We start from the raw sequence: 57,671 nt of genomic DNA, 5'->3' as shown, positions 1-57,671 counted from the left end.
GTTTTATTAATGAGCTCGATAAGACCGAGGCGGTAGATGAGAATACGTTCAAAATGACGCTGAAGAAACCCTATTATCCGACCATTCAGGAGCTGTCGGTCGTCCGTCCGGTGCGTTTTCTCGGAGAAGCCGGATTCCCGGATGACGGCGATACGAGCAAAAGCGTAAAGAACCCGATCGGCACCGGACCGTGGATGCTGACCAATTACAAGAAAGACGAATCTGCGGAATTTACCCGTAATCCGAATTACTGGGGAGATAAACCGAAAGCGGGTAAACTGGTTATCAAAATTATTCCGGACGGAGAAACCCGCGTTCTCGCTTTTGAGAAAAAAGAGCTTGATCTGATCTACGGAGAAGGCGTGATCAGCATGGATGCCTTTAAGCAGCTGAAAGCTTCCGGCAAATATGAAACAAGTCTTTCCGAGCCTATCGCAACAAGAGAGATTGTGATGAACACCTCAAAGAATATACTTTCAGATTTGCGGGTGCGTCTCGCCCTTCATCACGGCTTTAACAAGCAGGCGATGGTGGATGGGGTTACGACCGGTTTAGAAGAGAAAGCCGACAATATTTTATCCAAAAACTTGCCATACACCAATATTGACGTTAAGCCGCTGGAATACAATGTGGACAAAGCGAAGGCTTATTTGGAAGAAGCGGGCTGGAAGCTCCCTGCAGGCAAAACCGTTCGCGAGAAAGACGGCAAACCGCTTGAGCTGGAATTGTTGTATGAAAAGTCGGATCAGGTTCAAAAGCCGATGGCGGAAACGCTGCAAGCCGAATGGGCAGCCATCGGCGTCAAGCTGAACATTAAGAGTCTGGAGCTCACCGAACATGTGAAACGCTTACGGGCAGCGGATTTTGATTTATACTTCTGGAGCAATTACGGTGCGCCGTACGACCCGCACTCCTTCATTAATATCGTAGCTACGAAGGGCTTCGGCATCTCGGAGTCGCTCTCAAGCTTGCCAATGAAAAATGATCTGGATCAGCAAGTAAAAGAAGCTTTTCTCTCAACCGATGAGAGCAAGCGCCAACAGCTGTACAATTCTATATTGAAGACGCTGCATGAGCAGGCATCATTTTTGCCGATCTCTTATATTAAGAAAACGGCTGTTTATCAAAAAGACTTGAATGGCTTCGTATTCCCGGCCAATCGGGATGACAATCCGTTTCTCGGGCTCGACATTGTGAAAAAGTAAATGGCAGGGAGGTTATGATTTGCACAGCTATATCGGGAAACGGCTCCTTGCCGTCATTCCCATCTTTCTCTTTGCCACCCTTCTATCTTTCGTACTGATCCATCTTTCACCCGTCGATCCGGCTGAAGTTTATCTGACAGTAGCCCATATTCACCCGACGGAAGAGCTGCTGGCCGAGGTCAGGCATGAATTCGGCCTGGATCAGCCGCTGCTGGTCCAATACGTGGAGTCCCTTATGAAGATGTGCCGACTTGATTTCGGCACATCTTATATTACAAAGGAGCCGGTTTGGCAGGAGGTCGCGCACCGGATGCCTGCAACGCTCCAGCTCGCCTTCAGCAGCATTGTTTTAGCCGTGCTGATCAGCGTGCCCATCGGCTTTTTATCGGCCGTTTATAAAAATGGCGTGATCGACCATTTTAGCCGGCTGCTTGCTTTCTTTGGAGCATCCATCCCGCAATTCTGGCTTGGGTACCTATTGGTTTTTTTCTTGTCCGTCAAGCTGGATTTATTTCCCGTACAAGGCAAAGGGACGCTCATGCATCTGGTATTGCCTTCATTCACACTGGCTTTGGGGCTGATTGCCATTTATACCCGTCTGCTTCGTACGAGCGTGCTTGAACAAATGCAAGAGCCCTATGTGTTATACGCTAGAACAAGAGGGATCAAGGAGAAAATCATCTTGGGCAAGCACGTGCTGAAAATCGCGATCTCGCCGATGATTACCGGTCTGGGTATGAACATGGGTAAGCTACTTTCCGGTACGATTATTGTGGAGGTCGTCTTTTCTTGGCCCGGATTCGGCCGTTATTTTGTCGACTCGATATTAAATAGAGACATACCGGTCATTCAATGCTACGTATTGATCGTTGCTTGTTTATTTATCGTATGCAATCTGATCGTGGATCTTCTGCAAATGGTGATGGACCCGCGAATTTCCCGGAAAGGAAGAACAGGCCTATGATCGCAAGTATACGAACGGGACTTAGGAGTCAGAAGACCGCTCTGGTATGCTTAGGTTTCTTGCTTGTTCTCTTTATTCTTACCATTTTGGCTCCATGGATCTCACCGCATGATCCGATTCAGGTGAATTTGGCGCTTAAGCTGCAGCCGCCTTCGCTTGACTATCCTTTGGGCACTGACCATTTGGGACGCTGCATTCTGTCTCGCTTATTGCATGGCGCCCGCGTTTCGTTAGGCTTTGCGTCCCTGATCTTCATCTCATCTTTGGGAATCGGTTTGTTCGTCGGAGCGATTGCCGGCTATATAGGCGGGTTGATCGATTTTGTGCTGATGCGGTTCTGCGAAGGGGTCATGTCGTTTCCGAATCTCGTGCTCATCCTTGGGCTGGTCGGGATATTCGGGCCTGGACTGCCACAGGTTGTTTTGGCGATGATGCTGGTGCAGTGGGTGTATTACGCCCGGATGTTCAGAGGCATGGTTATCAGCTTGAAGGAACGGAATTTCATCACTGCAGCCAGAATAAGCGGTTCCTCACAATGGAAGATTATCAGGCAGCATATTATTCCCAATGTGCTTCCCCCGATTGTCGTTATGGGAACACTGGAAATGGGATGGGCGATCATGGATATTTCCGCTCTATCATTCCTGGGACTTGGCATTCAGCCGCCTGCGCCGGAGTGGGGGGCGATGATTCACGAAGGAAAATCATTCATACGCAGCAATCCGGAACTAATGCTGTACCCGGGAATCATGATACTTCTGGTCGTAGTTTCGTTCAACTTGCTGGGCGAAGCTCTGTCGGATCGGTTTGGTGTTAAGCGACGCTTTGAAAAGGAATGAGATCAATGAGAGAACCGAGCAATGTTTTGCAGGTAAGCGGTTTGCAAGTAAAGGTAAAGACGGCGCAGGGGATGTTGCCCCTTGTCCATGGCATCGATCTGGAGCTGAAGAGGGGCCATGTGCTCGGTCTTATCGGTGAAAGCGGCTGCGGTAAATCAATCACATGTCAGTCGATTCTGCAACTGCTTGACCGGAAAACAATCCATGTGGAGGGCAGCATTCGATTGAACGGGCGCGAGCTCAGTGAGCTCAAAGCCGAAGATATGCGGAAAATACGCGGGAAAGAGATCGCTATGATTATGCAAAATCCGATGAATGCTTTCTCCCCCGTGTTTACGATCGGCGATCAATTCGTCGAAACGATCCGGACGCATACCGCACTAACGAAAAAACAAGCATACGATTGCGCGGTCACCTCCTTGCATGATGTGAATTTATCGGATCCTTCCGCGCTGATGCGGCGGTATCCGTTCCAACTAAGCGGAGGGATGCTGCAACGGGTTATGATTGCCATGTCCATGTGCTTGCGTCCATCTGTGCTGATTGCCGATGAGCCGACGACAGCGTTGGATGTGGCCAATCAATTCCAGGTACTGCGGCAGCTGGATCGCATCCGCTCCGAATACGGCACATCCATTCTTTTGATCACCCATGATTTGGGGGTCATTTCAGAGATGGCTGATGAAGTCGCCGTGATGCAGCAGGGCCGGATCGTAGAAAAAGCGGACGTTTACCAGCTGTTCGATCATCCGCAGCATACGTACACGAAGCAGTTGCTTGATGCCAGACTCACATTACCGATTAACCAACAGACCAAGGAGCTTGTACTGTCATGAATATCACCCAGCAGCCGGCGATGGTTGCGAAGGATACGCCGTTTGGGTCGAAAGCGATTCAGATTTACCTCATTTCGATTTTATTTTATACAACGAGCCATGCCCTGCTGATCCTTCTGCCGCTGAACTCGCACGCTCTCGGAGCAAGCCCGGCGCAGATCGGTATGATCATGGGAGCTTATATGTTTACCTCGATGTTTTTAAGGCCCGTTGCGGGTAAAATCGTAGACAGGTTAGGCTACAGACGGATATTCACAGGAGCATTGATTCTGAATGTGGTTGTGATATCGATGTACCTTATTCATGAGCTTTGGGTTTTCGCCATACTTCGAATGGCACAGGGGGTGATCTTATCCTTCGTTTCGATGGTTTTGCATCTGATGATCATCGAAGTGCTGCCGGAGAAGGCCCGGGGACAAGGACTGTCTTTATTCTCGCTCTCGTCAATGCTGCCCTATACATACGGCCCGTTTTTCGTGGTGTATTTTACTGATATAGTACCTATGTCATACATCTTTTTGGCCTTGATACCGCTCAGCGTGATGACTCTTCTCATAGGCTTGAACGTTAAACTGCCTGAGATCCGTAGAGATGCCCAACCGCCGAATGCGAATCCTCATGATACTGAGTCCTACAGAGGATGGGCAGACCCGAAACTTCTGTTCCCATCCGTAACCATGCTTCTTGCATCAGCGATCATTGGAACGGTGGCGGCTTTTCTTCCGCTTTATTTGGCTAACCGCGAGCTCCCCTATGCGGGTTTGTATTTCTTCGCCGAGACGGTAGTTTTGATCACCCTTCGCTTTTTCGGCCGAAAAATGATTCCGACGAACGGACGTTTTCCGTTTCGCATGGTCATTGTCCTGATATGCCTGATTACGACTGCCGTAGGTCTGGTGCGAATGGCCGAATCGATGCCTGTTATACTGATTGCGGCAGTGTGCAACGGAATTGCCTTGTCGATGCTGTATCCAACGCTGCTCACTTATGTTTCGTTCGTCGTGCCGGAACGGTTTAGAGGCAGAGGGATCGGTCTGTTCATTGCCGCTGCCGACTTCGGAACTTCCGTCGGTACTTGGGCGCTTAGTCTGGTGGCCAACGCGTATTCGTACGAAGCGATGTTTTCCGGCTGTATGGCTATTGGGGCTGTCACTTTGCTTTACATCCTCCTCTTAGCTAATAAACAGGGGGTGAGAACGTGAGTCTGCTGCAGGTGAAAGACGTCTCGCATAGTTATGCCGCTTCCCATTTGTTCTGGCAGGCGAAACGGCGTACAACGGTACTTTCCGGCGTTTCCCTTTCGATCGAACAGGGAGAATGTCTGGGGCTTCTCGGAACGAGTGGAGCTGGCAAAAGCACGTTGGGCAGGGTGATTCTCGGACTAGAAAAACCGCAAAAAGGTCAGGTTCTTTTTCAAGGCATCGATCTTTATGATACGGACACCTCAACTCGAAAACGGCTTCGCCGTGACCTTCAAGTGGTGTTTCAAGACTGCTACTCTTCCGTAAATCCGCGAATGACGGCGGAGCAAATCATCGGGGAGCCGTTGCAAAATTATGAGAGCTTATCCTTGAAGGAGCAACAAAGAGTCATCGGTGAGCTGCTTGAAAGAGTCGGACTTCGCTCTGAGGATATGCACAAGCTCCCATCTCAATTTAGCGGTGGACAGCTGCAAAGAATCAATATCGCGAGAGCGATCGCTTTGAAGCCGAAACTGATCATATTGGATGAAGCGGTCAGCAGTCTGGACATGGTAACGCAAGCCAACGTCCTGAATTTATTAAACGAATTGAAATCGACTTTCGGCCTTTCTTATCTTTTTATTACGCATGATATTAAAGCCGCTTACGCCATTTCCGATACTTTAGCCGTATTGGATAACGGGGAAGTTGCATTGCGTTGTGAAGATAAAACTCAGTTCTTATCGTCGACTAACCCCAGCGTGAAGCGCTTGCTTGGTTCCGTTCTCTCTGAGCATCCACGTCATCGCAAACTTTCGAAAGCTCCTCGGTCATGAGGAGTTTTTTCGCTTTTGTCCGTGTTTTCAGTAGGTTGAAATGCGTATCCTAGTTGTGAGAGGATATTCTATTAACCACTGGTTAATTTTTAAACATTGGAAGCAGGAGACCTAGGCATCTATCGCGAATGTGTTTCCATGAGCAGCGTTTGGTAGTGCTGCATCTCTTGCGTCATGCTCTTCAATGATGACGAAGTATAAGGACGGTGCGTTCGATGAGTTATCGGATCGAAAAAGACTTTTTAGGTGAGAAGAAGGTTCCCTCGGAAGCGTTTTATGGTATTCAGACGATGCGTGCAATAGAAAACTTTCCGATTACCGGAGTAACTATACACATAGAGCTGATTACGGCTTTGGCTGAGGTCAAGAAAGCGACGGCGCTGGCTAACATGGATACCCACATGCTGCCCAGAAGAATCGGCGAGCAGCTGGTTGCGGCAGCTGAGGAAGTTCGGCAAGGCGGTTTACTCGACCAATTCATCGTAGATTCGATTCAAGGCGGAGCCGGAACCTCCATTAACATGAATATGAATGAAGTACTGGCGAACCGGACGCTGGAATTGATGGGCGAAGAAAAAGGCCATTATTTTCACTGCAATCCGAATAACCACGTCAATATGTCGCAGTCGACGAACGACGTAATCCCGACTGCGATTAAGATCGCCGCATTCCGTTTGACGGAGCAGCTGCTCATCGCTATGAAAACACTTCAAGCTGCTATTGCCCGGAAAGAGATTGAGTTCGATGATGTCATTAAAATGGGCCGGACCCACTTGCAGGATGCGGTTCCGATTCGGATGGGACAGGAATTCGGCGCCTATGCCCGCGTCATCGACAGAGACATCAAGCGAATTACGCAAGCTTCGCAAGGACTGCTCTCCGTGAACATGGGAGCAACGGCAGTAGGTACAGGACTTAATGCAAAACCTGCTTATGTGGAAAGCGTTATGCAACACTTGAAAGAGCAAACAGGGCTGCCGATCGAGCTTGCAGAGCATCTGGTGGATGCTACACAAAACATGGATGCCTACACCGAGCTCTCCGCAGCGCTAAAAGTATGTGCTGTCAATCTGTCGAAAATTTGCAACGATATTCGGCTCATGGCTTCAGGTCCTCGCGTCGGACTGGGCGAAATCAAGCTGCCGCCGAGACAGCCGGGTTCATCGATCATGCCGGGTAAGGTCAACCCGGTGATGGCCGAAGTTGTCAACCAGGTAGCGTTTCAGGTGATCGGCAACGACCATACGATTTGCCTGGCTTGCGAAGCGGGCCAATTCGAGCTGAATGTCATGGGGCCGGTCATCGCTTTCAATCTCCTGCAATCTTTAAAAATAATGCGCAACGCCGCCGGGGTGTTTGAGCGCTTTGCCGTTGAAGGCATGGAAGCGGACCGGGAGCGGTGCAAAGCATATGTGGAGCAAAGTTTCGGCATTGTCACGGCGCTCAATCCGCATCTGGGTTATGAAGTTGCCGCGCAATTAGTGAAAGAAGCGGTGCGCACGGGCTTGTCGCTGAAAGAGCTCATCCTTGAGAAGCAGTTGCTGACACCGGAGGAGATTGAAGAGATTCTCAACCCGATTCAAATGACAACGCCCGGCATTGCCGGCGAAAGATTGCTGCAGCCTACTGATTAGGCTGGCGGTACGAAGAGGTCATCGTAATGATGGCCTTTTTTTGTTTGCATAGGTAGGTAAAATTTCACAATTTCACAGAATGTTCATGAAACTCATTTATTTTTGCGAACCAACGGTGGTGAAGTACGTATATAATTTAAAAATAACTAGGGCAAAAGTCTTGGTTCTCGTTCTTAGGAGGGGTATTTATGTCGAATAATAAAAAAATATGGCGGTTGACGATACGCAAAAAATTAATGTTGGTCTCACTGTTTTTGCTGTTAACGCCCATATTAGTTTTTGGCGGGATCACTTATAACGTTTCACACCAGGAAACGGATAAGTTAATACAAAGCAACTTGCAAAATATGGTCAAGATGGCTTTGGAGCTGACAGCTTCTTTTGAAAAAGCTTCGAAACAGGGAACGATGTCCAAAGAAGATGCCCAGGAAAAAGTGAAGCAGATATTACTTGGAGAGATGAAGGACGGTAAGCGATCCATTAACGCTAACCTCAATCTCGGGACCAACGGTTACTTTTTCATTTTGAATGAGAAGGGTGACTTACTGGCGCATCCGGCTTTGGAAGGTCAAAATATTTTGGACAAGCAGACGAATGACGGCTTTTATTATATTAAAGATATGATTCAAAAAGGGAAAAACGGCGGAGGTTTCACGATATATAACTGGCCGCTTCCCGAATCTTCGCAAGAAGGAGAAAAAATTGCCTATTCAGAGGTCACGAATTCCGATTGGGGCTGGATCATTTCGGCGGGCTCCTATGAACAGGATTATAATGCGGGACAAGATCGTATTTGGAACACGATGATCATTACGTTAATTTGCTGTTGGATCGCCGGAGGCGTGGTGATGACGTTATTTGCTCTTCATATATCGAGACCGATCAAGCAGCTTGCCCGTCAGGCCGAACAGTTCGCTAAAGGAGATCTTCGTTCAGCGAATATCAAAGTGCACAATAAAGACGAAATCGGTGAGCTCGCTGTTTCATTTGAATCGATGTACACGCATTTACGCCAAATCGTTTCCGGACTGTTGACCAATTCCGACCGGTTGACGGATGCAACGCATGAGTTAAATCAGTCGATCGGGGAAACGACAGGCGCGGGCAACCAAATTGCGACTTCGATTCAGGATATGGCTTTAAGCAACGAAACGCAGGCACGAAGCGTCAATGAAAGCTCGACGGCGATGGAAGAAATGGCTGTTGGGATCCAGCGGATCGCGACAACTTCCTCGACTGCTTATGAAGCATCCGAGATGACGCTGCGTGAAGCAGAGCAAGGAAACCTGCTGATTAACGAGTCTACTGAGCAAATGAATGCTGTCAGTCGAACAGTAGGCGATCTTGCGAAGATTGTTGAGAAGCTGACGGAACGTTCGCACAATATTGGCGACATCGTCCAAGTGATCACGGAAATTTCGTCGCAAACGAATTTGTTGGCCTTGAACGCATCCATTGAAGCTGCGCGCGCCGGAGATGAAGGTAAAGGTTTTGCCGTCGTAGCGGGCGAGGTGAAAAAGCTGGCCGAGCGTTCTACGGCATCAGCCGCTGAGATCGCCGAACTGATCCGGGCTATCCAGGACGATATGAAACAGGCCGGCGAAGCGATGGATAAAGGGGAACAGGAAGTTGCTGCAGGCGTGAGCGCAATCCAGCATACGGGTCAAGCTTTTGTTCGCATTCTCGATGCGACACGGAGCGTTGTGAATCAGGTGCAGGAAGCTTCGGCAGCTGCCGAAGAGATGTCGGCGAGCTCGCAAGAAATTGCCGCTTCCTTACAGGAGATTGAGCGGATGGCGAACCAGACCAACGATCTGGCGCATCTGATCTCCGCTTCGACGGAAGAACAGCTTGCAGCGATGGAGGAGCTGACCAAATCATCGGAGTCGCTGGAAATCATGTCCTCGGAGATGCAGTTCATGGCTCACAAATTTAAACTCTAAGCATAGAATTAAGCATGCAAGCATTTTAAAGCCAATATTGGTTTTAAAATGCTTTTTTCTATTTTAGAATAGATGAAAAGAGGATGAGGCGGTGTTGAAATGAAAAAGTCGATCATTTTATTGCTGCTGACTCTCGTATGTTTGCTCAATTACTACCAACATGGCGGGTTGGATCAAGACCCTTACCTGATAACGGACTATAGCCGGCTGCACCCCGTAAAAGTGGAACGAGTCGTTATGGGGAAGGAAGAAGAGCAATTAATTGCTCTTATCCGTGAAGCGAAGCAGAAGGGTCTCACCCTCTCGATTGCCGGTCAGCGCCATAGCCAAGGCGGGCACACATATTATGAGGATGGGATTGTCGTTGACATGACGACGTACAATCAAGTACTTGATTTTTGGCCGGAGAAGAAAAAAATTCGTGTACAGGCCGGAGCGACCTGGAACGACATCCAAAATACGATCAACCCTTACGGGCTATCGGTAAAAACGATGCAGTCCCAAAATATTTTTACCGTGGGCGGTTCCATCAGTATTAATGCGCATGGTCGGGACATCCGGCATGGGTCGCTTATCAAAAGTGTAGAATCTTTTCGGTTGTTAACGGCAGACGGTGAAATTATCGAAGTTAGTCGTACCGAGCATGAAGAGTTGTTCCCGCTAGCTCTTGGAGGATACGGGTTATTCGGCATTATCTTAGACGTGATCCTTACCTTGACGGATAATGAAATGTACTCGATTAGCAGTGATCAAATGAGCGCAGCCGAATACAGCGATTACTTTATGAAAAAGGTGAAATCCGATCCGGATATTCATATGCATATTGCGCGGGTATCCGTAGCTCCCGGCACTTTTCTAACGGATATGTACGCGATTAATTATAGGCGCAATCCTGAAGTTCCGTTAAATGGACATGATCGGCTGCGATCCAGGGAAAACTGGGTGATTCCGACCAAGCTGATGTTTAACCTCAACCGGTCTTTTACTTCGGCGCGGGATACATTTTGGGATATACAAAAGAGTTATTTTAACAAACAAGAAGGGCAACCGATCAGCCGGAATAACGCGATGCGATCCGAATCCGAATTTATGGAATACCGACAGGCAGGCGCCAATGATCTCTTACAGGAGTATTTCATTCCTGTCGGTGAGTTTGCCGGGTTTCTTGAGAATATGAAACGAGTATTAGGCAAAGAAAATATGGATCTATTGAACATAACCGTTCGCTATGTAAACCAGGATCAAGAAGCCGTACTATCGTATGCGAAGGAGGACATGTTTGCACTGGTTTGTCTTTTTCATGTGCCGCTTTCAGAGCAAGCTCAGGATAAGGTTAAATCGAGCATGCAGAACATCGTGGATGAGGTCATTAAGCATAATGGGACGTATTACTTACCTTACGCGCCTTACCCGTCACTTGAGCAATTTCGGACGGTATATCCGAAGCATCAAGAGTTTTTCAACAAGAAAGATCAGTATGATCCGGATCACCTGTTCATGAATTATTTTTATAAAGATTATAAGGGGGAGTAGTCGGAAATGGATGTAAAATGGCTAATTCGGTCCCAAAGCATTGTCACGTTGGCTGCGGGAATGATTTATCCGTACTATTTGCTCTTCTTGAAAAACCTGGGGAATAGCTACTCCAAATACGGGCTCGCCTTTGCTGTTTTTACGATAAGCTCCGCTGCCGTATCACAGTGGTTGGCTCCCAGGCTGGATAGGCATGGCATACGGATTTTGATCGCCAGTTCCTTGGGGATGATGGCAGCGATGCTTATTTTTCCTTGGGTGATGTCCTATACATGGGTCCTTATCCTCCAACTGCTGATGGGTACATGCAACGCGATGCAAAAAATGAGCGAACGGTTGCTCATCGCCGACCACTCGGAGCGTGGATCGCGAGGTGCGTTCATAGGAAATTATCACTTTTGGACATCCGTTGCCTCCGGATTTGCCGTTATCATCGGCGGCTATTTCATCGATTGGCTGACCATAAATGCGCTTTTCTATACAAGCGCTTTGTTATACGGAGTTAGCGGCTGGGCTGTTTGGCGGTCAGCCGGCAGAGCACGACAATAGAAAAGAATGGCCAGGTAGAGATGGATCTCTGCTTGGCCATTCTTTTTGTTTGTTACATGAATCCTGCGCTAAAATTCCAAAAACATCATAGCACCTCTTTTCACGTCACAACTCTGGCCATCCCTCGTCTGCAAGAATGAAAAGCATCGCTCCATCCCCGATTCCACCTGACCCTCTAGTCTGTAGCGATGAAAAACATCTTTACAGACTTGCTTCTCCCACTACTATGCCCCTTACGATCCGCAAATTTGTACCGACACGTTTCCGTAGCGCCCGAAAAGGGCATGCAGGTGGAAGGTAACGAAGTAAAGGCTGATTGCTTGAACTATTTAGTGTAATAAAATGTGACGCAAATAAGTGAGGGGCAGTATGATTTGAGTGGATTCCCCAAAAATAAATCACTTTTTTGTGTTGTAAACTAAATTTAACGTACATTCATGTTAGATATATTGACGCGAACAAAGCCGTATATTACCATCATGGTGAAACATCCATCAACAAGAGATAGGAGAACGCAATCTCATGTTACAAGCGAACGAAGTCGACATGTATAAGGCGATCAAGGACGCCATTATTGAGCAAAAGCTTCGTCCCAATATGCAGCTTGTCGAGGATGTTTTGGCCGAATCGTTTGGGGTAAGCCGAACGCCGGTGCGCAATGTGCTGCGCCGATTGGCCAGCGAGAAGCTGGTGACGGTCATTCCTTACAAGGGGACGTTCGTCGCGTGCCCTTCGATCTATGAAGCCAAAGAAGTGTTCGAAATGCGAAGAGTGCTCGAAGCCGCCGCCATCAAAAAGGTGAGCCGAACCCTGACCGAAGATCAATTCGACCAGCTCCATAAGCTCCTGCAGAAAGAGCACGAGGCACATCGGGACGGAGATCTGCTCGGGGCTCTGAGAATCACAGGCGATTTTCACCTTCGGATCGGAGAGTTTGCCGGCAATTACTACTTTTTCAGGTACCTGGAAGAGTTGATTTCACTTACGTACGTCATCATTGCTTTTTATGGGATGAGGAAGAACGTGTACTGTCACGAACACGAGCATATTTTGCAGGCCATGAAGGAAGGGAATGGAGAGCTTGCTGAAAAGCTGATGATTGACCATTTGAAGGATATCGAGTCAACTCTGGATTTTGGGGAAAATGGTACGCAGTCTAATTCGCTAGCAGATATATTCAAATCGAGAGGGTATGCGGGGACAAGAAAATAATAAGGGAAGAGCAGCTTTTTTTAAAACATGGATTGTATACAATCTTGTATGAAATTTGTGGCAACTTACAATGGCTGACCGAGGGGTGAGAGGATGCAACTAATCGCACAGCATGTTGGAAAAAGCTATGGAGATCGCATTGTCCTGAAAAATGTAGATTTGACCGTGCACGCCCATGAGTTTATTTGTATTTTGGGACACAGCGGTTGCGGGAAGTCGACGCTGCTCAATATGGTGGCCGGCTACTTGCTTCCTGATGAGGGAGAGATCACCGTGGATGGGGAACGCATTCAGGGACCGTCCAAGTCGCGGGGCATGGTGTTCCAGGATCATGCGTTATTTCCGTGGTATACAGTTCTCGAAAACGTCTCTTTTGGTCCGGAGGTTCAAGGTACGCCCAAGGCCAAAGCCTTAGAGATCGGCAAAGAATTTCTGAATCTGGTCGGGCTTGATAAGTATGCGAATCATTATCCGGCCGAGCTGTCCGGGGGCATGAAGCAGCGGGTAGGGATCGCCAGAGCACTTGCGAGCGCGCCAGAAATATTGCTTATGGATGAACCGTTCGGCGCTCTCGATATTTTAACGCGGGACATGATGCGCAGAGAGCTGCGAAGGATATGCGACAAGCTGAAACCGACGATCCTGTTCGTCACGCATAGCATTAGCGAAGCCGTCTTTCTGGCCGACCGGGTCGTTGTGATGAAGGACGGTGAGATTGCCGATACGTTTACAATCAACATTGACCATCCAAGGACGTTTGAATCTCCCGGCTTTGGTGAGGCGATGCATCGCATCGAGCGGGTCTTAATGGAAAATGAAGCGGAGGAGGCAATCCGATGAACGATACCTCGACAACGGCAGTTGCGGACGGCGAGCTGGTGCAGATACCGGCCAAGCGCCTTGCGCCGCCGAAGAAGCGTATCACCGCTGGGAGCGGCTTTTTCGAAAAGTGGAACGTGCTGCCATTTCTGACCTTTTTCGTCGTATGGGAAGCTTTTTCTCGAAGTAATGAGAAGTTTACCTGGTTTAATCCGCTCTTTCTGCCGCCGCCTTCGCTTATATTATCCGATGCTTGGGCGCTAGCGAAGACAGGACTCGTCGTGGAGAGCCTCGTCTCCAGTTCGCTCCGGATTGCTGCAGGGTTCGTAACCGGGTGTCTGTTTGCGATTGTGATCGGCGTCCTGATGAGCAAATTTCGGAGCGTGGAACGATGGATGTCGCCCATTCTCAATCTCGTAAGTCCCATTCCGGCTCTGGCCTTGCTGCCGTTATTCATTATCTGGTTCGGGATTGGCGAGTTTCCCAAAATTTTGCTCATTGCTTGGACAACGTTCGTCCCCGTACTCGTTTATACGGTCGACGGGTTCAAGTCGGTTCCATCGACGTTAATCCGTTCTGCACTAAGTTTGGGTGCCTCCGAACGTCAAATCTTCACGCGTGTCATGATTCCGTCGGCCATTCCGAATTTTATCGTCGGTGCCCGCGTCAGTCTGGGGCTATCTTTTTCGGCTTTGATCGTCTCCGAGATGATGGGGGCTAAATCCGGGCTCGGATATATCATCGTCGATGCCAGGAACTATTTTAAAATATCCAACATGTTCGTCGCCATTATTCTCATTGGCTTGGCATACAGCTTATTTTCTTACCTTGTGAAAATCCTGGAAAGGAGGGTCTTGGCTTGGCGGAAGGGTGGCATGCGCGATGCCGTTGAGAAGTAGAAACAGCTGCAGTTGAATGCCCAATAAATAGAGACGATAAGCGGAGGGAAACCAATGAAAAACAAAGGGAAATGGGTTCAATCTTTAGCGTTAATCGTAACATCGACACTGATTTTGGCAGCATGCGGTTCCAAAGAAGCGGCAACGACAACGACAGCTCCAGCAGCTACGGCGGCTGCAACTTCGGCAGCCTCACCTGCGGCGACTGCAGCAGCAACTGCATCTGCAGCGGCAATAATCCCGGAAACCAAAGATGTAACGTTGGTCGGAGTAAGGGACGCGCAAATTTCATCCCAGCAAATTATTGCGGATAAGCTGGGCTATTTCAAAGAAGTTGGGCTGAACGTCAAAAGCCAACTGATAGAAAGCGGCCCTGATATCGGACCGATGGTAGCCGGCGGCAGCGCACCTGTCAGCATCCAGACCAATTTCATGGACATTATCCTCAAATCCTCCAATGTGCCTGTCAAAATCGTGGCCCCTCTAGCGCAAATCGCCGGTACACAAGCCGTTGTCGGCTCGAAGAAGCTGGAGCTCAAAAGCGCCAAAGATCTGGAAGGCAAAACGATCGGCATCCCTAACGGAGCCGACGTGAAGATTGCGATTGACAACATGGGCAAGGAGTTGGGTGTCGACGTCAGCAAAATCAAGTACGTCAACTTGGCGCCAAGCGATGCCGTCGTCGCGCTGCAAAAAGGCGATATCGACGCCATGGCATGCTGGGAGCCGTTCATCACCAAGGCGATCCAAGGCGGGGGCAAATTCCTGTTCAGCGGTACGAAAAGCGAACTGCCGGACAAAAAAGGCAATGTGGAATGGATGAGCGTGCATACGACGATGCAAGTTTCGGACGATTATATCCAAAAGAACCCGAACACGATTAAGGCCCTCCTGGTGGCTTTGAAAAAAGCGACCGATTATATCAATATAAACCGCAAAGAAGCAATCAAAATATTAGCGCCGGAACTGCACCTGAGTGTGGAAGAACTGGAGCAAATCATGGACCGCAACGTGTATGCAATGGTGGTAGAGGAGTCCTATGTGAATGGCAGCAACGGTGCGGCAGTGGGGGAATATCTAAAGAGTGTCGGCAATATTAAAACGGTGCCCCAAGCGACTACTTATCACGATTTAAGCTTATTGAAAGCAGTAGATCCTAACTTAATCAAAGTTGAACTGAAATAGGAAAGGCTTAAACAAATATGGAATTACTAACGTACCCGATCGGGTACGTTTTTTAGTTGGTAATCATTTATCCATAATGCCGCATCGGACAGCAAATATGGCAGCATGCGTCCGATCCCGAAATTTCATCTTGGCCATCAGGTTGGACACATGCAGCTTAACGGTTCCTTCCGTGATGAAAAGCGCTCCCGCAATCTCTTTATTGGTATTCCCAAGCCCTAATAGGCGCAGTACTTCAATCTCCCGTTCTGTTAATTCGTTTACTCGCTCTAGCTCTTTCCTTCGATCCGCATCTCGATCAAGCGACTTTTCTTTCATCTTCTTCAAAGCATCCATAAGCTGCTCGGAAATAGAGGGCTGCAGCACGACTCCCCCTGAATGGACCGTTCGAATGCCGCTAGCTATTGCTTCAGAAGGCATTTCTTTAAGCAAATAGCCGGAGGCTCCTTCCTCGAGCGCCCGCATCAACAGATCATTATCGTAAAAGGTGCTTAGTATAAGGACTTTGACATCCGTCATCGCCTGTTTAATTTTGCGAGTCCCCTCAACCCCATCGGTTCCAGGCATTCGAATATCCATTAATACGACATCCGGTCGCTTCTCCAGCGCTTGGAGATAGGCATCTTCTCCATCAACAGCAGTACCAATGACTTGAATTCCTTGCTCCAGCTTCAATAATGTCGATAAGCCCTCACGAAGTAACGCTTGATCATCTGCAATCAGAACTCGTATCATTTTCACTTATCCTCTCATGTTTAATGGAGATTCATAGGGATGCGGACTTGCAGTTGAAAGCCAATGCCCGGTTCTGAGGAGGCAGCTAGCAGCCCTCCGTATTCCTCGACGCGCTTGCGCATATTTTTAATGCCGAAGCCTTCCTTCCAATGCTCAGTTGCCCCTCCATTATCCCTTATAGAGAATTGAATCGAGTCTGTTCGTATGTCTAAGTGAATGGTAACGACGGATGCATTGCCATGCTTTCTTACATTCGTTAATGCCTCTTGAACGATTCGAAATATGGACAATCTAATCGGTTCCCGCAGTGGCTCCAGATCCCCTTCGGTTTCCAGCAACACCTGGATTCCAGTTATCTCCTTGAAGTCATGGATCAAGCGCTCCAATGATTGCTTTAAAGAATACTCGGACCATTCCTCCGGCTGCATTGCCCGAACGGAAATTCTAAGATCCTGTAAGGCAGTTCGCGCAAGCAGTTCGCATTTAACCATTGCAGCCGAGCTTTCGTCCGGGGCGATATGCTGCAGCTTGCGTACAGCTTGAAGCTGTACCAATAATGCTGTCATCGAGTGGCCGACGTTATCGTGAATTTCGCGCGCGATTCGATTTCTCTCTTGCTCGGCAGCAAGCTTCTCTGCTTGCTGCATGTAGGCATACAGCTGACCGTTTAAACCGGTTGCCTCATCCCTTGCTTCCTGATAATAACGCACTAGCGCACCGATGACAGAAGCAAACAGGACAAATGAAAACGTAATAAGCACATAAATCCAATCCAGGAAGTCTTTATGCATGGATTGGATGATTAGCAACGCAGTCCAGTATACACTTAAAAGCAATAGCCAGCCAACCGTTATGAATCGGCCTTTATGACGCATAAACAACACTAAACCGACCATGCCGACAAGCAGCTGATCCGGATAATTTTCTTGTAAGTAGATGAATCCATAGCTTGCAGCCAGACAAAAATCGACGCTAAGCACTATTAAGGAATATTTATTATTGGCAAGATATCTGTACAGGATATGATTGATGCAGAAGCCCAAGGCAGAGACTATAGTAAAAAATAAAACCGGTCCGTGCGACTGGTTATGGGTAAACGCGTACATGCTGCAAAGCATGAGAATGAAAGCGATTCTGAAGTAATTCACAAGACAATGGATCAAAGGTTCAACTGCCGATACGCGCCGTTCTAATTCCAATGTACATCCTCCTTTTTGTCATTATAGCCTCCCTACGAACACGCGTATATTTCTCCGTAGTTAAGTATTGAATATATCCCAAGATACATCAAGATATAGCTTTCGTTATATATTCAGGATTTCTCGCTGATGTCTATAATGATGACAGCAAATCACGGTGACAAGGAGAGAGTCTTATGATCAAGGAACTGCTGTTTCGTTCAGAGCAAAAGTGGCTGTACCAAATGTCGGCAATCGGCTTCCTTCTGGGAGGTATCTGTTGTGTATGTTTGCTAGTTCAACAGGCAGGATTCATGTTTCCCCCTGAGCTTCAATTGCATAAACCAACCTCGTTTTGCTTGGCTTTTGGGGTATTTTTATCTACAACTGCTTTAATTATGCCCCTATCAGGTCTTGCATCTCATTCACGTGCTAACTTTCAACGCTTACTATCTATTGCTGTCTATTATGGCTATACCGTTGAAATCATTCAAGTATTCCGCGGGGTAGACCCGCGTTTTGGTGTTGGGAATTTTTATACGGATATTTTACCTGGTATCTTGGATGGAGTGCTCTTCATCGCTGTTATTGTGATGTATGTGTGGTTGATCGCTCAATTTTTTCTAGAGCGTTCCTACCAAATCCACCCACTGCTTGTTCTGGGGATTCGTTACGGACTGCTGGCGGCCATAATAGGCTTTGGGAGCGGGGTTTGGATGATTCTGGCGGGCGGTCGTTTAATCGGTGAGCAAGGGAATATCATGACTGTGCATTTTCTTGGATTCCATGGTTTGCAGGCTGCTCCGATCCTAGCAATCCTACTGTCCCGATGCCCGCTATCGTTACGCGCACGACTGAATTGGTTGCATGTTAGCGGATTACTTTGGCTGATGCTAAGTGCCTACTCGATTGTGCCGACCATCCTTGGACGCTCTTTATTCCAGTGGTCTGACCCATGGGTATTTCCGGTATACGTAATCTTCGTTCTATGGGGGATATTGAATATGAGCCTGTTCACCTTTTACTTGAAACATCGATTCGTTGTTAGCAGGTAAGTGCTACAATAGCAAGAATTATCAAGAATACAGCTGTGATTCCATATACACTATTTTTAGATAACAGGAGGTATAAAATGGGTGAAGATTATTACATCCAGATTCAACGGACGATTGAATTTATCGAAAATCATCGGGCGGAACATCTGTCACTCTCGAGATTAGCGCAGGAGGCCTGCTTCTCCGAATTTCATTTTCATAGAGTCTTTCAAAGTATTGTAGGAGACCCAGTGATGGATTACGTTCGTAAGAGAAGGCTTGCCGAAGCGGCCTATCAAATCGCACACACAGATAAAAAGCTGCTCGAAATCGCCCTCGACAACGGATTTCAGTCTCATGAGAATTTCACCCGCGCATTCAAAAAGATGTTTGCGCTAACGCCGGCCGAGTATCGCAAGCGAGGAATCCTCACCCCCTATTACCCGAAAGCGAATGTGCTGCAAAAGCGATTCAATCCATACCTGGGAGGAATTAAAATGGACTATGTTATCGTTCGGAAACCGGCTTATAAAGTAATTGGCTACGAACTTAAAACGACTACTAAGGACGGTAAAAATTCGCAGGAGATCCCTGCCTTTTGGAGTCAGTATTTACAGGAAAATAAAGGATGCGCGATTCCAAATCGGGTACATGCAGGGGCACCTGTTGAGCTGGGGATTTGCACGGATTTTAACATGGAAACGGGCGCATTTACGTATCTGATCGGCATGGAAGTCACTCATTTTGACGGCATGCCGGCAGGATTGGTAAGCAGGGAGTTTCCGGAAGCAAACTATGCAGTGTTCACCACGCCGAAAGTATCGCCTGATCAATTCAGCGCATCGATACAGAGTACATGGAAGTCGATATTTGAGGAATGGTTCCCGCATTCAGGCTATGAACACGCAGGCAGATCCGAATTCGAGCTTTATGATGAACGGTGCCATACGAACAAGAACGAACTTCTCCAGATGGATATTTATATCCCGATTAAAGAGAAGGCAGGGAGATAAATGCTGCAGCGTCTCAAGGAAATTGCAATCGCATTTCCGAATCGTACAACGTATGACAAGGAATGGAACAAGATTTTCGCTGTTGCTCATCAATGAGATCAACAGTTATAGGGATTCAGGATTTACTCCATTTGATATTGAAGACAGCTATCCTAGTGGAGGGCTGTCTTTATTTACATGGATAACCGATGTATGCCCATGAAAAAAGGAATAAGGACTTTTTTTCTCATGCAGGAATTAACTGGAATCCATAGAAACTTTATGATGAGAATATGGACAATACGAGCAAGTTAAAGGGGATAATTAAATGTCTGAAGTTGATTGGAACAACCAAATCGAATATCTCAGGAATACTCGGTGGTTATACTACAACGATGATTATTTAGAATTCCTGGTAAAAAACGTTTGGAAGATCACCAAACCTGTAAACATTGTTGATTTTGGCTGCGGGTATGGATATCTGGGACTTAAAATCCTGCCCATGTTACCTGAAGGCTCTACCTATACCGGCATTGACAAAGGCAACGACTTAATTAATAAAGCAAAGGAAATCTTTTCAAAACTGCCCTATTTAACCGACTTTTTCGTACAGGACATTAAAGAAATTAAAATAGAACGTAAGTATGACATTGCTATGTGTCATGCTTTTTTGCTGCATATGACGGATTCGAAGTCAATTCTTATGAAGATGATGAATAGTGTTTTAGATAACGGAAGGGTTATTTGTTTCGAACCTCATTGGATTGCAAATATGTCGAATTACGGTTTTGACGGTCTCGAACAGTCCAAAGTCATTCGGCTAGGGATTTTACAAAGATTGTTTGAGGAAGATTCCAGACGAAATGGCAAAGATGGTAATATCGGAATGCAACTGCCAATCATGCTAAGTCAATTGGGATTAAAGAATGTGGAGTGCAGAGTAAGCGATAGGGTTAATTTTTTAGATCAAAACATGGACGCTACAAGCAAGAACAAACTTTATCATTCATTAAGAGAAGAAGGATTAGGGCAAAAACCTGGAGATCTAAATGTAACCATAAACAATTTAATGAAAAGAGGATTAACGCAAGAAGAAGCCAGGGACCAGTATGAGGCTGAATTATTGTTTTCAAATGAGTTTGGAGAAGGTTCGTGGCTAACGTATGCGCCAAACATGAAGATTACGTTTGGGACAGTAAAGAGATAGGTGGAACTTTGTAAGGAGGCTGCTAAGTGGAAGGATTTTTTACTAGCTTAATTACCAGTATACTTGGTGTTCTTATTGGTGGTTTAATAGCCTACAAAATCGTACGATGGCAATTTGAATCCCAAGAAATAGTCCAATCAAGAAAGAATCAGGTACTGCTTAGAGAAAACGTTGGAAGAGTACGAAAGGAATTATTTTACAATCTGGGTATACTGACCGAATTATGCGGAGTTCTTAATAAAAGCAATACGTCTAGAACAGACATTCTAGATTGGGGAATGGTTTATGTCGAATCATTTTCTTTTTTTTCATTTAAACATTTATCTAACTCTTATCTTCATCCCATGCTTCCGACTATTTTAGAAAAGGAAATATTCGAGTCCTATAGTGAGTTGGAAACTCTAATTCATTGCTACAAGAAGATCTTGAAGACTTATAATTTCAGTCTCAGTGTTTATGGATCACAGGAAGAAGCAGCTAATGAATTTGATTCTTTAAAGATGAATATAAATCAAGTGAGAAATAAGTTAGAGACCGGTATTAAGAAAATTGAGGATTTCAGATTAGCAAATTAAAAATAGCTAAAAAGATTTATGAAGCGGAGCTGGAATTAATCGCCGAATACTGTCGAAATTGAAAATATGGTAAACTAATCACATCAACGAACAGGGAGAGAAGCAGATGTCGGATCATGATGAACTCGCTGAACGGCGGCGTAAAAATTTAAAACTCATCCAATTCAGTAAAGACGATCAAACGCTTGTCGAGTCGGAGAAACCGAAGGAGACTTTCGCCGATGTCGGCGGCTTGGAGGATGTGAAGAAGAAAATCAGGATGAACTTCATCCTGCCATTGAAGCAGCCTGAGGTGTTCGCGGCCTATGGCAAGGAAGCGGGAGGCAGTCTGCTGCTATTCGGACCTCCGGGCTGCGGCAAGACGTTCCTAGCGCGGGCAGTGGCTGGAGAGATCGACGCGAACTTCATGCATATTGAGCTCCAAGCGATCCTTTCGATGTACGTGGGGCAGAGTGAGCATAACCTGCATGACATTTTTGAGAAGGCGCGGGAGAACAAGCCGTGCGTTATCTTCATCGACGAGCTGGATGCCATGGGCGGAAGCCGTCACCAGATGCGGCAGCATCACGACCGGATGCTCGTCAATCAGCTTCTGCTGGAGCTGGACGGTCTGCAAGCGCAAAACGACAATGTATTTGTAATCGGCGCGACCAATACGCCATGGTATCTTGATTCTGCTCTGCGGCGTCCGGGCCGATTCAACCATCTTGTGTTTGTACCGCCGCCGGAGGAAGCCGAACGCCAGACGATTCTTGAGCTGAAGATTTCCGGCAAGCCGACGGAGTCGCTGAATTTGTCCAAGATTGCTGCTGAGACGAAGTTATTTTCCGGCGCCGATTTGGAGCAAGTCGTGAAGGATGCAGTGGAATCTGCAATGGAGCGCACGTTCGAGACGGGAGAAATTCAGCCGATTACACAGGACGATTTGAAGAAAGCTGCAAAATCACGGAAAGCGACGACGCTGGACTGGTTTGCGACAGCGAAAAATTACGCCACCTTCAGCGATGTGAACCGGGATTACCAGATCGTCCTGGATTATGTGAAGAAGCACGGGATCAAGTAGCATGATGGGGGAATTGGAGGACTTAGTCGGTGAAACAGCATTCGGTACAAGCAGCCTACTCTGCAGTACATCAGCTCATTGAGTGGAAACGATATAAAGAAGCGTTGGCGGAAGCGGAGCAAATACTGCGGCAGGAACCTGAGGATCCGGATGTCTATGCGCTTATTGCCCGGATCTATTTCTTAATGGACGAATACCAGAAGGCGCTGCACTGGGCGGGCGAGGCGCTGGCACGAGAGCCCGAGCATGAACTGGCCTGGTATGTGCGCGTCGGCGTCTACTATGAGACGGAGAATGAACATGCGTTCAAGGAAGCTCTGCAGGAAGCCTTGCGGATCGATCCATACGAGGCTCACTATTATTTTTTACAAGCGAATATGCTGAATAAAAAGGGAAAGTTCAAAGAGGCGAAGGAGCAGCTGCTGCAAGCTTTGGAGCTCAGACCGGAATCTCCGCTTTATTTGGCAACGCTCAGTTATTCGGAAGCACTTCTGGGGAACGTCGAAGAGTCAAGACAACTTGACCGCCAAGCGATCAAGTATGATGCGGAAGAACCGTACGTTCTCTTATATTTGGCATGGGCGGCGAGACATCGAAGTGATTACGACCTGCAAGAGACGTACATGCGCAATGCGGTTCGGTTGAATCCCGAGGATAAGCAGATCCAAGATGAATATTTAGAGGCGATTCAGCACAGCCATAAGCTGTATCGCGTTTTTCTATGGCCTGCTAAGCTTATCCGTAAACTAAAGCCGTGGCAGGTCTTTCTTTCATGGATCGTCGCATGGCTTTTGTTTAAACCGCTTATCCTTCTTTTTATTGTATTGTATATATTCGCGCATTGGGTGACCAAGGGGATCGTGCACGTTCGCGTATTCGGTTGGAGACGAAGAGGATCGTAAGAAGTAACTATGCGAAAATAAACCTTCAGATGACGCAATAAAGTTACAAGAGGGATACTAGGTATCAAGAATGTGCGTACTTACGCCGGACATCGGTTTCATCCTATTATATCCATGTGATGCATCACACCAATCACATAGAAACTTTAGGATAGGGTGATCCAAATGACCATAACGACAACAAGCTTCAAAGAGCAGATTCTCGATGCATATAGATTTAGACATGCCTGCAAAGAATTCAATCCGGAGTTAAAAATCAGCGAGGCGGATTTCGCTTTTATTCTCGAAACGGGGCGCTTGTCGCCAAGCTCGTTCGGCTTTGAGCCTTGGAAATTCCTTGTCATTCAAAATCCGGCGATCCGTGAAAAGCTGCTGCCCGTTACCTGGGGGGCTAAAAAGCAATTACCGACTTCAAGTCATTTCGTCGTTCTTTTGTCCCGTACTAAAGCTGATTTGGTTGTTGATTCCGAACACATTGGGTATATGATGAAAGAGGTCCAGCACTTGCCGGAGGATGTACAGAAAAGCAAGGGAGAGATGTACCATAACTTCCTGGCGAACGATTTCAAGCTGCTCGATAATGAAAGAGCGGTGTTTGAATGGGGCAGCCGGCAAACCTACATTGCTTTGGGCAATATGATGACGGCGGCGGCACAAATCGGCATCGATTCTTGTCCGATTGAAGGCTTTGATAAAGAGCAAGTGGAGCAAATCTTGAAGGATGAAGACATCCTTAAAGGGAATTATGGCGTGTCCTGCATGGTAGCGTTCGGTTATCGCGTCAGAGAGCCCCGCGAGAAAACAAGACGCGCGCTGTCTGAAGTGGTTGAGTGGATATAAATCATTGTGAATCCCAAAGCTGACATCGGTTCTGACCGGTGTCAGTTTTTTTGTTCCTGCACAAATGTGTGAAATGTGCTATAATTCATTGAGAATTATTCTCATATTAATCGAAAGAGGGACTCTGCATGTATCTTGACGATGACTTACAAGGGTATTTTCAGGGGACTTTGCTAGAGTTGGTGCAAATGGATGTCGTAACGGACTTTACCCAGTGGCCACCGGGAATCCGAGAGGTTACGCATCATACGCTGCTCTTCTTTATAAAGACGAGAGGTCAGCTTCTAATAAATCGAGAGCAAGTCCAAATACAAGGGAAAACACTTTGTTTGCTGCTCCCAGGAACGAGCATAGAATTGCTCAGCATCTATGGAAATGAGAACAGCATCGTCTATCATGTGGAATTCGATCTGTTTCGAATGGCAGAACATACGGAAATGCGGAAAGTATTCGAACGAGAGCTCTCTTTTCCGGTACAAGGCGTTCTATCGGCAGATCTGCTGCTTATTCAACGAAAAATGCATTTGCTTGCTTCGGCACATGGGGCATCGAGCACAAGAGAGCATTTGCGTCAGCAATATTTATACGAACTGTTGGAAGTCATGCTTCGTAATACGAAAGTTCCGGTATCGACGCCCAAGGATGTTGATGCCTCGTTGCAGTTAACCATTCAATATATGCAGGATGCTTACCAGTCCGACATTCAAATAAATAAGCTTGCAGAAATTGCAGGCATGCATCCTGCATACTATTCGCAGCGTTTTAAGCAAAAGATGAATAAAACGCCGATAGAGTTCCTTACACAAGTTCGCATGAATAGAGCCAAGGAAGCGCTCCTTGTCTCCGCACCAAAAATTCGCGATGTGGCCCGTCAGGCGGGCTATCAGGATGAATTTTATTTCAGCCGAAGGTTTAAAGAAAATAGCGGATATGCGCCGACGCATTATGCCGGGGGGCGGCTTTCGAATATCGTATCGTTATCGTATCCTTATACGGATCATTTGTTGACGCTAGGCGTAATTCCGTCTGCAGCGCAATTTAATATCCCCAATCAGCTGCCTCCAAATACGAGATCTTTAACCTTGCCGCTTCACGCATCCGACCCATGGGAAATCAGCAGACAGTCGTTCCTTGAAGCAAAGCCTGATCTGATTTTATGCAAAGAAAACGTCTTATTGAAAGCCAGGGAACATTTAAGCGATATCGCGCCAATTATATCCATCCCTTGGTCAACGCTTGATGTCTTCGATCATTTGGAAGAAATCGCACAGATCGTGGACAGGAGACAAGCGGCAAAGGAATGGATCAATCTTCATGAATATAATGCGGAGAGGGCCAGGAAGCAAATAAGGAAGGCCGTGGGGCATGCAACGATTGCCATTTGCAGATTAACGAACAGCGGTGTCAGGATGTACGGAGCCAGAAATGTGGGCCATGTCTTCTATCGTTCTTTACATATGGATGCCCCTGATCGCATACGTCAAGAAATGGAGAAACATCGAGTTGGGACGAACTTTAACTGGATAGGCGTATCTCCTGAGGAAATATATCTGTTTGAATCGGATTTTTTGATTATTTTGATCCCTTCCGGAAAAAGTGCGGCCAGTCTTCGCCGGCAAATGATGGCCGATCCGTCGTGGCTCCGTCATCCGGCTGTTCGGAATGAACGTGTTTTCTTTTTGCAGTGGGATGAATGGATGGTATATGCGCCACAGTCGATCAACCGGCTAGTGGAGAAGGCCGTCGCTTTGTTGACAGGGATGCTGCCGGCATCAGAACTGAAAATAATCCATGGACAATAATCTTAAAATATGTCATGGACGAAATCGGCAGAGGTTTCTATAATGACTTTATTGATAATGATTATCAATATTGACAAGGGGAATGTGTCACGCTAATGAAGCTGGGTCATAAAAGCATGAATGGTATTACATTTGGGTTCGTCAGCATCATTGCGATCTTCGCCTTATTGCTTTCGATGTTCATCGCGGTTTCGTTCGGAGCCAAGGATCTAACGTTGCAGACAGTTTGGACAGCCGTTATTCATTATAATCCGTCACACACGACGCACCAGATTATTCATGAATTGCGCCTTCCTCGGGTCATTGGTGCAGCTATCATCGGTGCAGGGTTCGCCGTTGCAGGCGCATTAATGCAAGGGATTACACGCAATCCGTTAGCTGATTCGGGTATTCTGGGAATTAACGCAGGCGCTACGTTTATGGTCGCGCTTAGCTTTGTGTTTTTTCCTGATTTGCCGTATTCGGCTCTTATGCTGCTTTCATTTATCGGCGCTGCGCTCAGTACCGTCTTCATCTTCTTGCTCGGTTCAGCGGCGGCAGGAGGCTTGACTCCACTGCGTCTCACGTTGGCAGGGGCTGTGGTGGCGGCCATGCTCCACTCTCTAAGTTCGGGTATCGCGATCTATTACGAACTGAATCAAGATCCGGCCTTCTGGTATGCAGGCGGCGTCGCAGGTGTGAAATGGCATCATCTAAAGCTGCTGGTACCAATCATACTGCTTGCTATTGTATGGTCGATGGCAATCAGTCGATCCGTATCGCTAATTGCGCTCGGAGAAGATGTGTCGGTTAATTTAGGTGTGAAAACAAAACGGATTCGTGTACTCGGCATCATGCTTGCTGTCATTCTTGCAGGCACCTCCGTCTCCGCGGTCGGCTCTATCGGATTTGTTGGACTGGTGATCCCGCACATTGCCCGCAAGCTGGTTGGCGTGGATTATCGCTTCATCATTCCGGTATCCGCGCTGCTGGGGGCTATCCTGCTTATCCTCGCCGATCTAGGTGCTCGAATGGTCAATCCTCCCAGAGAGCTGGCCATTAGTCTAATGGTGGCGCTGGTAGGCGTCCCCTTCTTTCTTTATCTTGCTCGAAGAGAAAGGAGGAGCTTATAGATGGATCGGTATTCGCGCATCAGGCGCAGGAAGAGTATGATCGTAGGCATTTGTTTGCTACTCATCAGCGTAGGGATCATTGTCACAAGCTTGAATACCGGCTCGATTCGACTTTCCCCTGCAGACGTATGGCAAACCTTTATGGGCTACGGCAGTACGGATAGCCGGATTGTATTACTCGAGTATCGTTTACCTCGTATACTCATTACGATGCTGGCGGGGATCGGTCTGGGAATTTCCGGTGCGATTCTGCAAGGTTTAACGCGCAATGCGCTCGCTGATCCCGGGATTATGGGACTTCATGCGGGCGCTGCTTTTGGTTTGATTGTCTTCGTCAGCTTTTTCCATACGATGAAGGGAATGCCATCTTTGCTGATTCCGATCTTTGCATTTGCGGGAGGTGTGCTGACAGCCGCCATTATCGTGCTCTTAGCATTTGACCGGCATAAAGGCGTGCTGCCCATCCGGCTGATTCTAATAGGCATTGCCATAGCAGCAGGATTCAGTGCGGTGACTCTGTTCTTATCGCTGCGCCTGGATGAAGCGACTTATAGCTTTTCCTCGAGATGGCTGCTCGGGAATGTATGGGGGAGGGATTGGGTTCATGTCTATGCCCTGCTTCCTTGGATAGCGCTTTTCGTTCCTTATGTCTTGTCCAAGTGGAAAACATTGAATGCTTTCTCGTTAGGAGATGAGATCGCAACGGGGATGGGGATTCCGGTAAACAGGCAGCGGTTGCTGCTTCTGGCGGCAGCTGTCGCATTATCCAGCGCAAGCGTGGCCATGGCGGGAGGTATCGGTTTCATTGGCTTGGTCGCCCCGCATCTGGCGCGGCGTCTGGTTGGTCCCATGCACCAGCACCTGCTCCCGATAGCAGGACTGATAGGACTGGTGATCCTTGTGATGGCCGATACGATCGGACGTTCCATCTTTCAGCCGAATGCGATTCCGGCAGGCGTGGTCGTTGCTGCTGTAGGCGCGCCTTATTTTCTATATTTGCTTGTAAGGACCAAATAACCGATTATGAAGGAGTACATCATGACAAAGAAAAGATTAGTACCATGGATGATGATTTTGGCATTATTTATTTTGTCTGCTTGCGGACAAACAACTAATAAACCGAGCGCGGAACCTTTGACACCGGCAGCACCCGCAGCAGCGAGTGCATCAATAGCCGGCTCGTCCAAACCGGTTGAGAAAGAGCCGCGTATTGCTTCCATGTCCATCCATTTAACGAATGATCTGCTTGCGCTCGGCATAACCCCGGTCGGTTCCGTCATGGGCGGAGATCTCAAGGCGTTTCTTCCGCATGTAGCCGATCGCCTGCAAAATACGGCAAAGCTGGGCGTCGCCGCCGAGCCCGACATGGAAGCACTTTTAGCGTTAAAGCCGGACATTATTTATCTTGATCAGCAATTGGCTGGCAAAGATATTTCCAAATATGAGAAATTAGCGAAGACAGAGGTGTTTAACCTCGATGAGGGCACATGGCGCGACCATTTGAATAAAATCGGAAAATTAGTAAACCGTGAGCAGCAAGCAGAGACGTACATCAAGGAATATGAAGCTCAAGCTGCTAAAGTGAAAGGGCTCATTAACGGCAAAATTGGCGACGGTAAAGTCATGGCGATTCGAGTGACGGCCAAAGAATTGCGCGTGATGGGGATGAAACGTCCTTTAGGCCCGATTCTCTTTGCGGACTTGGGACTGAAGCCGGCGAATGGTGTGGAGAAAATCGATAAAGCGTATGAAGTTATTTCTCAAGAAGTGCTTCCCGACTTTGATGCGGATGCGATATTCGTCATTGTCAATAAAGATGACTCTGCACAGAAGCTCTTTCAGCAATTAGAGTCCAATCCGATTTGGAAAGGGCTCAAGGCTGTAAAAGCAAACCACGTATATCCGATTGCCGATCAGCCGTGGCTGGATTACTCAGCGATCGGCAACAAAATGGCGCTGGATGCAGCGGAAAAAATGTTTACGAAATAAAGAGGAAGAGACCACGGAAATGGATTCCATGGTCTCTTTGCATTAGAAAGCCCAGTTTCCATTGCGGAAAATAGGTTCGATGCGGCCGTCCGCCAGCTCGCCGTCGATGTCCATCTCGGCCGAACCGATCATAAAGTCGACGTGAATGAGGCTGTGGTTCAGCCCTGCTAGCTCTTGTTCCTCTTTGGACATCGAAGTCCCGCCTTGCACGCATGTCGGGAATGATCGGCCTAATGCCAGGTGATTAGAGGCATTCTCATCGAACAGCGTGTTAAAGAAGATCAAGTTGGAATTCGAGATCGGCGATTGATGCGGCACGAGTGCGATCTCGCCTAAATAATGGGAGCCTTCGTCCATTTCAATCATCGCTTGAAGCGACTCAAAGCCTTGCTCAGCTTTGTAGTTAACGACACGCCCGTTCTCGAAGGTAAGCGTAAAATTATGGATCAGATTTCCCTGGTAACTTAAAGGCTTTGTGCTTCGAACGGTACCGTGAGTCCCTCTCTTGTTCGGAGAAATGAAAACCTCTTCGGTCGGGATATTCGGATTAAACTGGAACCCGGCCGTCCCGTTCGTAGCAGAGCCGCCTCTCCAAACATGGTTGTCAGGAAGCTCGACCGTAAGCTCTGTGCCTGGAGCTCGATAATGAATCTTGCGATATTGTTTCTCATTGAGTTGTTCTCTTTTGCTGCGCAGCGTGGCATTATGAGCATGCCATGTTTCCACTGGATTCTCTTGATCTACACGGGAAGCTTTGAAGATCGCATCCCACAGAGCTTGAATCGCTGCGCTCTCCTCCAAGTGAGGGAATACCTTTTTCGCCCAAGCGGACGAAGGCGCCCCTATAATCGACCAAGCCATCTTGTAGGAAGACATGGCTTCTCTCCATTTCACTAATTTAGGTCCGGCTGCTTTGGAGAAATCGGAGATGCGTTTGCTATCCACATCCTTCAGCAGCTCCGGATCGGAGGATTCGATTAATAGGTAGGCTCCATTGTTGTCAGCGAGTTCTTCCATTGCTTGGGCTCTCCAGTTCGGATAGTCATGAAAAGCTTTGTCGGGAGCGTACTTATATTTGATTTGCGTGCAAATCTCATCCTGCCATTCGATATGAACATGTTTGGCGCCCGCCTCGTAGGCCTTTTTGGAGATGTGACGAACCAGCTCAGGCAGATGAAGGGGGGCGTTAATCCAGAGCGTTTGCCCATTTTGAATATTCAGACCTACGCGTACGGTAAGCTCAGCATATTTCTCTAAATTCATTTCAAACGTCATGCAAATCCTCCTTGATCTAGAATAGGGATCTTTGTTCGGAGAACAAAGTCTCACCTTCTCAGGAATTAGACTCGTTCAAGCGGTTGATGCGGTTCCGGCGGCATCTCGATGCGGATAGGATCGCCTGGACGAATTTCGCCGCTAACGAGCACGATGCCCATGATGCCCGCCTTGCGGATCACGTTGCCGTTCACATCTTCGTCCAAAAGGGCCGACTTAAGCCCTGTCTGGAATCGATCGAGCTGAGGGCATGGATTGCGAAGGCCGGTAACTTCAATGACGGCTGCTGCTCCAATATGCAGTCTCGTCCCTCGCGGCAGACCGAGCAGGTCGACGCCATGCGTCGTGATGTTCTCGCCCATCTGCCCGGCTAGCACCTTGAAGCCAGCTGCTCCTAATTCATCATGGAGCTCATCATGAATGAGATGCACCTGCCGCAAATTGGGTTGGGTCGGATCTTGAGCTACGCGCGAACGGTGCTTCACCGTCTCGCCCATATGTGCGTCTCCAAGGACGCCAAGACCGGCAAGGAGCTGGATATGATCCTGATTCAGCTTGCTGAATATGTGTGAACCGCTCAAGCTGACTGCTTTCACGATGCCCATACGGGGGGCTATTTGTTTCTCCATACTTTTATCCATAAGCATTCACCGCCACTATGGTTATAACTTAAACTTACCCCTCCGCTTTCAAGTCTGTCAATTTTTTTTTACCGTTTTTCCTTCATAAACGTACTAGGATTTACACCAAACCATTTACGGAATTGATTGGTGAAATGATTGTAGTTTTGAAACCCCACGTCATAACAAACTTCAGATGCGCTGCGATCGGTATGCTCGAGCAAAAGAGCAGCTTGTTGAATGCGCATGCGATTCAAAGTGTCGACAATCGAATGGCCGGTGCTTGCTTTGAAAAGGTGAGACAGCCTGGAAGGGGAGAGTCCGACAGTTTTGGCGAGTTCATCAATCCGGATCGGCTGGCGCATCTGTACGGAGAGTATATGAAGGATTTCCTCGATTCGGGCGTCGACCTTCCTGCTTGTTTGCTGAGCCATCATGAACAAAATCTCGCGCAAAGCGCTGCTGCATAATTCATGCCAATATTCACCGCGTTCTCTGGAATCTCCAAGAATTCGGATAAAAGCCTGAAAAATCCGCTCGCGAATCGACTCGCTTTCTATAGAAAGGATAAGCAGATCTAGATCCGGCAGTATGCTCGTTTCCGTGAATGCTGCAGGGAAGTGTGTCCAAACGAAATGCCAGGTCTGACCTTTCCTCGTACCATATTGGTGGGGCGTTCCGGGCCTAAGCAGCGTAATATCACCAGCTTGGCAGCATTGCTCCTTCCCCGACGTAACAAAGTAGCCCTCACCGCCCAGTGTAAAAGTAATCAACCAGTCGTTCCTGCCTTGCGGCCGTTTGGTTACATAAGTATCCGGTTCATGAAAATGCCCTGCGATCATGGTGCGATCTGAGATCTCCATCCTTATTCTCTCCTTTTATCAACCAGTAGCTTACATTTAGCATCATATAGGAAAAGCATGGAGAATGACAACAAAATAGCAGAATTGTATGAGTGATTAGCATCATCGTTACTTCTAAGAATCGTGCAATTTCGGTATCCTTAAATCACAGGAAATATAGCAGCACACAAATGGGGAGGAATTCACATGTCTCAGCAATTGCGCAGACTTACCGCTGAACAAAAACTTCAGTTCGAAACAGAAGGGTATCTGGTCGTAAAAGGCTTGTTCTCCGAGCAAAATCTGGCCGAAATCGACGAGACCTTCGAGGCTATCAGTCAGAAGACAGTTCCCGGTCACTTTGAACCGGACATGAACGCAGACGGCACGGACCCGCTCAAACGTTATCCGCGCGTCATGCATCCGCACCGGTTCAACGAAACGGCCAAAAGATATATGCTGCATCAGCCGGTTATGGAAGTGTTAGCAGATTTGTATGAGGAAGAAGCGCTTGCTGCGCAAAGCATGTTTTATTACAAACCGCCGGGCTCGCGAGGCCAGGCGCTGCATCAGGATAATTTCTATTTGCAGGTCGAGCCTGGGAATTGCATTGCCGCATGGACCGCTATTGACGCAGCGGATGAAGAAAACGGCGGATTGCTCGTTGTACCGAAAACGAATCAATTGGCAATCTCCTGCCCGGATACGGCCGATTCCAAGGAGTCCTTTACGACCCATTATGTCAAGCCGCCAAAAGATGAAAAAGCCATCCCTGCACTGATGGAGCGGGGGGACGTGCTCTTCTTCAACGGAAACCTGATCCACGGCTCTTATCGGAACAAATCGAAGGATCGATTCCGCCGAGCGTTCATTTGCCATTATGCCAATGCATCGGCTACGCATATTAGCAATCATTATCGACCGTTGTACAGGCAGAACGGCGTTCCTGTCGATCTGGAGATTAACCCCAATGGAGGTCCGTGCGGTGACGAATTCGAGCTGGTCTATCCGCACTAATGCTGCGGGAGCAAAAATGGAAGTTCAAATGTCCTGGTGGACGATGAATGGTTTGGGTGAGGGCGGCCGCGAGTGGAGCATAGAGGAGAAATTCCGGCATATTGCCGAAGCGGGTTTCGACGGAATTAACGGATTCGTTCCACTCCCTGAGGAAGCCGCGGTATGGAGGCGTCTTTTAGCGCAATATGGATTATCGTTTAGTGTCAACGCCTACCCCAGAACCTCCGCAGACTTGATAAATTTTATTGGGAAGGTTAAGAGCTACGGGCCCGTCTCTTTTATTAACGCACAAGTACTTACACCCTTCCTGATTGACCAAGATGCAGAAGCGCTGTTGACGAATTTGCATACCGTATCTAGTGAAGCGGGAATCCCCTTGTTCATCGAAACACACCGGGGCACGATCACGCAGGATTTGATCCGGACCGTCCAATATGTCAATCGATTGGATTTTCTGAGGCTTACCATTGATTTCTCTCATTATGTCGTGGCCGGAGAGATGCATACCATCAGCGATGAAGCCGAGGACCATCTGCAAGCGTTGCTTGCCCGTACTTCAAGCATTCACGCCAGAGTATCCAATGGTGAGCAAATTCAAGTGAATGTAGGAGATGATGGCGGGCATCGGATGATGTCCCACTTTGAACGCTGGTGGGCAAGCGGAATGCGCCATTGGTTGCAAGCTGCCAATCCGGGAGACGTTTTCCCATTTGTTTGCGAGCTGGGTCCGGCGCCTTATGCCATCACTATAGACGAACACGCCGAAAGAAAAATAGAATTGAGCGATCGCTGGTCGCAGTCACTGCTATTTGCCGAACGTGCAAGAACCATTTGGAAGCAAATCCAATAGAACAAAAGTAGATGAAGAGCCCTTTCTAGTGCAGGAAGGGCTCTTTAAGCTGTCATTTTTGATATCAGAGGTCTGCATAGTATAGAGCTGGATTCAATGTAATATACTACCACTTAGAATTCATTATGGACTTGTTTCGAGAATAGGAGTGGTGCGCTTGTTGATGGGTTACGGGTGGATTGCGGGATTGTTTCTATTGCTTCAGCAGAGCTACATGCCGGATGATCTATGTATTGATCAAGACGGCAAATGCATTAAGAATGTCAAACGCACGGATTATTCCCTTCCATATCTCGATGTTCCGCTCATTGACAATGAGAAGTTAGAAAAGGTGGTCAAAGACGTGGAAAAAAAGGTTTACCGAGCACCGGTGAACGCGACCATCAATGAAAGCGGAGCCATCGTGAAAGAAGTTGCAGGCGCTAAACTGAATCGTCAAGCCTTCCGGAATGAGCTGTATGATTTTTTCTACTCGGATGGATCCATGAAACAGGAAGCTCCCGAATTAGCTATCTATCCCAAGGTTGACAGCGAACTGCTTGCAACCATCCGAGTTCAGCCGATTGGGTATTATGTGACATATTTTAATTCAAATAACAAAAACCGCTATCATAACATCAATCTGGCTGCAAAAGCGATTAACAATGTGGTGGTTCATCCTGGAGAAAAATTCTCCTTTAACCGAGTTGTTGGCGTTCGAACACCGGCACGGGGTTATAAGAGAGCCAAAGTCATTGTTAGAGGCGAATTCTCCGAAGGCATCGGCGGAGGGATCTGTCAAATATCCTCTACGCTTTTCAATGCGGTTGATCGAGCCGGTCTCAAGATCGTAGAGCGGTACTCGCATAGCAGATCCGTGCCGTATGTACCCCCAGGACGGGACGCTACAGTCAACTGGGGCGGACCGGATTTCAGCTTCATCAACAACTATAATCAACCAATCCTGATTAGAGTCCAGGCCCTACCGGGAAGAGTGTTCGTTACCATCTCGTCTTCCGATGTCATTAACTACAAGCCGCGGCACGTACCAAGCGCTTCAGAGGCATTGCCTGAAGAGATCCAGGCAGGTACGGATGTGGACAAGCATGTTCCATAAAGAGGAAGCCCTTTCACATCAATGTTGCTGTGAAGGGGTTTTTTCGTATTTTTGGACATCAATCCGCTAGCACATTATGATATAAATATGTGAAAAAATTTACATGAGGAGCTGCAGCATGTACGCTTATACTGATCAAGAATATGTAGAACAGGATTTCAGCCATGCCAATCAAAGGGATGGCGAACTGCGGAACTGTACGTTTACGCGATGCCGGTTTCGCGGTACTCATTTGGAAGAAATCGATACGGCAGGTTCGCATTTCATCGATTGCGATTTTACAGGAGCGCAGCTGAACGGTTCGAGTCACACCGGATCGGCTTTTACAAATTGCGTGTTTCGGGGCGCTAATCTTTTTGTCGCCAAATTCATAGATTGTAAAATGATAGGATCCGATTTTGCAGAAGCTTCGCTTGAAGGCATCACGGTTCAAGGGGGCGATTGGTCCTATACGTACCTGAGACATGCGAATTTCATGAAGCAGCAGTTGAAGGGCATTCGCTTGCGCGAAGCCGATTTATACGGCTGCAATCTGGAGAAAGCCGACCTTCGACAGGCGGATCTGACGCGGGTACAGCTCAGCAAAGCGAAACTGGCTGGCGCGGATTTCAGGGGGGCTATTTTGGATGGCATCGACTTCAAGACTTTGGATATCAAAGGGGCGCGAATGGATATGGCGCAGGCGGTAGCTTTTGCCAGGGCTTACGGCGCGAAAATCGATTAGGTCAATATATGCATATTTTATAAAATGAAAGCAAAAAATCACAAGATTTTTGAATAAGACTCGGCTACAATAAACAGCAGATCATTCATGGTTAAGAAAGGTGGAATTTCGCTTTATGAAACCGTTTTTAGATGACAACTTTTTGCTGACGAACGAGACGGCTGTTCACTTATTTCACAATATAGCCAAGGAACTGCCGATCATTGACTACCATTGTCACTTAAGTCCGAAAGAAATCTATGAAAATAAACAATTCGACAATATCACTGAAGCCTGGTTGTACGGCGATCATTACAAGTGGAGAATGATGCGTGCTAATGGCGTGGATGAAGCTAAGGTGACGGGCAGCGCGAGCGATTACGATCGTTTTGCGGCCTGGGCGGCAACGCTGCCGATGGCAATCGGCAATCCGCTTTACCACTGGTCTCATATGGAGCTTCAGCGTTATTTTGATGTCCATGAGATCATTAACGAGAAGAATGCTCCTGTCATTTGGGAGAAAGTAAATACGAAGCTGGCGCAAGGAAATTTGCGGGCCAGAGACTTGATCACGAAGTCTAAGGTTACCGTCATCTGCACAACCGATGATCCCGTAGACTCGTTAGAATATCACATCAAAATCAAAGAGATTAAAGATTTCCAAACGCAAGTGCTGCCATCCTTCCGCCCGGATAAAGCGCTGGAAATTAATCGCGCTACGTTCCGCCCCTGGATCGCTCAGTTGGAAGAAGCGTCCGGCATCGCCATTCGCAACTACGACGATTTGCTGGCTGCGCTGGAGAATCGCGCCAATTTCTTTGACTCTGTGGGCTGCAAAGTATCCGATCACGCTTTGGACTATGTGCCTTATATGGCCGCTTCCAAGGATGAAGTGGAACAAATTTTCAAAAGCGCTCTCGAAGGTCAAACTGTAAGTCTAAATGACGAGAAGAAGTATAAGACGTTTACGCTTGTATTCTTGGGCGGCGTGTACAAGAAACTTGATTGGGCGATGCAGTATCACATCAATGCTTCCCGTAACAACAACGGTAAAATGTTCAATGTCTTAGGGCCGGATACCGGTTATGATTCGATCAATGACAGCCCGGTGGCAAGCGCTTTGACGGGACTGTTATCTTCCTTGGCGCTGGACGATGCCTTGCCGCGGACGATTCTGTACTCCTTGAATCCACGCGATAACGATATTCTTGGCACTTTGATGGGCAGTTTCCAAGGCGAGGGCATTCCGGGTAAAATCCAGCTAGGGGCGGCATGGTGGTTCAACGATACGAAAGACGGCATGCTGCTGCAGATGAAAACTTTGGCCAACCTCGGGTTGCTGGGCCGCTTCGTCGGCATGCTGACCGACTCCAGAAGCTTCCTATCCTATACGCGGCATGAGTATTTCCGCAGAATCCTGTGCAACCTATTCGGGGAATGGGTGGAAGCGGGAGAGTTCCCGAATGACGAGGAGCTGCTGAAGCAGCTGGTTGAGGGTATATCTTATAACAACGCGAAAGCTTATTTCGGATTTTAAATTGGTGAGAGGGTTGTCCCCATAGATGGGGGCGGCCCTTTTTCTCATTTCTGTTGGAGTCTGAATTCAGCCTGTGACCCATACCTTGTGGTAATGACTTCTTATTGCGAAAGGATGATTCACTTGTTGTATTCGCCTCATTTGATCACTCGAAAAATCATGCCGGAAAATCAGGAATTCCCAATGCTATCGTTATCCGGCCGGATCATCCCCGGACCATTTGTTCTACATCCGAAACCATTTTCCGTATCCGGTTGTGGATATTCGTACTTGGGAGCTTAGCATCGAAGGTTGCGTAAACAGACGCATCAAGTTCCAATATCATGATCTACTCCAAATGCCGCAAGTTTCGCTGCCTGTAACGCTTGAATGCGTGGGAAACAAGAGAGCGCTTTTTCACCCGAAAGTTCGCGGAGAACAATGGGAACTGGGTGCGATCAGTCATGCGGTATGGACAGGAGTACGCCTGATGGATTTACTTTATTCAGCCGGCATACAAATGCATGCGCGTGAAGTGATATTCGAGGGCATGGATAAGGGGGGGAGAACGGATAGGCCGGGCGTGTTTTCCTACGCCAGAAGCCTGCCTTTGGATCAATCTCTGAATCCCCATACGTTAGTAGCTCTGTACATGTATGGAAAGCCGCTGCCCTTCCGTCATGGATATCCGGCGAGACTTATTGTTCCGGGCTGGTTTGGCATGGCTTCCGTCAAATGGCTGCACCGATTGGTGGTCACGGAAGAGCCGTTTCAAGGCCCTTTTCAAGTCGTAGATTACGTGTATAACCGAAATCCTTTAGTACCATCAGAATCTCCCGAACCAGTTACAACAATTCGTCTTGATTCGACGATTGCCCGGCCTACAGATCAGGAGGCGCTGGCAAAAGGGGACCATTGGGTAGTGGGTACGGCAATATCAGGTGAGGATCCGGTCGTTTTAGTTGAGATCAGTACCGATAATGGAACGACTTGGCTGCCGGTATCCTGGCTGGACCCGCAGGAGCCTTATTCTTGGAGGCGCTGGTGCTGGAAATGGACGGTGACGAGTTCCGGGACCTACGACGTGAAAGTCAGAGCTACCGATGCTGCCGGTCATATTCAACCCGAAAGGGCAGATTGGAATGAAAAAGGTTACGGCTATAATGCGATACAGCATATACGCGTGTACGTGGATTAGCCGCCCTCATTTGACGCTGCGCATCAGTTTGCGGCATTCGAGCGGCGTCTGCTGGGTGACCTGCTTAAAGACGCGGCCGAAATGAGCTACGCTGTCAAAGCCGGACTGTTCCGCAACGTCGATGACTTTGAGCTTCGTTTCGCGCAGCAGCCGCTGCGCTTCGCGAATTCTCACGTTGTTCAGGTATTCGATGAAAGAGAAGCCGGTCGTTTCCTTGAAGGAGCGGCAAAAATAGCTTGGACTGATAAAGAACGTCTCAGAAATGGAAGCGAGCGTCAAACGGGTTTTATAGTGTTCGTTTATATAGCCGACGATTTCAAAAATTTTGGGGCTCATCGCATGCGGACGCTCGGTTGGCTCAATCGCTTTGTCGGACAATCGGGAACAAAAGATAAGCAGTTGTGTTAGCAGCGCCTTGCTGGCCAGCTCCCAGCCGCTTAACGTATGCTGCTGCTCGCGCAGCATACTGAACAGGATGTTCTCGACAAAGGTGCGATTCGAGCCTGTCATGGAAAAGATATGCTGCTTCAGCAGAAAGGGCGCCAGCAAATATTCGGCCGCGCTATCGCCAATGGAGCCGATCCACGAATGATCGAAATTGATCAAGATTCGTTCATGCGGCTGTGCATCGGCATGGTGCGTTTTATGCAGCTTATTACGGCCGATAAAGACGAGATCTCCCTCTTGAATCTGGTAAGAACGATCCTGTATAAAATAGTATCTTTTACCGGATAGCAAATAGTAGATTTCATAATGGTCATGAAAATGATTGACCGGCATGGAGAAAGGCCCTTCCCTGCGAAGCCGTTCGATTTCGAAGCTAATCAAAGGTGTCACCTCTTCGGTCTATGATGGAGATTACTTATATTATAGCAATATATGCAAGGAAATGAAGTGAGTAGATAAGATTCGATTAGAAAGTGAGCAAATCTTGTATTACGCTTAATTTATCAAATCCTGCGAAATACGAGAGGAGTTATGATCTATCATGAAAAAACGATACGTACTAGTCGGTACAGGAGGAAGAGCAGAATTTTTCTATGGCGCGATTGTAAAGGATTTCCGGGATACATCCGAGCTCGTTGCCATTTGCGATATCAATCAGACCCGAATGGATTTCACGAATCGATTGCTGGTCGATAAGTATGGTTACTTTGCAGTGCCGACTTATAAAGCGGATGCCTTCGAAGAGATGATTCGCAAGGAGAGACCGGACTGCGTCATCGTGACCTCCGTCGATCGTACGCATCATACGTATATTATCAAAGCGATGGAGCTGGGATGCGACGTTATTTCCGAAAAGCCGATGACCGTCGATGAAGAGAAGTGCCAGGAGATTCTGGATGCGATTAAACGGACCGGCCGTCAGCTGCGCGTAACGTTTAATTATCGCTATGCCCCGCACAATACGAAAATCCGCGAGTTAATTATGGATGGCGTTATCGGCGATGTTCACTCGGTGCATTTTGAGTGGCTGCTGAACACGGAGCATGGGGCGGATTATTTCCGCAGATGGCACCGGGATAAGCGCAACAGCGGCGGATTGCTTGTCCATAAATCGACGCATCATTTTGATCTCGTTAATTTCTGGTTGGGGACGCAGCCGGAGACGGTCTTTGCTTTAGGCAGCTTGATGTTTTATGGACGGGAAAATGCCGAGAAACGCGGCGTTACGCAGTTCTATCAACGTGCAACGGGAAATGAGATTGCTCAAAACGATCCGTTCGCGCTTCATTTGGATAAGAATGAACACCTCAAAGGCTTGTATCTGGATGCCGAACATGAAGACGGGTACCAGCGGGACCAAAGCGTGTTCGGCGACGGCATCAATATCGAGGATACGATGGGCGTTATGGTGCGCTACCGGAACAAGGCGATTTTGACCTATTCGCTCAATGCCTATATGCCTTGGGAAGGCTTTAATGTCCACATTAACGGCAGCAAAGGCAGAATTGAAATGAAAGTCGTGGAGAAATCGTATGTCAATTCAGGCGGCTCCAAAGAGGATGAAGGCGCTTTGAAGAATAAGTCGATCACCGTGTTCCCGATGTTCGCAGCACCATATGAGGTGCACATTGAAGAGGGAAGCGGCGGTCACGGCGGCGGCGATCCGGTCCTTCTCCGTGATATTTTCGATAACCCTTCAGACGATCGCTTTAAGCGCGCGGCATCCCATGTGGATGGTGCGATGTCGATCTTGACAGGCATCGCCGGCAACATTTCGCTGAGAACGGGTCAGCCGGTAGCAGTCGATAAGCTCGTCAAATTTTAAATAAGTTAAAACGAGGACATGCTGATGTGGAATCCGGATTCATTTATGGAGCGGCTTTATCAATCTTTTGAAGAGAAGCGCAATCATTTGAAGCAGTCGGAAAATGCCGATCAAACGAAAGCGAGATTGAAATTGGGTCTGGTCAACTCACTGGGCATTGATATGGATAATAAAGATGAGCTTCGGCCAATTGTGCTTGAACGCGTTGAGCTTGCCGACCATATTCGTGAACGGGTTGAGTTCGGCACGGTTTGGGGATTGCGCGTCCCTGCTTACGTGCTGCTTCCCAAGCAGCTTGCGGGCAAAGGTGCTGCCGTACTGGCCCTTCACGGCCATGGGTACGGAAGCAGGCAGATCGTCGGCCTGCTTCCGGACGGAACGGAGAACGACGGTCCGCCCGATCTCCATGGCAATTATGCGCTGGAGCTTGTGCGGCGCGGCTTGATCGTGATCGCGCCCGAGGTCTTCGGCTTCGGGGATCGAAGATTGGCTGCCGATCAAACGGCAGGGCAGTTCGGCAATTCCTCCTGCCAATCGCTGGCCTCGCACCTGCTGATGTACGGCATCTCGCTGGCCGGCCTCCGTGTTCAAGAAGCGTTGCGGGCGCTGGATTATCTCATCTCCCGGGAGGAGGTGGATCCGAAGCGGATCGGCTGCATCGGATTTTCCGGAGGCGGTTTAATCGGTGCCTATGCCTCTGCAATTGACGAGCGAGTGAAAGCGACGTTGCTGTGCGCATTCACGAACACGTTCAAGGGCAGCATCATGCACGTGCGCCACTGCATCGACAATTATGTACCCGGGGTGCTTGGCTATGCGGAGCTGCCTGATTTAATCGGCTTGATCGCACCCCGTGCCTTATTTATTGAATCGGGGAAACAAGATCCTATTTTCCCAATTGAAACTGTATATGCAGCAATCGAGCATTTGCGAAAGTTGTATGTCGAGGTGAATGCAGAATCGCGTTTTGGCGTACATTTGTTTGAAGGCGTTCATGAAGTGAACGGTAGCATGTCATATCCATGGCTGGTAGGCATGCTTAGTTGACGGAAAATCCTAGCATCCTATGATAAAAACGGAGCAATAACGGAAGAAAGTGGTCCGCTATTGCTCTGTTTTTTGTGCAATCCAGGCAATAACGGAATGGGATGAGGGTAGAACATGATAACGGCCGGATTTCCGATAGAATACGGGCCGGGCGATGAAGTCGATAGATGCTAAGCATCTAAGTATTGGAGAGTAAAATGAAGAACCCTGGATCTTCAAGCTATTTATAAAGAGAATCATCTGTGCTAACCTGAAATGAAGAGTAACGGAAAGTGGACAAGGCGGTGTACCTTCATTGAAGCGGGTTTTTATTACCGGATATAAGGCGTCGGAATTAGGCATTTTTTCATTAAAGCACCCGGGCATTTCGATTATCAAAAAAGCGATACATAAAAAGCTCCTCATGCTGCTGGACGATGGTCTGGAGTGGGTGATTGTGAGCGGGCAATGGGGTGTGGAAATGTGGGCCGCAGAAGCGGCGCTGGAGCTTAGACAAACCTATAAAGAGCTTCAGGTTGCCGTGATCACGCCGTTTTTGAATCAGGAAGAAAACTGGAGCGAAGAGAAGAAGAACATTTATAACGGTGTCATTACGCGGGCGAATTATGTGAACAGCGTTACGAAAACGAAGTACGAAGGACCTTGGCAGTTCAAGGAGCGGGATAAATTTCTGCTGCGCAACTCCGATGGCATCCTGCTGGTGTACGATGAAGAATCCGAAGGTTCGCCTAAGTTTATCAAGCGGCAAGCGCTGCAGATGGCGAACTCGCAGCCGTATACGATCATCACCATCAACGCTTTTGATTTGCAGAACGTAGCTGAAGAAGAGCAGGAACATGCGGACTATGCTGAAATCAATGTCGCGGATTGGGGGGCAGATGCATGAAAAATAATGAATCATCATGCGGCTGCTCAGTGAGCAGAGGAGCGGAAGCTTTCATTGAACGTGTGGAAGAGGTATTAGCTCCAGGGAGCGGCATGTCCAAAGAAGGGATGATTCTGCTGCCAGGAGGAGAATTTCTGATGGGGGAAGAGAGTGGAGAAGGCTTCCCTCAGGATGGCGAGGGGCCAGTACGGGCTTTTACGATCGATCCATTCTATATCGATCCATATGCTGTGACGAACGAGCAGTTTCGGCATTTCGTTGAAGCGACGGGTTATGTGACGGAAGCGGAGAAGTTTGGCTGGTCCTATGTCTTCCATCTGTTCGTCTCCGATGAGCTGAAGGAGAACGTTGACGGCGTCGTGAGCAATGCGCCGTGGTGGTGGAAGGTTGACGGTGCCAACTGGCGTCAGCCGGAAGGTCCTGGCTCGAGCATCGAGAGCCGGATGGATCATCCCGTCGTTCACGTCTCGTGGAACGACGCGAATGCCTACTGCCGCTGGTCCGGCAAGCGGCTTCCGACGGAAGCCGAGTGGGAGTTTGCGGCGAGGGGCGGCCTTGAGCGGAAGCGCTACCCTTGGGGCGATACGCTTCTTGTCGAGGGTCAGTACCGGTGCAACATCTGGCAGGGGCTGTTCCCGAAGGTAAACCACGCATCCGACGGCTATGCGGGGACCGCGCCTGTAAATGCTTACGAGCCCAATGGCTTTGGGCTGTACAATGTTTCGGGCAACGTATGGGAGTGGTGCGAGGACTGGTTCAGCGCGGATCATCACCGATCCACGTCCTCGCACAATCCCAAAGGGCCGGCCAAAGGCACCGCCAAGACGCTGAAAGGCGGCTCGTATTTGTGCCACAAATCCTACTGCAACCGCTACCGGGTTGCGGCGCGAATTTCCAATACGCCCAATAGCTCGACCGGGCATATGGGCTTTCGCTGCGTGGCGGACGCTTGATGCGCGAAAAAACAAGATGAATGGACCAAGTCCGATCGTGGACTTGGTTTTTTGCATTAGATGGAGTCCTGAACCTCCGTCAATCTCATAGACACAAGATAAGCAAATCCTTTTAAGAAGCATTTAACAGACGAGAGGAGCAGGTGGAATCGAGTCTGTAGCGATGTTTTTCATTCTTGCAGATGAGGGAAGGCCGGATATGAGGTGGCAAGCGAGTTGCCTATGAAACAAAAATAAAAATATATATTCAAAAATAAACAAAGATGTGTTACGATAAATCCATCAAGAACAAACACATTATTCATGGGAACGAATTTGAGGAGGGTACTTATGGTTGCGAATTTGTGGGAAACGGAAAAAGCGAAAGCGGTAAAAAGCGGATTGGACGAACTGGTATACCGTTCGAACTTGCTGGGGACAGATCGCGCAGTTGCAAACTGGGGCGGCGGCAACACGTCGATGAAAACAATTGAAACCGATTTCCGCGGACGCGAAGTGGAAGTGATGTGGGTCAAAGGCAGCGGCTCCGACCTCGCGACGATGAAAGCAAAGAATTTCACAGGTCTGCGCATGGATGACATCCGTCCGCTGTACGAACGCGATGAAATGTCCGATGAGGCAATGGTTGCTTATCTCGTCAACTGCATGATCGACAGCAAGCATCCGCGTGCATCGATCGAAACGCTTTTGCATGCGTTCCTGCCTTTCAAGCACGTGGATCACACGCACCCGGATGCGATTATCAGCCTTTGCTGCGCGCACAATGGTAAGGAGCTGGCGAAGGAAATCTATGGTGACCGCTTCGTATGGGTACCCTATGTACGCCCTGGTTTCACACTGTCGAAAATGATCGCCGAAGGCGTAAGAAATAACCCGAAAGCCGAATTGGTACTGATGGAGAAGCACGGTCTGGTGACTTGGGGCGAGACGTCGGAAGAGAGCTACCTCAAGACGCTGGCGATTATCAACGAAGCGGAAAGCTTCATCGAAGCTAGAGTAAAAGAAAGCGATCTTTACGGCGGAGCGAAATACGAGTCTTTGTCCGAAGTAGAGCGCAATGACCTTCTCGCGCAAGTGCTGCCAATCGTACGCGGAGCGGTAAGCGCCGAGAAGAAAATGATTTTAACCGTAGACAGCGCTGCCGATGTGCTCCAATTCGTGAACAGCAAGGACGCTGCCGTATTGTCGCAAGTGGGTGCGGCTTGCCCGGATCACCTTGTTCACACGAAAATGAAGCCTCTATATATCGATTGGAACCCGAATTCCAGAGATGCTTCAACACTCACGGATGCTCTGAAAGCCGGAATCGCCGCTTACAAAGAAGAGTACAAAGCCTATTTTGACCGTAACAAAAATGAAGGCGACGTAATCTTCGAAACTGCGCCTCGCGTTATCCTGATTCCAGGGATCGGGATGATCAACACAGGTAAAAGCTGGGCGATGGCGCAAGTGAGCGGAGCTCTTTATCACCGCGCGATTTCCGTGATGAGAGGCGCAACAGCGCTCGGAACGTTCGTATCCTTAAGCGAAAATGAGTCCTACAACGTCGAATACTGGCCGCTTGAGCTTTACAAGCTGACGCTTGCTCCTGCGGAAGCTGAGTTTTCGCGTAAAATTGCCTTCATCACCGGCGGCGCCGGCGGTATCGGCAGCGTAACGGCTCGTCAGTTGTTAAAAGAAGGCGCGCACGTCGTGCTCGCCGATTTGAACCTCGAAGGCGCACAAAAGCTTGCGGCCGAGCTTAATGAGCAATATGGCGACAACAGAGCGATTGCCGTTAAAATGGATGTAACGAAAGAAGAAGAAGTGGAAGCGGCTTACCGCGATTCGATCCTTACTTATGGCGGTATCGATATCATCGTAAACAACGCTGGTTTGGCAACATCCAGTCCTTTTGATGAAACTTCACTTAAAGAGTGGAATCTGAACATGAACGTGCTCAATACGGGTTATTTCCTGGTTGCCAGAGAAGCGTTCAAAATCATGAAAAAGCAAAACGTCGGCGGAAGCATGGTATTCGTCGGCTCCAAGAATTCCATCTACGCAGGCAAAAACGCCTCCGCATACAGCACGGCCAAAGCGGCTGAAATTCACTTGGCACGCTGCATCGCAGCTGAAGGCGGAGAGTATGGAATCCGGGTTAACTCGGTTCTTCCGGATGCTGTCCTCCAAGGTTCTGCGATTTGGAACTCCAGCTGGCGCAATGAGCGGGCTGCCGCTTACGGCATCGAACCGGATCAGCTTGAGGAGCACTACCGCAAAAGAACGACGCTGCTCGTGAACATTTTTCCGAAAGATATCGCGGAAGCGATCGTTTACTTTGCCTCTTCCAAAGCGGACAAAACGACAGGCTGCATGATTACGGTTGACGGCGGCGTTCCTGCAGCCTTCACACGTTAAGGAGGCACCTATGACGTTGCAAAAAGGGCACAAGCTTTGGTATATTCCAGACGGCTATATTCCGACAGTCAGCTCCGGTGAGCTGGAAAGTCACGAATCCATTTGTATCTTAAATTGCACTTATGAAGATGCTCATATTGAAGTGACCGTTTACTTTGAGGACCGCGACCCGATCGAGAAGATCGGGGTCGTGATTCCCGCAAGACGAACCAAGCACGTCAGAACGGGCTCGCTCGTTAAAAACGGTGAGTCTATCCCCAAAGGCGTACCTTACGCGATGGAAGTGGAAAGCGATATTCCTGTTATCGTGCAGTACAGCCGTCTCGATGCCACACAAGCGGAAAACAGCCTCATGACGACGATGGCGTTTCCCTTAAATCAATAACCCGCCAAAGTGAACCAAATATCTATTAGGAGGCAGCAATCCGATGAGCGACCGTGCATATACACTGTTCGAAGAGCAGCAGAAACATAGAGGTATTGATCTGGATGCCGTCAAAAGCAAGTTGAAAGCGCTCAAAGTCGAAACCCCGTCCTGGGGCTACGGAGATTCCGGAACGCGTTTCAAAGTTTTCAAGCAAACCGGCGTACCTCGCAATCCGTTCGAAAAATTCGAGGATGCTGCGCAAGTGCACAAGCTGACAGGCGTCTGCCCGTCGGTTGCCATTCACATCCCATGGGATAAGGTTGACGATTACGCAAAACTGAAACAGCATGCGGCTGAACTTGGCGTCTCCATCGGTGCCGTTAACCCGAATTTATTTCAAGAGGACGATTATATTTTCGGCAGTGTGACTAATTCTAACGCAGCGATTCGCCGCAAAGCGACGGATCATTTGTTAGAGTGTGTGGATATCGCCAAAACCGTAGGCTCCGATGTGCTTAGTCTATGGTTCGCAGACGGGTCCAACTATCCGGGGCAAGTTGATATCCGCAAACGCAAAACGTGGATGTATGAATCCCTCAAAGAAATGTATCAAGCCATGACGCCAAGTATGCGGATGCTGATTGAATATAAGTTCTATGAGCCTGCTTTCTATCACACCGATTTGGCCGATTGGGGAATGGCATTCAATATGGCGAACAAGCTCGGCCCTCAAGCTGAAGTGCTTGTGGATACCGGACACCACCCGCAGGGGACGAACATCGAACATATCGTAACTTATTTGTTGGATGAAAATAAGCTCGGCGGCTTCCACTTCAATTCCCGCAAATACGGCGACGACGATTTGATCGTGGGCTCCGTGAATCCGTATGAGCTGTTCTTAATTTTTTATCAAATTATTGATGCAGCTAACGATGCAAACCCGCAAGTCCGCCAAGCTGCTGACAATATCGCGTATATGATCGATCAAAGCCATAATATTGAGAGAAAAATTCCAGCGATGCTGCGTTCTGTTCTGAATGTTCAGACGCAATATGCCAAAGCGCTGCTGATCAACCTGGAAGAAGTGAAAGACGCGCAAGAGCGCCAGGATGTACTCGGTGCGGAGGACGCTGTCCGAGGGGCGTTCGAGTTCGATGTCACGCCGCTTCTCCATGCGGTTCGCGAAGAAATGGGCGTGCCTGTCGATCCGATGAAGGCGTATCTGGCGAGCGGCTATGACGAGAGCATTAATGTTCGAGGCAAGGGCGGTGCGAGCTGGTGAGTAAGCCATCGACCGTTCTGGCTTTTGATTTAGGAGCAAGCAGCGGCAGAGCGATCGTCGGACGGCTTGATTCCGAAGCGGGCCAATTGACGATCGAGGAAATTCACCGCTTCCCGAATGATCCCGTGAAGGTGGGCAGCCGCCTTCATTGGGACATTCTGCGATTATTTCACGAGATTAAACAAGGGATTCTTAAGTCAAAGCATCTGGGCTACGCACAGGATGTGGAGAGTCTTGCTATTGACTCCTGGGCAGTGGATTTTGGTCTGATCGCGCCGAATGGCGAACTGCTCGGCAATCCGTACCATTATCGCGACCATCAAACGGATGGGGTTATGGACCAACTGGTTGCACAGATCGGCAGAGAGAAACTTTTTGCCAAGACAGGGCTTCAGTTCCTGCAATTCAATTCGATTTACCAGCTGTATGCGTTAAAAGAGAGAAACCCGTCGCTGCTGGATCAAGCCGATACGCTTCTTATGATTCCAGACCTGCTCCGCTATTTCCTGACAGGTGAGAAGCACAGCGAATATACGAATGCTACGACGACTCAGCTACTGAATGCATCCACCCGGAATTGGGACCAGGAACTGCTCGATCAGCTTGAGCTTCCGTCCAAGCTGCTTTTGCCGCCCGTTCCGTCCGGTACCAAGGTAGGCTCGCTGACCACAGCGATTTGTGAAGAACTGGATGTTGCTTCCATTCCTGTCATTGCCGTAGGGGAGCACGACACAGCATCCGCAGTTGTTGCTGTTCCGGCGCTCGATCAAGATTTTGCTTATTTAAGCTGCGGTACATGGTCGCTCCTCGGTACGGAAACCTTGTCTCCGGTTCTCAGCGAGCAGGCGCTCGAATGGAATTTCACGAACGAAGGCGGTGTTTACGGCACCAATCGATTGCTTAAGAACATCATGGGGCTGTGGCTCATTCAGGAATGTAAGCGAGCATGGGATAAGGAAGGCCGAAGCCTGGGCTTTGCCGACCTCGTTAAGCTGGCTGAGCAAGCAGCACCGTTTCAATGCTTTATCGATCCGGACGACGACGCATTTTTGAATCCTGAGCATATGCCGAAGCAAATTCAGCAGTACTGCCGGGATACGCAGCAAATGGTTCCGCAATCGGAAGGCGAAATCATCCGGTGCGTCATGGAGAGCCTGGCGTTGAAGTATCGTCTTATTCTGGAGCGAACCGAGCAGCTTTCAGGCAAAAGGTACTCGGGCCTTCATATCGTAGGCGGCGGCATTCAGAACGAGCTGCTCTGCCAATTCACGGCGAACGCCATTCTGCGTGAGGTTTGGGCGGGTCCTGTTGAGGGTAGTGCCCTCGGCAACCTTGTAGTACAATGGATTACACTTGGGTATATCGCAAACTTAAGCGAAGCCAGAAAGCTGATTCGGAATTCGTTCCCTGTAAAAACTTACACGCCTGATGACGGTGAAGCTTGGCAGGAAGCGTATGAAACATTTTATCAGATGGCATCCCGATCGACTGTGAAATGAGGGAAGACGATGCTGGTAGCGGAAAGATGGCAAAAAATTGTTCAATTGGTGAATGAGCGCGGAAGCATTCGCGTCACCGAACTGAGCGAGTTATGTCAAGTTACGGAAGAGACGATCCGGCGGGATTTGGATAAATTGGAGAGCGAAGGCAAGCTGATGCGCAGCCATGGCGGCGCAGTGAGCGTGAAGGAAGCGCAATCCGAGGTTCCTTTTATGGAGAGGGAGACAGCGCATGCTGACTTCAAGAACAGCATCGCCAAGGAAGCTGTCTCACGCATTCAAGAGAATGACCGTATCATTTTGGACGCGAGCACAACGGCTTGGTATATGGCCAAAATCATACCGGATATGCCTCTGACGATCATTACCAATTCAATAAAAGTAGCTTTAGAGGTCAGCACGAAGGAAAAAATTCAGGTGATTTCGACGGGAGGACTTCTATCTCCCAAATCGCTGTCTTATGTGGGACCGCTGGCGGAGAGATCCCTGGATGTGTATCATGCCCACAAGTTGTTCTTGTCCTGCAAGGGGGTTCATATGCAGCGGGGCATTAGCGAGTCGAATGAGCTTCAAGCGCTTATCAAGCATAAAATGATTTCAATCGCTGACGAGACCTACCTCTTGGCTGACCATAGCAAATTCGGCATGCAGTCGTTGACGCAAGTAGCTGGATGGAATGAAATCCATCATCTGATAACCGATCAACAAACCAATAAGGACTTTGTGAACCAGATCCGTGAAAAAGGCGTTCAAGTCCTGCAGTTGGAACCAAATTAATCGCGATCGTCCCTTCCATCACCGGTATTATTTCGATAGTGCTGAGGATGGTTTTTTGTATAGCGAAACGGCTTGCAAGGACGGTCATGGAAGGGAGTAAGCTGCCTCATGAAAGTTTCTTTGTTCATCACCTGCTTAAGCGACCTTGTATACCCCCGCGTAGGTGCTTCAATGGTTCAATTGCTGGCACGCTACGGAGTTAAGCTTGATTTTCCTGAAGTTCAGACGTGCTGCGGTCAGCCGGCATTTAACAGCGGGTACTGGGAAGAAGCCCGGAGTTCGGCGATGACTCTGCTTCAAGCGTTTGAAGACAGTGACTTTGTTATCTCGCCATCGGGTTCGTGTACGAGTATGATTCATCATTATTATCCGAAGCTTTTTGAAAATGACCCTGTCAATCTGGCTAAGGCAAACCGCCTTGTAGAGAAAACGTACGAATTCACGCAGTTTATCGTTCAGGTTTTGGGGGTAACGGATCTTGGAGCGGAGTTCCCTCATAAGGTGACCTACCATCCGTCTTGTCACGGAAGCCGATTACTGGGTGTCAAATCCGAGCCGATGGAGCTCATGCAACACATACGCGGCATGGAGCTTGTTCCGCTCCCGCACGCAGAGGATTGCTGCGGATTTGGAGGGACTTTTGCGGTGAAAATGTGCGACATTTCCGGCGCGATGGTGTCGGAGAAGTCTGACCATGTTCTGGAAACCGAAGCGGAAGTACTCGTTGGACTCGATATGGGCTGTCTCATGAATATTTCGGGGAATCTGCTTTATCGCGGCAAGCCCGTAAAAGTCATGCATCTAGCGGAATTACTGGCAGAGGGAGTGAAGCTGGCGCATGAGCGAGCATAAGGCAGGCGGTACGGTTAAGGAAAGATCCAAGGTCGCGCTGAATAATGAATTTTTGCGAAATGCCGTTAAGTTCACGACGGAGCGATTGAAAAACGGCAAGCTCGCAGCTGCGGAAGAGCACGGCAACTGGGAGGAATGGCGGGAGCGCGGCCGTCAAATTCGGCTTCATACGATCGCGCATCTGGATTATTACTTAGCAAGATTTGTGGAAAATGCGCGGGCGCAGGGCGTTCATGTCCATTTCGCTGCTGACGCTGCTGATGCGGTTGAGTTAACGATGCAGATCGCCGAGCATAAAAAGGCGAAAAGCGTCGTGAAATCCAAATCGATGGTATCCGAGGAGCTCCATATTAACCATGCGCTAGAGCAGCTGGGCGTCGAGGCTGTCGAGACGGACCTCGGCGAATATATAATCCAGCTCGCGGGCGAGACGCCTTCGCATATTATTATTCCCGCGATTCATAAGAATCGCTACCAAATCGCCGAGCTGTTATCGAAGGAAGCGGGCGAGGAGCTGCCTCCGGATACAGGCATTCTGGCAGGCTTCGTACGCAGAAAATTACGAGAGAAGTTCCTGGAAGCCGATATTGGCATGACAGGCTGCAATTTTGCCATTGCGGAGACGGGCTCGATCGTTCTCTTTGAAAATGAAGGGAACGCCCGCATGGTTAGTACCGTGCCGAAGACGCAAATCACGTTCATGGGCATGGAGCGAATCATTCCGACCTTGGACGATCTAGAAGTCATGGCGACCTTGCTGCCGCGATCGGCCACAGGCCAGAAGCTGACCGTCTATATGTCGGTCATCTCAGGACCGCAGCGCCAGCAGGACGGCGATGGGCCCGAGGAAATGCACGTCATCATCCTGGATAACGGACGTTCCTTGCAGCTCGGCGACCCGCAGTTCCAGGAGCTGCTGAACTGCATCCGCTGCGGCGCGTGCCTCAACGCCTGCCCGGTCTACCGCCACATTGGCGGTCACGCGTATGGCGGCGTTTATAGCGGACCTATCGGCGCCGTACTGACACCGGCGTTGAACAAAAATGTCGCCGAATGGGACGACATTGCGAATGCGTCAAGCCTCTGCGGCGCTTGCTACGAGGCTTGCCCCGTAAAGATTCCGCTGCATGATATGCTGGTCTATTTGCGTCAGCGCAAAGTTGAGCGCGGAGGGACGGATTTGGCCGAGAAGGCCGGTATGTCCGGCTTTAAGTTCCTCATGTCGGACTCAAGGCGCGTGAAGGCGCTAATTAAATTAGGCCGCATCGGGCAAAAAGTACTGGTCCGCGATGGACACATTAGAGCGAAGATCGGTCCGCTAAAAGGCTGGAACTCCTACCGCTATGCGCCAAGTTTAGCGAAGCAGACTTTCCGCGAATCATGGAAGGATATCGAGAAGGAGCTGGACGGTACGCTTCCGGAATTGAATCCGGACATGAAAGCTCGCATGGAGCGGCTGATCGCGAACCGAACAGGAGGAGGCAAACACCATGGCTAAATCAGACGCGGAATTCCTTCGGAAGCTGCATGATGAATCCCGCCGGAAGCAGGAGGCTTTCTTCGCCAACATCGCCACCCGGTTAGGCCGAGAGCGACCGCTGCAAAGCCTGCCGCCGCGCTCGATCAAAGGCGCTCCCGAATTCTGGGAGGAAGTTGATCTTCCGCTAGAACAGCGGATCCAATTATTTATGACGAATTGGCAAAAGGCCGGCGGCCATACGAGAAGATTGGTTGGCATGGCGGAAGCTCTGGCCTTTATCGCGAGCTTCATCGCCGATACGCAAGCGAAGAACCTGATCATTCAAGACCAAGAGGAGCTTGCGGAGCTGCGAACGGCGCTGGCCGCTATGGACACGGACGTTACCGTATGGAATTCCGGCGGCGCCGACGAGCAGGGTAAAGATAAGCTCGTGGCCAAGGCCGCCGGCGCCGATATCGGCATCGTAGCCGTCGAGCACGCCGTAGCAAACACCGGCTCACTCGTGGTCACTTCCGACGCGACGCGGGGCCGCAGCGTCAGCTTGCTGCCGACGACCCTCATCGCGATCATTCCAGCGGAACGCCTAGTAACGAAGCTGGGTGAAGTGCTTCGGCCGTTCGACGAGCTGGCGATGAAAAACCGGCCGGCGGGTATTCACTTCATTTCTGGGCCGAGCCGCTCCGCGGATATTGAGAATGATTTGACGATCGGCGTGCATGGGCCGGGCATTGTTTATGCTTTGATCATAGAGTAGCAGGATAACATCCATTTAACGATATAAGCCGTGAGAGAATAACTCTTCTCACGGCTTTTTACTATCCTCATTATTTAATCATGGCGTCATCTTCTTCATGTCAAACTTGCGTATGTGTTTGTATACTTCTGTGAAGTGCGGGTCTTATAATTGAGTCAGGAACAGCAGCAATTAAATTTTGACATGAAGTTGCTCGTATCCTAATCAAATTGGGGGGTCCCCGATAATAGGAGGGTTTTCAATTGAACAGAGGCTTGAAGGTTATATCCATTTTTTCTTTCACAACAATGTTAGCGCTTTCCGGATGCAGCACGTCAAGTACGACAAGCAGTCCAACGGATGCAGCGAAACAACCGGAAGCAAGCACCGCATCAACACCAAGCGGCAGTAAAAAAACAGCTGAACTTACCGTAGCTACTGTAAACAACCCCGACATGGTCATCATGCAAAAAATGGCTAAAGATTATGAGAAAGACAATGGTGTGAAGATCAACTTCATTACACTTCCTGAAAATGATTTGCGTAAACAAGTGACACTGGATGCGGCATCGGGAGCCGGCAAATTCGATATCGTAACGATTGGAACTTACGATGCGCCGATCTGGGCGAAAAATAAATGGATTTCCCCGCTAACCCCTCAGCTGGACAGCATGCCGGGAGATGCGAAATCCAAATATGATTTGGAAGATATTTTTCCATCAGTAAGGGATGCGCTCTCTTATGAGAAACAGTTATACGCTCTTCCTTTTTATGGAGAAAGCAGCATGCTTTACTATAACATAGATATGCTGGCTAAAGCAGGAGTAACGATGCCGGAGAGTCCAACTTGGGATCAAGTTGCGGATATAGCGAAAAAGGTGAAAGCCGCGAACAATGTTCCAGGGATTGTGCTTCGAGGCTTGCCTGGTTGGGGAGAAGTACTAGCACCGCTAAACACAGTAATCAACGCATTTGGCGGGTCCTGGTATGACACTCAGTGGAATGCAAAACTTAACAGCCCGGAAACAACGAAAGCGGTTAAATTCTACGTTGATTTGCTGAAGGAAGCGGGTCAACCAGGCGCTACTTCGACTGGTTTTACAGAATCGCTGACCTTGATGTCGACGGGAAAAGCGGCCATGTGGTACGACGCGACGGTTGCGGCAGGCTTCTTGAATAATCCAAAGGATTCCCAAGTCGTAGGTAAAATCGGATACGCTCTGGCGCCAAGTCAAGCCAAAAGCAACAATGGATGGTTATGGGCATGGTCCTTGGCCATTGAGTCGGGAAGCAAAAATAAAGAAGAAGCATTTAAATTTATTACTTGGGCAACGAGCAAGGAATACATCAATAAAGTCGGTGAAAAGGAAGGCTGGGTTGTAGCGCCTCCAGGTACCAGAAAATCAACTTACGACAATCCGAAGTATAAAGAAGCTGCGCCATTCGCCGATCTCGTCCTTAAATCGATGATGAACGCCGACTACAAGAAACCGACGAAAGATCCGGTTCCTTATCAAGGTATTCAGTATGTGGCCATTCCAGAGTTCCAAGAGCTGGGAACAGAAGTGAGTCAAGCTGTCGCTTCGGCCATCAGCGGGAAAATGTCTGTCGATGACGCCATGAAGCTTTCTCAGGAAAAAGCCGAGAAAATAGCGAAAGACGGAGGCTATAAGAACTAATGAACAACGGTGCACAGGAAGGGGCCCCCCCTTCCTTCGCCTTAAAGAGAAGGAGATTATATGGAAACGAAAGTGTGGGAGAAGTCTATTGTACGAAAAACATCAAAAAAACATTTCTCTGCCCCGCCAGTTAAGCTTTTATTATGGCCTAGCATCATATTTGTTGCTCTGATTACACAAATTCCATTTATTGTAACGGTTTATTACAGTCTGCATGACTGGAATTTAATGAGGCCGGATAAAGGAGTAACGTTTGCCGGTATTTCCAATTTTTTGGATATTATTATTGAGCCTTCCTTCTGGGAAGTGCTAAAAAACACAGCCATTTTAACAGTAGCTTCGCTTAGCTTATGTTTATTTTTTGGCATGGGGCTAGCTTTACTCATGAATCGGAATTTTTTTGCTAAGGGTATCATTCGCACGATGTTCATTTCTCCATTTTTTGTAATGCCAGCGGTATCGGGAATTATATGGAAAACAATGCTGTTGAATCCAAGTTTCGGCCTCAGCTCTTATATGGTCCAATTGTTCGGTGGAAATCCAATTGATTGGTTAGGCCAATACCCGCTTGAAACAATAATAGGTATCGTAACATGGCAGTGGATGCCATTTTTCATGCTAGTTCTCCTTGCCGGATTGCAATCCGTTTCACCTGATTTAATGGAGGCCTCTATGCTAGACGGAGCGACCAAACCACAGCAGTTATTCTATGTGATCATTCCGCATTTGTTGAGATATATCGAAGTGGCAGCATTATTAGGACTTATTTTTATTATGCAAACATTCGGCGAGATTTACGTTAGCACGTCCGGTGGGCCAGGCTATGCTTCAACGAATTTGCCGTTCTATGTTTATCGTATCGGATTCCAGGCATGGGATCTTGGCCGAGCTTCAGCATTGGGAGTCATTATTGTTATTCTAACAACGATAGTAATGACAGTTTTATTCAGATTTCTGCGCAGAACATTTGGAGGGGAATTGTCATGAAAAGATTGTTGCAAGCATTACTTACGCTGTTTACCTATCTCCTAGCAATCGTATATTTTTTCCCTGTACTGTGGATGTTTCTAACTGGCTTTAAACAGGAAGGCCAGGCAGCAGCCATGCCTCCGACGTTATTCTTTAAACCGACACTGGACAATTACAGGATCATTTGGGACGCTGGTGCAGGCGAATATTTACAGAACTCGGCGGTTGTTTCCATAAGCTCCACGCTGTTGGCACTGCTGTTAGGCGTTCCGGCTGCTTACGTTCTTGCTATGTATAAATTGAGAAAAGGCGACGACATCTTGTTTTGGTTTATTTCCACCAAAATGCTTCCGGCTGTCGGTGTCATCGTTCCCGTTTATCTTGTTGTGAAAAACCTAAACATGTTGGATTCTTTATACACATTGATTTTATTATATACCGCGATGAATGTGCCCTTGGTTGTTTGGATGATGCGTTCCTTCTTCAAGGATGTTCCTCATGAGACTATTGAAGCTTACCAAATTGACGGCGCATCTGGGCTTCAGGGCTTTTATAAAGTTACGCTGCCGCTTGTTCGACCTGGAATCATATCGACATCATTACTATGCCTTGTATTTGTCTGGAATGAATTTTTCTTTGGTGTCAGTCTGACTTATACGCATGCCGCGACAATTCCAGTCTTCATGTCAACCTTTATGACTCAGGAAGGATTGTTCTGGGCGAAAATGTCATCCGTCGCTACAATGGCTGTTCTGCCGTCATTAATTTTGGGATGGTTTACACAGAAGCAGCTTGTACGCGGACTGACCATGGGGGCAGTAAAAGGATAAAGTATTGGAAAAGAAATGAATTAGATTTGGAGGCCAAATAAATGTTGAATGAAACGATGCGCGCTGCTGTCTTGGACCGACCGTTCTCTATTGAGGTGAAGCAAGTGCCTATCCCTCTGCCTAAGCCTGATGAAGCACTTATTAAAGTATATTGCATTGGAGTCTGCGGTTCCGATGTGCATTATTATGAGCATGGGAAAATCGGAAGATATAAGGTCAAACAACCGATTATTCTCGGTCATGAATTAGCTGGAGAAGTCATAAGCGTCGGGGATGCGGTAACAAATGTAACGGTTGGAGACCGTGTGGCTGTAGAACCTGGAATCACGTGCGGACGGTGCGAGTACTGCAAATCAGGACGTTATAATCTATGCCCTGATGTTGTATTTATGGCGACTCCCCCTGTAGACGGCGCTTGGGCGGAATATGTAGCGGTTAGAAGCGACTTTTTGTATAAGTTGCCCGATGAAATGAGCTATGAAGAGGGAGCTTTACTTGAACCGCTATCGGTAGGTTTCCATGCGATGCGCCGAGCTCGTGTTCATCCGAATGACAGAGTTCTCATCTTAGGGCTTGGTCCTATCGGTCTGCTGGCCTTGGAGGCAGCAAAGCTGTATGGAGTCACTGAAATTTACGGCAGTGATGTAGTCCCATTCCGCAGAAATCTTGCTTTAAAGGCTGGGGCATCGGGAGTATTCAACCCAATGGAAGACGATATTCAAGCGAATCTTGAGCGGTTGACCGACAAGAAAGGCATTGATGTCATCATCGAGACATCAGGGAACGCGAGAGCCATTGCGGATACGGTCCATTTGGCCAAACGCGGCGGTCGGATTGTTTTCGTAGGTTTGCCATCGACGGATGCGATTCCGTTAGACATTCCCACACTAGTAGATTCGGAACTCGATGTGTATGGCATCTTCCGATACGCGAATACGTATCCTGCAGCCATTCAGGCGCTGAACAAAGCGAATCAGGATATTAGGCATGTCATTACCCACAAATATTCGCTGAATGAGATTAAGGAAGCCGTTGAAGTCGCCAGAACGCAAAAGGAAACGAGCATTAAGGTCATGATCTATCCTCAAGGAGCTGATAACTTATGAGAGCATTAGTCATCGAAGGACCACGCAAAGCGAGCATACAAGAAGTTGCCTATCCGGAACCTGCCGCAGGAGAAGTAACGATTAAAGTACAACGAACAGGGATTTGCGGAACCGATTTTCATATTTTTGAAGGGGAATTCATATCCCCTTTTCCCATCATTCCAGGCCACGAATTCTCCGGAACGATCCACAAAATTGGCGAGTATGTGACCGGCTTGCAAGTTGGCGACCGTGTGAGTGCGGACCCGTCATTATTTTGCGGCGCCTGTGATTTTTGCCTGACACACCGAGGGAACCAGTGTGTGAATTGGAATGCTCTGGGAAATACTGTGAACGGTAGTATGGCAGAATATGTGTC

General features: G+C 48.4%; 54 protein-coding genes (2 of these 54 only partly in view). 48 read left to right on the top strand and 6 right to left on the bottom strand.

Annotation, left to right across the window (positions count from 1 at the left end; all coding sequences use genetic code 11):
• The 14 genes from nikA to ICC18_RS14640 all read left to right on the top strand — a co-directional run.
• Window positions 1-1,205 carry the 3' portion of a nickel ABC transporter substrate-binding protein gene (gene nikA / locus ICC18_RS14705; protein ID WP_188175169.1) on the top strand. 415 nt of this gene lie to the left of the window's left edge, so the window shows 1,205 of its 1,620 coding nt (coding positions 416-1,620); its start codon lies off the left edge, out of view; its stop codon occupies window positions 1,203-1,205.
• A 19-nt stretch (window positions 1,206-1,224) separates the two neighbouring features.
• Window positions 1,225-2,169 (top strand): nickel ABC transporter permease subunit NikB, encoded by a 945-nt coding sequence (gene nikB / locus ICC18_RS14700; protein WP_188175168.1) that lies wholly within the window; start codon window positions 1,225-1,227, stop codon window positions 2,167-2,169.
• Window positions 2,166-3,008 (top strand): nickel ABC transporter permease subunit NikC, encoded by an 843-nt coding sequence (nikC, locus tag ICC18_RS14695; RefSeq protein ID WP_188175167.1) that lies wholly within the window; start codon window positions 2,166-2,168, stop codon window positions 3,006-3,008. The genes nikB and nikC overlap by 4 nt, the downstream gene beginning before the upstream one ends.
• Before the next feature lie 5 nt (window positions 3,009-3,013).
• Complete coding sequence (gene nikD, locus ICC18_RS14690) at window positions 3,014-3,844, top strand: nickel import ATP-binding protein NikD (protein WP_188175166.1); 831 nt, start codon at window positions 3,014-3,016, stop codon at window positions 3,842-3,844.
• Window positions 3,841-5,046: a staphylopine family metallophore export MFS transporter CntE gene (gene cntE, locus ICC18_RS14685; RefSeq protein ID WP_188175165.1), complete on the top strand. Its 1,206-nt coding sequence runs from the start codon at window positions 3,841-3,843 to the stop codon at window positions 5,044-5,046. Before nikD ends, cntE begins: the two co-directional genes overlap by 4 nt.
• Window positions 5,043-5,861 (top strand): nickel import ATP-binding protein NikE, encoded by an 819-nt coding sequence (nikE, locus tag ICC18_RS14680; protein ID WP_188175164.1) that lies wholly within the window; start codon window positions 5,043-5,045, stop codon window positions 5,859-5,861. Before cntE ends, nikE begins: the two co-directional genes overlap by 4 nt.
• 215 nt (window positions 5,862-6,076) lie before the next feature.
• Window positions 6,077-7,495: an aspartate ammonia-lyase gene (gene aspA, locus ICC18_RS14675; RefSeq protein WP_188175163.1), complete on the top strand. Its 1,419-nt coding sequence runs from the start codon at window positions 6,077-6,079 to the stop codon at window positions 7,493-7,495.
• 188 nt (window positions 7,496-7,683) lie between these two features.
• Window positions 7,684-9,438: a methyl-accepting chemotaxis protein gene (locus tag ICC18_RS14670; RefSeq protein ID WP_188175162.1), complete on the top strand. Its 1,755-nt coding sequence runs from the start codon at window positions 7,684-7,686 to the stop codon at window positions 9,436-9,438.
• Between the two features lie 99 nt (window positions 9,439-9,537).
• A complete protein-coding gene (locus tag ICC18_RS14665) occupies window positions 9,538-10,971 on the top strand; it encodes an FAD-binding oxidoreductase (protein WP_188175161.1) in 1,434 nt (477 codons plus the stop codon).
• Window positions 10,972-10,977: 6 nt separating this feature from the next.
• Window positions 10,978-11,520 (top strand): MFS transporter, encoded by a 543-nt coding sequence (locus ICC18_RS14660; protein WP_188175160.1) that lies wholly within the window; start codon window positions 10,978-10,980, stop codon window positions 11,518-11,520.
• Between the two features lie 522 nt (window positions 11,521-12,042).
• Window positions 12,043-12,732: a GntR family transcriptional regulator gene (locus ICC18_RS14655; protein ID WP_188175159.1), complete on the top strand. Its 690-nt coding sequence runs from the start codon at window positions 12,043-12,045 to the stop codon at window positions 12,730-12,732.
• A 93-nt stretch (window positions 12,733-12,825) separates the two neighbouring features.
• Entirely contained in the window at window positions 12,826-13,572 is a 747-nt protein-coding gene (locus tag ICC18_RS14650) for an ABC transporter ATP-binding protein (protein ID WP_188175158.1), read from the top strand.
• Window positions 13,569-14,450 (top strand): ABC transporter permease, encoded by an 882-nt coding sequence (locus ICC18_RS14645; protein ID WP_188175157.1) that lies wholly within the window; start codon window positions 13,569-13,571, stop codon window positions 14,448-14,450. The genes ICC18_RS14650 and ICC18_RS14645 overlap by 4 nt, the downstream gene beginning before the upstream one ends.
• A gap of 54 nt (window positions 14,451-14,504) precedes the next feature.
• A complete protein-coding gene (locus tag ICC18_RS14640; RefSeq protein ID WP_223192565.1) occupies window positions 14,505-15,635 on the top strand; it encodes an ABC transporter substrate-binding protein in 1,131 nt (376 codons plus the stop codon).
• 63 nt (window positions 15,636-15,698) lie between these two features.
• On the opposite strand, the gene ICC18_RS14635 is transcribed toward ICC18_RS14640, so the two are convergent.
• Window positions 15,699-16,370, bottom strand: coding sequence for a response regulator (locus tag ICC18_RS14635; protein ID WP_188175335.1), 672 nt, complete (start codon window positions 16,368-16,370; stop codon window positions 15,699-15,701).
• A 20-nt stretch (window positions 16,371-16,390) separates the two neighbouring features.
• Entirely contained in the window at window positions 16,391-17,569 is a 1,179-nt protein-coding gene (locus ICC18_RS14630; protein WP_188175156.1) for a sensor histidine kinase, read from the bottom strand.
• 176 nt (window positions 17,570-17,745) lie between these two features.
• On the opposite strand from ICC18_RS14630, the gene ICC18_RS14625 reads away from it, so the two are divergent.
• The 11 genes from ICC18_RS14625 (at window position 17,746) to ICC18_RS14575 (ending at window position 29,064) form a co-directional block, all read left to right on the top strand.
• Window positions 17,746-18,603 (top strand): hypothetical protein, encoded by an 858-nt coding sequence (locus ICC18_RS14625; protein WP_188175155.1) that lies wholly within the window; start codon window positions 17,746-17,748, stop codon window positions 18,601-18,603.
• A 77-nt stretch (window positions 18,604-18,680) separates the two neighbouring features.
• Window positions 18,681-19,595, top strand: coding sequence for an AraC family transcriptional regulator (locus ICC18_RS14620; protein WP_188175154.1), 915 nt, complete (start codon window positions 18,681-18,683; stop codon window positions 19,593-19,595).
• Between the two features lie 307 nt (window positions 19,596-19,902).
• The gene (locus tag ICC18_RS14615; RefSeq protein ID WP_188175153.1) at window positions 19,903-20,781 is read left to right on the top strand and encodes a class I SAM-dependent methyltransferase; all 879 of its coding nucleotides are present in this window, start codon (window positions 19,903-19,905) and stop codon (window positions 20,779-20,781) included.
• Between the two features lie 26 nt (window positions 20,782-20,807).
• Window positions 20,808-21,356 carry a hypothetical protein gene (locus tag ICC18_RS14610; RefSeq protein WP_188175152.1) on the top strand — a complete coding sequence of 183 codons (549 nt, stop codon included), beginning with the start codon at window positions 20,808-20,810 and terminating at the stop codon, window positions 21,354-21,356.
• A gap of 106 nt (window positions 21,357-21,462) precedes the next feature.
• Window positions 21,463-22,419, top strand: a complete 957-nt coding sequence (locus ICC18_RS14605) for an ATP-binding protein (protein ID WP_188175151.1) — start codon at window positions 21,463-21,465, stop codon at window positions 22,417-22,419.
• A gap of 29 nt (window positions 22,420-22,448) precedes the next feature.
• Complete coding sequence (locus tag ICC18_RS14600) at window positions 22,449-23,321, top strand: tetratricopeptide repeat protein (protein ID WP_188175150.1); 873 nt, start codon at window positions 22,449-22,451, stop codon at window positions 23,319-23,321.
• Between the two features lie 165 nt (window positions 23,322-23,486).
• Complete coding sequence (locus ICC18_RS14595; protein WP_188175149.1) at window positions 23,487-24,161, top strand: NAD(P)H-dependent oxidoreductase; 675 nt, start codon at window positions 23,487-23,489, stop codon at window positions 24,159-24,161.
• 128 nt (window positions 24,162-24,289) lie between these two features.
• Window positions 24,290-25,963 (top strand): helix-turn-helix domain-containing protein, encoded by a 1,674-nt coding sequence (locus ICC18_RS14590; RefSeq protein WP_188175148.1) that lies wholly within the window; start codon window positions 24,290-24,292, stop codon window positions 25,961-25,963.
• A gap of 116 nt (window positions 25,964-26,079) precedes the next feature.
• The gene (locus ICC18_RS14585) at window positions 26,080-27,075 is read left to right on the top strand and encodes a FecCD family ABC transporter permease (protein WP_223192605.1); all 996 of its coding nucleotides are present in this window, start codon (window positions 26,080-26,082) and stop codon (window positions 27,073-27,075) included.
• A 36-nt stretch (window positions 27,076-27,111) separates the two neighbouring features.
• Window positions 27,112-28,092: a FecCD family ABC transporter permease gene (locus ICC18_RS14580; RefSeq protein WP_223192604.1), complete on the top strand. Its 981-nt coding sequence runs from the start codon at window positions 27,112-27,114 to the stop codon at window positions 28,090-28,092.
• A 21-nt stretch (window positions 28,093-28,113) separates the two neighbouring features.
• On the top strand, window positions 28,114-29,064 hold the full coding sequence (locus ICC18_RS14575; protein WP_188175145.1) for an iron-hydroxamate ABC transporter substrate-binding protein: 951 nt from the start codon (window positions 28,114-28,116) through the stop codon (window positions 29,062-29,064).
• 42 nt (window positions 29,065-29,106) lie between these two features.
• On the opposite strand, the gene ICC18_RS14570 is transcribed toward ICC18_RS14575, so the two are convergent.
• The 3 genes from ICC18_RS14570 to ICC18_RS14560 all read right to left on the bottom strand — a co-directional run bounded on the left by ICC18_RS14570 (window position 29,107) and on the right by ICC18_RS14560 (window position 31,822).
• On the bottom strand, window positions 29,107-30,339 hold the full coding sequence (locus tag ICC18_RS14570; protein WP_188175144.1) for an aminopeptidase: 1,233 nt from the start codon (window positions 30,337-30,339) through the stop codon (window positions 29,107-29,109).
• 65 nt (window positions 30,340-30,404) lie between these two features.
• Window positions 30,405-30,980, bottom strand: coding sequence for an MOSC domain-containing protein (locus tag ICC18_RS14565; RefSeq protein ID WP_262495869.1), 576 nt, complete (start codon window positions 30,978-30,980; stop codon window positions 30,405-30,407).
• 68 nt (window positions 30,981-31,048) lie between these two features.
• On the bottom strand, window positions 31,049-31,822 hold the full coding sequence (locus ICC18_RS14560) for a helix-turn-helix domain-containing protein (RefSeq protein ID WP_188175143.1): 774 nt from the start codon (window positions 31,820-31,822) through the stop codon (window positions 31,049-31,051).
• A 186-nt stretch (window positions 31,823-32,008) separates the two neighbouring features.
• On the opposite strand from ICC18_RS14560, the gene ICC18_RS14555 reads away from it, so the two are divergent.
• The 6 genes from ICC18_RS14555 to ICC18_RS14530 all read left to right on the top strand — a co-directional run bounded on the left by ICC18_RS14555 (window position 32,009) and on the right by ICC18_RS14530 (window position 38,181).
• The gene (locus ICC18_RS14555; RefSeq protein WP_188175142.1) at window positions 32,009-32,818 is read left to right on the top strand and encodes a phytanoyl-CoA dioxygenase family protein; all 810 of its coding nucleotides are present in this window, start codon (window positions 32,009-32,011) and stop codon (window positions 32,816-32,818) included.
• A complete protein-coding gene (locus ICC18_RS14550) occupies window positions 32,787-33,668 on the top strand; it encodes a sugar phosphate isomerase/epimerase family protein (protein ID WP_312029530.1) in 882 nt (293 codons plus the stop codon). The genes ICC18_RS14555 and ICC18_RS14550 overlap by 32 nt, the downstream gene beginning before the upstream one ends.
• Window positions 33,669-33,831: 163 nt before the next feature.
• Complete coding sequence (locus ICC18_RS14545) at window positions 33,832-34,764, top strand: VanW family protein (protein WP_188175332.1); 933 nt, start codon at window positions 33,832-33,834, stop codon at window positions 34,762-34,764.
• A gap of 118 nt (window positions 34,765-34,882) precedes the next feature.
• Window positions 34,883-35,488, top strand: a complete 606-nt coding sequence (locus ICC18_RS14540) for a pentapeptide repeat-containing protein (RefSeq protein WP_188175141.1) — start codon at window positions 34,883-34,885, stop codon at window positions 35,486-35,488.
• A gap of 115 nt (window positions 35,489-35,603) precedes the next feature.
• Window positions 35,604-37,004: a glucuronate isomerase gene (uxaC, locus tag ICC18_RS14535; protein ID WP_188175140.1), complete on the top strand. Its 1,401-nt coding sequence runs from the start codon at window positions 35,604-35,606 to the stop codon at window positions 37,002-37,004.
• Between the two features lie 220 nt (window positions 37,005-37,224).
• Window positions 37,225-38,181 (top strand): sulfite oxidase, encoded by a 957-nt coding sequence (locus ICC18_RS14530; protein WP_188175139.1) that lies wholly within the window; start codon window positions 37,225-37,227, stop codon window positions 38,179-38,181.
• Window positions 38,182-38,187: 6 nt separating this feature from the next.
• On the opposite strand, the gene ICC18_RS14525 is transcribed toward ICC18_RS14530, so the two are convergent.
• The gene (locus ICC18_RS14525) at window positions 38,188-39,009 is read right to left on the bottom strand and encodes a helix-turn-helix transcriptional regulator (protein WP_188175138.1); all 822 of its coding nucleotides are present in this window, start codon (window positions 39,007-39,009) and stop codon (window positions 38,188-38,190) included.
• Between the two features lie 160 nt (window positions 39,010-39,169).
• Between ICC18_RS14525 and ICC18_RS14520 the strand changes: the two genes are divergently transcribed.
• From ICC18_RS14520 to ICC18_RS14440, 17 genes are all read left to right on the top strand, one after another.
• Window positions 39,170-40,453 carry a Gfo/Idh/MocA family protein gene (locus tag ICC18_RS14520; RefSeq protein WP_223192564.1) on the top strand — a complete coding sequence of 428 codons (1,284 nt, stop codon included), beginning with the start codon at window positions 39,170-39,172 and terminating at the stop codon, window positions 40,451-40,453.
• A 24-nt stretch (window positions 40,454-40,477) separates the two neighbouring features.
• On the top strand, window positions 40,478-41,500 hold the full coding sequence (locus tag ICC18_RS14515) for a dienelactone hydrolase family protein (RefSeq protein WP_188175137.1): 1,023 nt from the start codon (window positions 40,478-40,480) through the stop codon (window positions 41,498-41,500).
• A gap of 295 nt (window positions 41,501-41,795) precedes the next feature.
• Window positions 41,796-42,386, top strand: coding sequence for an SLOG family protein (locus tag ICC18_RS14510; protein ID WP_188175136.1), 591 nt, complete (start codon window positions 41,796-41,798; stop codon window positions 42,384-42,386).
• A complete protein-coding gene (locus ICC18_RS14505; protein ID WP_188175135.1) occupies window positions 42,383-43,339 on the top strand; it encodes a formylglycine-generating enzyme family protein in 957 nt (318 codons plus the stop codon). The genes ICC18_RS14510 and ICC18_RS14505 overlap by 4 nt, the downstream gene beginning before the upstream one ends.
• 330 nt (window positions 43,340-43,669) lie before the next feature.
• The gene (locus ICC18_RS14500) at window positions 43,670-45,739 is read left to right on the top strand and encodes a bifunctional aldolase/short-chain dehydrogenase (protein ID WP_188175134.1); all 2,070 of its coding nucleotides are present in this window, start codon (window positions 43,670-43,672) and stop codon (window positions 45,737-45,739) included.
• Window positions 45,740-45,749: 10 nt separating this feature from the next.
• On the top strand, window positions 45,750-46,124 hold the full coding sequence (locus ICC18_RS14495; protein WP_188175133.1) for a sensory rhodopsin transducer: 375 nt from the start codon (window positions 45,750-45,752) through the stop codon (window positions 46,122-46,124).
• Between the two features lie 43 nt (window positions 46,125-46,167).
• On the top strand, window positions 46,168-47,388 hold the full coding sequence (gene rhaI, locus ICC18_RS14490; protein ID WP_188175132.1) for an L-rhamnose isomerase: 1,221 nt from the start codon (window positions 46,168-46,170) through the stop codon (window positions 47,386-47,388).
• Entirely contained in the window at window positions 47,382-48,887 is a 1,506-nt protein-coding gene (gene rhaB, locus ICC18_RS14485) for a rhamnulokinase (protein ID WP_188175330.1), read from the top strand. Before rhaI ends, rhaB begins: the two co-directional genes overlap by 7 nt.
• Before the next feature lie 9 nt (window positions 48,888-48,896).
• On the top strand, window positions 48,897-49,664 hold the full coding sequence (locus ICC18_RS14480; RefSeq protein WP_188175131.1) for a DeoR/GlpR family DNA-binding transcription regulator: 768 nt from the start codon (window positions 48,897-48,899) through the stop codon (window positions 49,662-49,664).
• A 108-nt stretch (window positions 49,665-49,772) separates the two neighbouring features.
• Complete coding sequence (locus ICC18_RS14475; protein ID WP_188175130.1) at window positions 49,773-50,516, top strand: (Fe-S)-binding protein; 744 nt, start codon at window positions 49,773-49,775, stop codon at window positions 50,514-50,516.
• Complete coding sequence (locus ICC18_RS14470; protein ID WP_188175129.1) at window positions 50,503-52,014, top strand: LutB/LldF family L-lactate oxidation iron-sulfur protein; 1,512 nt, start codon at window positions 50,503-50,505, stop codon at window positions 52,012-52,014. Before ICC18_RS14475 ends, ICC18_RS14470 begins: the two co-directional genes overlap by 14 nt.
• Entirely contained in the window at window positions 52,007-52,750 is a 744-nt protein-coding gene (locus ICC18_RS14465; protein WP_188175128.1) for a LutC/YkgG family protein, read from the top strand. The genes ICC18_RS14470 and ICC18_RS14465 overlap by 8 nt, the downstream gene beginning before the upstream one ends.
• Window positions 52,751-52,992: 242 nt before the next feature.
• Complete coding sequence (locus ICC18_RS14460; RefSeq protein WP_223192563.1) at window positions 52,993-54,408, top strand: ABC transporter substrate-binding protein; 1,416 nt, start codon at window positions 52,993-52,995, stop codon at window positions 54,406-54,408.
• Window positions 54,409-54,468: 60 nt separating this feature from the next.
• Window positions 54,469-55,395 (top strand): carbohydrate ABC transporter permease, encoded by a 927-nt coding sequence (locus ICC18_RS14455; protein ID WP_188175127.1) that lies wholly within the window; start codon window positions 54,469-54,471, stop codon window positions 55,393-55,395.
• Window positions 55,392-56,207: a carbohydrate ABC transporter permease gene (locus ICC18_RS14450; protein WP_188175126.1), complete on the top strand. Its 816-nt coding sequence runs from the start codon at window positions 55,392-55,394 to the stop codon at window positions 56,205-56,207. Before ICC18_RS14455 ends, ICC18_RS14450 begins: the two co-directional genes overlap by 4 nt.
• 41 nt (window positions 56,208-56,248) lie before the next feature.
• Window positions 56,249-57,313 carry an NAD(P)-dependent alcohol dehydrogenase gene (locus ICC18_RS14445; protein WP_188175125.1) on the top strand — a complete coding sequence of 355 codons (1,065 nt, stop codon included), beginning with the start codon at window positions 56,249-56,251 and terminating at the stop codon, window positions 57,311-57,313.
• A protein-coding gene (locus ICC18_RS14440; protein WP_188175124.1) for a zinc-dependent alcohol dehydrogenase family protein crosses the window boundary here: on the top strand, window positions 57,310-57,671 show its start. 646 nt of this gene lie beyond the right edge of the window; 362 of the gene's 1,008 nt are visible here — the first part of the coding sequence; the start codon lies at window positions 57,310-57,312; its stop codon lies off the right edge, out of view. Before ICC18_RS14445 ends, ICC18_RS14440 begins: the two co-directional genes overlap by 4 nt.

The organism is Paenibacillus sedimenti (assembly GCF_014534655.1).
Lineage (GTDB): Bacteria > Bacillota > Bacilli > Paenibacillales > NBRC-103111 > Paenibacillus_E > Paenibacillus_E sedimenti.
Note: the sequence above shows the minus strand (reverse complement) of the source record. Positions and strands in the feature narration are given on the sequence as shown.

Bases quoted from the DNA above. Each gene is read 5' to 3' on its own strand.
- nikC (WP_188175167.1), top strand. From the start codon at position 2,166: ATGATCGCAAGTATACGAACGGGACTTAGGAGTCAGAAGACCGCTCTG.
- nikD (WP_188175166.1), top strand. From the start codon at position 3,014: ATGAGAGAACCGAGCAATGTTTTGCAGGTAAGCGGTTTGCAAGTAAAG.
- cntE (WP_188175165.1), top strand. From the start codon at position 3,841: ATGAATATCACCCAGCAGCCGGCGATGGTTGCGAAGGATACGCCGTTT.
- aspA (WP_188175163.1), top strand. From the start codon at position 6,077: ATGAGTTATCGGATCGAAAAAGACTTTTTAGGTGAGAAGAAGGTTCCC.
- ICC18_RS14670 (WP_188175162.1), top strand. From the start codon at position 7,684: ATGTCGAATAATAAAAAAATATGGCGGTTGACGATACGCAAAAAATTA.
- ICC18_RS14665 (WP_188175161.1), top strand. From the start codon at position 9,538: ATGAAAAAGTCGATCATTTTATTGCTGCTGACTCTCGTATGTTTGCTC.
- ICC18_RS14660 (WP_188175160.1), top strand. From the start codon at position 10,978: ATGGATGTAAAATGGCTAATTCGGTCCCAAAGCATTGTCACGTTGGCT.
- ICC18_RS14655 (WP_188175159.1), top strand. From the start codon at position 12,043: ATGTTACAAGCGAACGAAGTCGACATGTATAAGGCGATCAAGGACGCC.
- ICC18_RS14650 (WP_188175158.1), top strand. From the start codon at position 12,826: ATGCAACTAATCGCACAGCATGTTGGAAAAAGCTATGGAGATCGCATT.
- ICC18_RS14645 (WP_188175157.1), top strand. From the start codon at position 13,569: ATGAACGATACCTCGACAACGGCAGTTGCGGACGGCGAGCTGGTGCAG.
- ICC18_RS14640 (WP_223192565.1), top strand. From the start codon at position 14,505: ATGAAAAACAAAGGGAAATGGGTTCAATCTTTAGCGTTAATCGTAACA.
- ICC18_RS14635 (WP_188175335.1), bottom strand. From the start codon at position 16,370: ATGATACGAGTTCTGATTGCAGATGATCAAGCGTTACTTCGTGAGGGC.
- ICC18_RS14625 (WP_188175155.1), top strand. From the start codon at position 17,746: ATGATCAAGGAACTGCTGTTTCGTTCAGAGCAAAAGTGGCTGTACCAA.
- ICC18_RS14620 (WP_188175154.1), top strand. From the start codon at position 18,681: ATGGGTGAAGATTATTACATCCAGATTCAACGGACGATTGAATTTATC.
- ICC18_RS14615 (WP_188175153.1), top strand. From the start codon at position 19,903: ATGTCTGAAGTTGATTGGAACAACCAAATCGAATATCTCAGGAATACT.
- ICC18_RS14605 (WP_188175151.1), top strand. From the start codon at position 21,463: ATGTCGGATCATGATGAACTCGCTGAACGGCGGCGTAAAAATTTAAAA.
- ICC18_RS14595 (WP_188175149.1), top strand. From the start codon at position 23,487: ATGACCATAACGACAACAAGCTTCAAAGAGCAGATTCTCGATGCATAT.
- ICC18_RS14590 (WP_188175148.1), top strand. From the start codon at position 24,290: ATGTATCTTGACGATGACTTACAAGGGTATTTTCAGGGGACTTTGCTA.
- ICC18_RS14585 (WP_223192605.1), top strand. From the start codon at position 26,080: ATGAATGGTATTACATTTGGGTTCGTCAGCATCATTGCGATCTTCGCC.
- ICC18_RS14580 (WP_223192604.1), top strand. From the start codon at position 27,112: ATGATCGTAGGCATTTGTTTGCTACTCATCAGCGTAGGGATCATTGTC.
- ICC18_RS14575 (WP_188175145.1), top strand. From the start codon at position 28,114: ATGACAAAGAAAAGATTAGTACCATGGATGATGATTTTGGCATTATTT.
- ICC18_RS14570 (WP_188175144.1), bottom strand. From the start codon at position 30,339: ATGACGTTTGAAATGAATTTAGAGAAATATGCTGAGCTTACCGTACGC.
- ICC18_RS14565 (WP_262495869.1), bottom strand. From the start codon at position 30,980: ATGGATAAAAGTATGGAGAAACAAATAGCCCCCCGTATGGGCATCGTG.
- ICC18_RS14560 (WP_188175143.1), bottom strand. From the start codon at position 31,822: ATGGAGATCTCAGATCGCACCATGATCGCAGGGCATTTTCATGAACCG.
- ICC18_RS14555 (WP_188175142.1), top strand. From the start codon at position 32,009: ATGTCTCAGCAATTGCGCAGACTTACCGCTGAACAAAAACTTCAGTTC.
- ICC18_RS14545 (WP_188175332.1), top strand. From the start codon at position 33,832: ATGGGTTACGGGTGGATTGCGGGATTGTTTCTATTGCTTCAGCAGAGC.
- ICC18_RS14540 (WP_188175141.1), top strand. From the start codon at position 34,883: ATGTACGCTTATACTGATCAAGAATATGTAGAACAGGATTTCAGCCAT.
- uxaC (WP_188175140.1), top strand. From the start codon at position 35,604: ATGAAACCGTTTTTAGATGACAACTTTTTGCTGACGAACGAGACGGCT.
- ICC18_RS14520 (WP_223192564.1), top strand. From the start codon at position 39,170: ATGAAAAAACGATACGTACTAGTCGGTACAGGAGGAAGAGCAGAATTT.
- ICC18_RS14515 (WP_188175137.1), top strand. From the start codon at position 40,478: ATGTGGAATCCGGATTCATTTATGGAGCGGCTTTATCAATCTTTTGAA.
- ICC18_RS14505 (WP_188175135.1), top strand. From the start codon at position 42,383: ATGAAAAATAATGAATCATCATGCGGCTGCTCAGTGAGCAGAGGAGCG.
- ICC18_RS14500 (WP_188175134.1), top strand. From the start codon at position 43,670: ATGGTTGCGAATTTGTGGGAAACGGAAAAAGCGAAAGCGGTAAAAAGC.
- ICC18_RS14495 (WP_188175133.1), top strand. From the start codon at position 45,750: ATGACGTTGCAAAAAGGGCACAAGCTTTGGTATATTCCAGACGGCTAT.
- rhaI (WP_188175132.1), top strand. From the start codon at position 46,168: ATGAGCGACCGTGCATATACACTGTTCGAAGAGCAGCAGAAACATAGA.
- ICC18_RS14480 (WP_188175131.1), top strand. From the start codon at position 48,897: ATGCTGGTAGCGGAAAGATGGCAAAAAATTGTTCAATTGGTGAATGAG.
- ICC18_RS14475 (WP_188175130.1), top strand. From the start codon at position 49,773: ATGAAAGTTTCTTTGTTCATCACCTGCTTAAGCGACCTTGTATACCCC.
- ICC18_RS14470 (WP_188175129.1), top strand. From the start codon at position 50,503: ATGAGCGAGCATAAGGCAGGCGGTACGGTTAAGGAAAGATCCAAGGTC.
- ICC18_RS14465 (WP_188175128.1), top strand. From the start codon at position 52,007: ATGGCTAAATCAGACGCGGAATTCCTTCGGAAGCTGCATGATGAATCC.
- ICC18_RS14455 (WP_188175127.1), top strand. From the start codon at position 54,469: ATGGAAACGAAAGTGTGGGAGAAGTCTATTGTACGAAAAACATCAAAA.
- ICC18_RS14450 (WP_188175126.1), top strand. From the start codon at position 55,392: ATGAAAAGATTGTTGCAAGCATTACTTACGCTGTTTACCTATCTCCTA.
- ICC18_RS14445 (WP_188175125.1), top strand. From the start codon at position 56,249: ATGTTGAATGAAACGATGCGCGCTGCTGTCTTGGACCGACCGTTCTCT.